Origin of the sequence: Consotaella aegiceratis (assembly GCF_036541425.1) — a bacterium.
In the GTDB taxonomy this organism is placed as follows: Bacteria; Pseudomonadota; Alphaproteobacteria; order Rhizobiales; family Rhizobiaceae; genus Consotaella; species Consotaella aegiceratis.
This window is the reverse complement of sequence record NZ_JAZHFT010000023.1, coordinates 1-57,130: the sequence shown is the minus strand read 5'-3', so window position 1 is coordinate 57,130 and position 57,130 is coordinate 1. Positions and strand designations below refer to the sequence as shown.

Genomic DNA, 57,130 nt, shown 5'->3' with positions numbered 1-57,130 from the left:
CCGTCGTGACCGCAGAGATGACCCTTGCCGTCCGTCTGCGAGCGGTAGGGCGCGTCGCCGATCTCGTGGATCGGCAGGGCGTCGAGTTCGGCGCGCAGCATGACCGTCGGCCCGCTTTCGACCCCATTGTAGATTGCAGCCAAGCCATGGCCGCCGAGGTCTTTCAGCAGGCGGTCCGGCCCTGTCGGCGCCAGAAAGGACTCGACCGCGCGTGCGGTGGCTTCCTCCTCGCCGGAGAGATCCGGTCGCTGGTGGAGCGCATGTCGCCATGCGGTGAGCTCCGCCAGATCGTCGTGGTCGAGCGCCATGTCGCCCTCCATGTCTTGCCCGATGCCGCCGAAGGCCGCCCACGGTCGGTCACGGCCGGCGAACCGCTTCGGATTCGGTCGCTTATAGCATCCCGAGCAAAACGATCGGCCAAAACAAAACGGCCGAGGATCGATCCTCGGCCGTTGCGATCGTGTCAGGCCGGCAGGAGAACGCTCAGTCCTCGCGCGCCTCGCCGTGCGGGTCCCAGCCGGTGATCATCGCCTTGATCTGGGCGGTGACCGTCTCGCCGGTGGTGATCAGATAGAGATGGGCGATCAGGAAGGCCGCGATCAGGAAGGCGGCCGCGACATGGATCGCGTTGACCCACAGGATCGGCAGTTCGCCGGGATAGATGTCGGGAAACAGGCCGTAGATCCACATGATGAGGCCGGAGATCCAGATCGCCGGCGCCATGGCCACCTTGAAGCCGAAATAGGCCATGGCCTGCAGCGGGTTGTGCTTGCGCTTGACGCTTGGCCGGAAGGGATGGGGCGCGCCGATGAAGATGCCGAAGGCATAGAAGGTGATCATCGTCCACATCTTGTCGGTGGTCGGCACATAGTGCCGCCACTGGCCGGTCACCATGTGCCAGAAGATCGCGAAGGCCCAGAGGACGACAAGCGAGAAAGCGGCGATCACGTGGTAGTCGAGCGCGTTGGCGAAGCCGAACAACGTCCAGTAGCCGTGGATCTCGAATCCGGTCAGCAGCAGGAAGATGATCAGCGCCGCCTGGCACCAGTGCCAGAACCGCTCGAAGCGGGTGAAGATGTAGAGGCCCTTGTGATGGGTCGCAGCGACATCAGCCATGACGCGGTCCCTTGTAGAAGATGCCGAAGCCGAAGCGCAGCAGTCCGTGCAGCAGCACGGCAGCGAGCGTCGCGGCCAAGATTGCCAGGCCGGCCCAGTCGAGCAGCACGAAGCCGTCGCGACCCGGAAGGAAGCCGCCCGGCAGTCCGGCGAGCAGACCGTCCGAGCTGTGGCAGGCACCGCAGTCGAGCGCCTGGTCCGCCGGAGCGACCATGTGGTTGATCGGAATCATCTGCCGAACTCGGGCGAAGGCGACCTCGCCGCTGAACGGCACGCCGGCCGCTTCCATGCCGGCTTCCACGGCGCTCTTCCAGTTGAAGCGGTTCCACAACGCGTCGCCGCCGCGGCCCGAAAACTGAACGGCCGCCAGCCTGCGGCTCTCGGCGTCGACCGGCACCACCGAGTTCATCACCTTGACCGGAGCGATGCGCGAATCCTCGGCGACCGGCTCGCCTTCATAAGAGGCCATCCAGGGCGCGTCGTCGAAGGCCTTTGCCGGGTCTTCGGCCTCGGCTTCGCCGTCATCGTTCGAGGGAGCACTGCGCCGGGCGGCACCGCCTCGGGCGTTGTTGTTGGCGGCCTCGATCAGCTCGGTGTCGTCCGGTAACGGATCGCCGGGATGGCGAAACGCCAGCTTGCCGTTCGACCAGATCAGCGTCGGCTGAAGGTCCTTGGACCAGCCGAGATCGCCCTTTTCAGTGGCGTAGGTGGCATGGCCATCCTTGTCCTTCTCGACCATCGGCTTCCGATTGCGGCCGATCCGGCCCATGGTCGACCAGTCCCAGGACGTGCGCGTCGCCATTTCGCCGCGCGCGACAGACGGGATGTGGCAGGTCTCGCAGGCTACGCGGTCGATATGGCCGTCAAGCCGCGAGCCTTCGGCAAGGTCCTTGTGCGGCGTCGAGCTGTGGCAGCTCTGGCACGAGGCGGCCGGTCCCGACAGGGCCGGATTGTCCGGCGTGATCGACGGTCCGCCTTCGTAGCGGCTGCCGGCGATGACGTGGTCCTTGGTGGTGTGGCAGGTCGAGCAGGTAAAGCCCGCGCCATCGGGCGCTGCCGCCATATGGACGTCGAGCGTCGCCGCCGGATTGATCAGATCGGCGTTGAGATCGCCGTGCTTGACGCCCGGGCCGCCATCGGCGTTGAAGTGGCAGGCGCCACAGGCGGCGCGCGTCGTCGGCCCGACCGACTGGGCGGCCGCGGCCAGGTCCTTGACCTCCGGCGTGCGGCCGTTCGGGCGCTCGTCGTGGCACATCGAGCAGGCGGCCCCGCCCTCGTGGAAATTCGCCTTGGCCCACTGGCCGCTCGGTTCGTGGCAGGTCAGGCAGTCGACCGGCGCCACCGGCTCCGATGAGGCGTCGAACATCGCGGTGTCGTCGAAACGGGTGCCGGCGATGTGGCAGGACGTGCAGGCGTCGATATTGGACGGAGTGGAGAGCAGGAAGCCGTTGGCGACGTGGCGCATGCCGAGCAGCTCGGTGTCGCCCCCGGCCGTATCGCCCGCCGCACCGGTCGGCCATGTCCAGGTGAAGTGGATGGTGCCGTGCAGCTGGTCGGGACCGGTGTTGTGGCAGGACTGGCAGGCCTGGTTGACCTCCTGCGCATTCTTGAACGGACCCGCGAGTTCCTTGAACTGGCTGTGATCGGCGGTGGACGTCGGAACGACGATGGCGTCCGGAGCCTCAGGCGCGGCTGGAGCTTCGGCGGCCGGTGACGCCGGCGCGGGCTCGGCAGCGGGGGTCGGCGTTGACGATGGATCGTTCGTTTGAGCGACGACCGACGTGGCGGCCGCCGACATCAACGCTGCCGCGATCAACAGGCGACGGAGCGTTGTCCTCATCATGCATTCCCCCGTATACGAACGCCAGCCAACGCGGCAGAAACGGCCGCCCGAGGCGGCCGTCTCCAATCTTCAGCCTACTAAGGCAGGCAGGCTATCACTCCGGACGCTCGCCGGGAACCGTGATGCTGTCATCTGCCGTAGCCAAGTCGGCGATGCTGTCGTGCATCAGCTGGATCACGTAGTTCGGATTGTGAGCGTAGGCCCCCGGATCCTTTTCCACGAACTGGAAGTTGTACGCTGCTTTCAGCAGACGCGGCGTCCAGGACTTGAAGCCGTTCGAACGCTGATTTTCCGCATCCTCGATCGCGCCGCTATCATCGGTATCGGCGAGGAAGTACGGATAGGTGTGCTCGTTGTAGGCGATCGAACTGCCGACCACGTTCTTGGCGTAGCTCTGGATCGCCGCATACAGCTGCTCGTGCAGCGCGTCGACTTCGGCGTGAATGCCCTCGCTGGTGTCGCCGTTGCCGTCGAAGTCGGTCTTCGACGTGCGAATCGCGAGCAGCGATTCCTTGTCGTCCGCAGAGACCTCCTGATGGCATTCGACACACGTAGCGACCTTGACCTCGACGGTATGCGGGTTGTGGCAATCGTTGCAGGTCTGCGAAGCCTGATCGTGGAAGAAGTAGCCGGCGTACTCCATTCCTTCGTATTCGAAGCCGCCCCGCACTTCGCCGCCGTATCGGGTGGCCGCAGCGGCGCGATAGTGGACGTTGATGAAGCTGAGATCGCTGGACGGGGTGTCGTCCCCGACACCGGCATCGGCCACCGCCTTTTCCACATCGGGCGTCGAGGCACGGCCCGCATGGCAGACCATGCAGCGGGCGTCGGCGGTATAGACTTCCACTTCTTCGCCAGACGGGAACGGAACGACCGTCATGTTCTGCGCGACGTCGTTGTGGCAAGCCATGCAGGCGATGCCGGGCGCTTCGGCGACATCGGTGGGATGCTCGGAGTCAATCGAGCCTTCCGCGCTGCCGTCGGCACCAAGGAAGTCCTGGAAGCCGGCAGTCGAATGGCACTTGGCGCAAGCCTCTTCGACGACGCCATCTTCATCCCAGTGGCGGAACGCCTCGCTCTTGACGTCGGCATGCGGCGATTGGCGCCAGGCGTCGAGGTTCGGAATCTCGGGCATCAGCGTCGCGGGATCGGGCACCGCGGCCGCGTCCTGCGCCAAAGCCGGGCTTCCGGTACCGGCCCAGGCCATCAACCCCGCCGCGACGGCCGCCACCATGGCAGCCCGCGTGAAAAATCTCATCGTTCCTCTCCTCTTCCAAAGACCACCCAAACGCCTCAAGGCCGCACTTCAGTCGGCCTTTTAAAATAGAATAGCTCTACAGTAGCGTGCTCACAAGCTGCGATGGCCCATGTCAAAGGTGACGAAGGGACGCAGGTATCGCTGTCGCCCGTTGTGTAACGCCGACGGCTTCCCGAGCATCGTCAACCGGGTATTAACAGGGAGCTGGCACTTTGAAGGAGTGACGAGCCGGCCGCTCCGCATTCGGCGGAGACCGGCGCGATATCGGCGGCCGCAGCCGGCCGTTCCATGGGATTCCTGTAATGACGAAGGTCTCCGCTGCCCTTGCCCTGGCCGCCGTTTGCGTTCTCTCCAGTTGTCGGTCCGACAGCCTGGAGGACGCCGTCGGCTCGATCACGCGGCCGAACCCGTCTTCGATCGAAGACGTCAAGACCGGTGATCTGATTCGCGAAGGGAAGCGGCAGTTCAAGGCGAAGAACTACGGACGGTCCTACGCGCTTTTCAAGAAATCGGCCGAGGTCTACCCCCAGAATCCCGCGGCTTGGCTTGGCCTTGCGGCGTCCGCCGACCAACTGTCGCGATTCGACACCGCCGACGAGGCCTATCGGGCGCTGGCCTTGCTCACGCCCGACAGCGCCGAATATTTCAACAATCTCGGTTATTCCTATCTGCTGCGGGGCGACCTGAACGCCGCTCAGACCAATCTGATGCGAGCGAGCGCCCTGGCGCCGGACAATCTCACGATCGCCAACAACCTGCAGCTTATGCGCAATTCCACGTCGCTCGCCGGACACGGCTGAGACGTGCAGACGAAAGGTCGAACAGTGAACGCGTATACGACCTGGACCAAGGCCATCGAGCTTTCCGAGACCGAGTACAAGGACCGCGACGATGCGGTCGAGGCGTCGTCGAAGCGATCCAGCCACAGCCTGGTGCTGATGTTCAGCGGGGCGTGTCTTGCGGTCGCGGCGACCCTTTCGGTCGCAACGGTGGTGACGTGGCGGCCGCTTCAGGAGCTGCGCGAGATCGATCGCCGCCTGTCGGCCCTCGACGGCGTCGAGCATCGGCTCGGCGATCATTTCGATTCCGGCCTCGATCGCGTCGATACGAGCGTCGCGAGCCGGATCGGCGCCATGGGCGAGACGGTTACCGCCCGCTTCGATCAGATCGATCTGGGCCTGCGGGGGCTGCAGACGGGCCTCGGAGACCTGCATGCCTCGGTCGAGGACAGCGCTGGCGTCATGTTGGATACCGGCGCCCGAATGGACGAGGCCTTCGCGGCGGCCGTTGCCGAGATCGCCCAGCTTGCCGATACGGTCTCAACCGATGTCGCGTCCAGTCTGGTGGCGGCCGGACCCGGACCGGATCAGGGGTCAGGCCTGGATCCGCTGGCGGTCGGTTCGATCGATCCGGCGGGAAGCACGCGCGCGACGCCGTCGACGCGCTTCGAGCGCCAGGAACTGCCGGACGGATCGGTGGCCTACCGGTTGAAATGAACCCTTCGCGCCTGGACGACAGGGCCGGACGAGATCCCGTGCCGTGGGCGCTGTCGGGCCCCTTTTGCGGGCTCGCGATCGTGTTGGGCCCTCGCCGTTGACCGGCCATTAACCAAAGGCAGGCACAGTCGCTTCCGAAAGACAGGCGACGCTGGAAGGCCTGCGCTGCCGGCCGATCGAGGACACGAGCTTCGAAGTGTCCGGCTCGGCGGGAGTGCCCATGACCAGCGCTGGACAAGCCTCGGGCGGCTGGAGGGACAGGCTGTCGCCCGGGCAAAGGATGAGGCGTGCGGGCTTTCCCAGATGACGATCACCCAAGCAAACGCTCCACTCGCGGGCGGTTGACTGCTTTGGCCCTGCTTGCAGGCTTGATCATCCTGCCGTCGGCGCCGCTCCAGGCGCAGGCGCAGGAACGGCTGGTCCGCATCGGCAACGGGGTCGTGACGAAGATCGTCGTGCGGCCCGGGTCGACCTTCACCATCACCACCACCCAGCCCTTCGCCAATCTCGTCGTCGGCAACATGGACGTGGCGGACGTGGTGCCGCTGTCGGAACGCTCCTTCTACATTCAGGGCAAGACGACCGGCGTCACCAACATTTCCATCTTCAATGACGGCGACGGTCTGCTGGGCGTGCTCGACACCACCGTCAGCATCGATTTCAGCGAGGTGCAGGCGGCGATCCGTGCCGCCGTGCCCGGCTCGCACGTCACGGTCACCAACTTCAACAACCGCATTCATCTGTCCGGCACGGTGGACAGTGCGCCGGACGTGACGAGGGCGGTGGAGATCGCCCAGCAATTCTCGACCGATCCCGTGATCAACGCGCTCGCGGTCACCGACGCGCAGCAGGTCTCGCTCGAAGTGCGGGTGCTGGAGGCCCGACGCAGCGCCGGCCGCGACCTCGGCGTCAACCTGCGCGTCAGAGGCGGCACGTCGCTTGGCGTGACGGGCTCGCGCATGCGCCTCAATGCCGCCGAAAGCCCTGAGGCGGCGGCCGGCTACGACAACTACCAGGGCGTCATCTCTCAGATCGATACGGACACCGGCCGAAATTCCCAGGGCACCCCGTTCGGATCGATGATCGCCCAGGTGCTGGAGAGCGCCGGTGTCAAGGTAGACATGATCATCAACGCGCTCGAGGCGAAGGGCCTGGTGCGGCGTCTGGCACAGCCGAACCTGGCAACGGTGAGCGGCGAGAAGGCGAGCTTCCACGCCGGCGGCGAAGTGCCGATCCAGACCGTGGTGAGCAACGGCAATACGACGGCCACCCAGACCGACTACAGGCCCTACGGCGTGCGCCTGGAATTCCAACCGACCGTGCTCGACCATGGCCTGATCAATCTGCGGATCATGACCGAGGTGAGCGAAATCGACGATGCGGTCAATGTCGACGGGAATCCGGGCTTCACCTCGCGTAAGGCCCAAACCGTGCTGGAGCTGCGCGACGGCCAGAGCTTCGCGCTCGCCGGACTGCTGCAGACGGTGAATTCCAGGACCGTCGAACAACTGCCTTGGATCGGTCAGCTGCCGATCCTCGGCACGCTGTTCCGCTCGACCTCGTTCCAGAAAGAGGAGAGCGATCTGGTGGTCGTGGTGACGCCGCGCATCGTGCGCCCGGCCCGGCCCGACGAGCGGTTGCGCTCGCCGCTCGACGGCACCAGCCCGGCCAACGATTTCGAGCTGTTCGCGCTCGGCCTCCTGGAGGTGGACAAGGACATGCTCCGCTCCTTCCGGGACGGGACGGGTATCGTCGGGCCCTATGGCCATATCATCGATTGGAAGGAGGCCGACGATCATGGAACGGTTCAGCCGTAAGACGATGCTTCTCGGCGCCGTCGTGCTCATGGGCGGATGCACCGACTATATCGACCGGCGCGATTCGGTCTCGTTCGGCGCGGGCAACGCCATGGAGGCCAATATCGCGATCCAGACCATCGACCCGTTCCCCGTTCACCGCAATACGACCGAGATCCGCACCGACGGCAAGGTGGCCGCGCGGGTCCAACAGGCGCATGTGAGTGGAAGCGATTCGGAGAGCAGCTCTTCGGATGACGGCGAGCAGGCGAGCGACGAGTGATCGGCCGCCGGGACGGCCGAAGCGCGGTTAACCCGCGGTCAACGCGGCCCGGCTAAAGTGACGCCCACTCACCGGAACGCGACCATGGTTGACGCAGCCGCATGATTCGAATCGTCATCCTCATCGTTGCAATCGCCTGCGGCGGCCTCGCCGCCTGGCTGACGCTGACCGGGGAAGATCCGGAGCCCGTGGTCGAAATCGTGCCGGCGCCGCCGGTCGAGACGACCGACGTGCTGGTGGCGGCCGCCTCGGTCGGCATGGGCACCGTGCTCGACGAGACGATGATGGCCTGGAAGCCATGGCCGGCGGAGACGGTGAGCGAGGATCTCATCACCCGCCCGGCTCGACCCGACGCCATGCAGGACCTGGCCGGGTCGATGGTGCGCAGCCAGTTCACGGCCGGCGAGCCGATCCGCGAGGACAAGCTGGCGCCCGACGGCTTCGGCTACATGTCGGCGCTTCTGCCGCCCGGCAAGCGGGCCGCGGCGGTGCGCATTTCGGCGGAAACCACCGCCGGCGGCTTCGTGCTGCCCGACGACCGGGTCGACGTGGTGCAGACGATCGTGCCCGACGACGACGGGGGCGGCAGCGGTGCGCCGGTCAGCCGGACGATTCTGCGCAACATTCGCGTGCTCGCGGTCGACCAGACCCAGCAGATGGACCCGGCCGATCCGCAAAAGGTGGTGGTCGGCCGGACCGCCACGCTGGAACTCGATCCCCGGCAGGTGGAAGTCGTCAATGCCGCACAGGCGGAAGGGACGTTGTCGCTGGCGCTGCGGTCGATCGCCGACCGCGACGAGATCGAAGGCGCGACCGCCCGTCAGGGCGCCACCGTGCGGGTCCATCGCGACGGCAAGGTCGAGGTCGTTCAGGTTTCCCGCCATACCGAGCGGCCGGGCCGATGACCGCTCCCCATTCTTCGAACGTCTAGCGGGAACAAGCCGGCCATGTCGTCCATCGCTGTGTCAGCTCCCGATGAGGCCCGCGCGAGCGCATCCGCCGCGCTGCCGGACGTGGTGGTGCCGCAGATCGCGATCGCGGTGTTCGGCGACGATCCGGGGCTGAAGGCCAGCGCCGAAGCCGCCCTGGGCGACCGGCGCATGCAGCGCACCCGCATGAGCATCCATCCAGGGGGACTCGGCGCGGCGATCGACGTCTACAATCAGGCGCCGACGCCGAACCTGATCGTCGTCGAGAGCGACGCGGAGGACGAGGCTCTCTTCGCGCGCCTTGAAACGCTTGCCGAGCACTGCCTGACGAGCACCAAGGTCATCGTCGTCGGCCGGCGCAACGACGTGTCGCTCTATCGTGAGCTGCTGACCCGCGGCGTCAGCGACTATCTGGTGACGCCGGTGGACATCGCGGCGCTGATCAACAGCGTCGCCCGGCTTTATCGCAGCAGCGAAACCCTCGACATCGGCCGAGTCTGCGCCTTCTTCGGCGCGCGGGGCGGCGTCGGCTCCTCGACGGTGGCCCACAACACCGCCTGGGCGCTCGCCAACGAGCTCGACGCGGATGTGCTCCTGGTCGACATGGATCTGCCGTTCGGCACGGTCGGTCTCGACTTCAACACCGAGGCGCCGCAGGGCATCCTCGACGTGATCCGCGACGTGGACCGGCTGGACGGCGTTCTCCTGGACCGCCTGTCGGTGTCGCGCAGCGACCGCCTCAACCTTCTCACGCCGCCGCTGTCGCTGGACGACGCCTACGACCTGGAAGAACGGGAGTTCGACCGGTTGCTGGAGGTGGTGCGGTCGAGCGCCCGGCTGACGCTGCTCGACCTGCCGCACATGTGGACGGGCTGGGTGAAGCGGCTTCTGTCGGATGTCGACGAGATCGTCATCACCGCCGCGCCCGACCTCGCCAACATGCGCAATCTGAAGGGCATCCTGGAGTTTCTCGGCGAATCCCGGCCGAACGACGATCCGCCGAAGCTGGTGCTCAACCAGATCGGCATTCCCAAGCGCCCGGAGATCAAGCCGGCGGCCTTTGCCAGTGCGGTCGGCATCGACCCGGCCGAGACCATCCGGTTCGATGCGAAGCTCTTCGGTTTGGCCGCCAACAACGGTCAGATGATCCGCGAAGTCTCGAAGAATTCGAAGGTCGCGCAGGGATTCCAGCGGCTTGGCCAGTCGATTTCTCCAGCCAAGCAGAAAACGGTCTCGCGCAAGAGAGCGGGCGGTTTGGCCGCCAAGCTGCTCGGCAAACGCTGAATCGTCCGACCGGATCGCGGCGTCGAGGCCTGCGGCATCTCACCGCGGCTAAGCGGTTGAAAAATCAGTGTTTGATGACAATTGAATCTATCAGTTTCACAGCGCTGCAAGCGCCCGCGGGCTAACGTCTCGATCGTCCGACGCGACCGGGCCGCTTGCGGAGCCAGCTGGCTCGCACCGCTGCCGAGACACGATAGCGAACGCTTCTTCGCAGGCTCACCGGTTGTCGAACAAGCGCGGCTTTGCCGCGTGCGGACCGAAGTCCATCCGCTGCGGAGTGCTGCATGTTCGGCAAGAAGACTGAGACCGCCCTCGCCCCTGCGGCGCCAAAGGCCAAGGACGCCGTGCCCGCCGCGCCAGTCCACGAGGAGCGGCCGCCGCAGCGCGCCGACCGGTCCGACCGGCCCGAGAATCATGGCCGGGCCGAAAAGTTCTACGAGCTGAAGCGGCAGATCTTCGACGCGCTCGTCGATACGATCGACGTGGCGATGCTGTCGACCATGCACGTGGACGAGGCACGCGAGGAGATCGTCCAGGTCGTCACCGACATCATCGGCGCCAAGAAGGTGCAGATCTCGGTGGCGGAGCAGGAAAAGCTGGTGACGGAAGTCTGCGACGACGTCCTCGGCTACGGCCCGTTGGAGCCGCTGCTCGCCCGCGACGACATCGCCGACATCATGGTCAACGGCAGCGACCGCGTGTTCATCGAAGTCGACGGCAAGGTTCAAGAGACGGACATCCGTTTTCAGAACAACCAGCAGCTTCTCAACATCTGTCAGCGCATCGTCAGCCAGGTGGGCCGGCGCGTCGACGAATCCTCGCCGATCTGCGACGCGCGACTGGCCGACGGGTCGCGCGTCAACGTCATCGCGCCGCCGCTGTCGCTCGACGGGCCCAGCCTGACCATCCGAAAGTTCAAGAAGGACAAGCTCACCCTCGACCAGTTGGTGAAGTACGGCTCGATCTCGCCGGAGGGGGCCACGATCCTCGAGATCATCGGGCGGGTGCGCTGCAACATCGTGATCTCCGGCGGCACCGGCTCGGGCAAGACGACGCTGTTGAACTGTCTGACCCGCTACATCGACACCGACGAGCGCGTCATCACCTGCGAGGATTCGGCCGAGCTGCAACTGCAGCAGCCCCACGTCGTGCGCCTGGAGACCCGGCCGCCCAACATCGAGGGCGAGGGCGAGATCACCATGCGCCAGCTTGTGAAGAACTGCCTGCGCATGCGGCCCGAGCGCATCATCGTCGGCGAGGTGCGCGGGCCGGAGGTGTTCGATCTCCTCCAGGCGATGAACACCGGCCATGACGGATCGATGGGCACGATCCACTCCAACAGCCCGCGCGAATGTCTCAAGCGCATGGAATCGATGATCGCCATGGGCGGCTTCTCGCTGCCCGCCCAGACGGTGCGCGAGATCATCGTCGGTTCGGTGGACGTGATCATCCAGGCGGCGCGCCTGCGCGACGGCTCGCGCCGCATCACGCACATCACCGAGGTGCTGGGCATGGAGGGCGACGTGATCACCACGCAGGACCTCTTCGTCTACGACATCCTGGGCGAGGACACGGCCGGCAAGATCATCGGTCAGCACCGCTCGACCGGCATCGGTCGCCCCGGCTTCTGGGACCGCGCACGCTATTTCGGCGAGGAGAAGCGCCTCGCCGCCGCCCTCGACGCGTCGGAGAAGGTGGCCGACGCCGCTTGAGGTCGCCGCCCGCCCGCCGTCAGCCGAGCGGGTGATCGGTGAGGCAGGAAAACAGCGTCAGGTCGGTTCGCTCCTGCATGTGGAGCGAACGCCAGAAAGCGGTGCCGTCCGGATTCGATCGAAAGACCGTCAAATGGCATTTGTCGATGCCTTCGGTCCGGAGGGCGAGAAGCGCCGCCCGCAGCAGCGCCTTGCCGATCCCTCGCCGTCGGTGCGAGGCGGCGACGGCGAAATGGTAGATGAAGCCGCGCCGGCCGTCGTGGCCGCAAAGGATCGTCCCGATCAGCCTGTCGCCGTCGATCGCGACGAAGGATGTCCTGGGATTGCGCTCGAGATAGCTCGCGATCGCCGTCGGCCGGTCGGCTTCGCTGAGGCCGATGCCATCGGTCGTCTCCCATAAAGCGAAGGCGCGAGCGTAGTCGTCGGCTGTAAAAGGCCTCAGTTGAACACTCATTTCCCGATCCAAGCCCCGCTCATCTGGTGCTTGCCGTGGCAACGGTAACCAATCCTTACGCCTCCTGCGTTTCAATGCGGCGAGGCTTATCCGCTCGAACGACAGAGAGGCAATGGAGACGATCGCCGCACTTCAGGCCAACGCTGCAATCATCGCATTCGCCGCGTTTGGGGCCGGCGGCGCCCTGGTCGCCCTGCTCTATCCGTGGTTCACGCGCCAGGCCGCCTACGACAGCCGGTTCGCCGCCATCGCCGGCGCGACCGCGCGCGCCGCTCAAGGGCGGCGCGACGACGGCCATCGGCGCAAGCGATCCGTCGAAGAGACGCTGCGGGAGATCGACGAGCGGCAGAGGAGGCAGACCCGACGCTCGAAGGCCAAGCCGAGCCTGATGGGGCGCATGCGCCAGGCCCAACTCGGCTGGTCCAAGAAAACCTATTATCTCGTCTGCCTGGCGACCGGCCTGTTCTGCTTCCTGATGACGATCATGCTGGGGATCGGCGCGCTTCCCGCGGTCGGCTTCGGGTTTGCGGGAGGGCTGCTCCTGCCGCATCTCTATGTCGGCTTTCTACGCCGGAGGCGGTTCGCCCGTTTCGGTGCCGAGTTTCCGACGGCCGTCGACGTCATCGTGCGCGGCGTCAAGTCGGGACTGCCGCTGGGCGATTGCATGAAGATCATCGCCGCCGAGGCCCAGGAGCCGGTCCGCAGCGAGTTCAAGACGCTGGTGGAGGACCAGACGCTCGGCATGCCGATCGACGAGGCGGTCCTGCGCCTGGCCAACCGCATGCCCCTGTCGGAAGCCAACTTCTTCGCGATCGTCATCGGCATCCAGATGCGCACAGGCGGCAGTCTTTCCGAAGCCTTGGGCAACCTCTCCAAGGTGCTGCGCGAACGCAAGAAGATGCACGGCAAGATCAAGGCGATGAGCCAGGAGGCGAAATCGTCGGCCGCCATCATCGGCGCGTTGCCGCCGGTGGTGGCCACCTTCGTCTACTTCACCAGCCCGGACTACATCATGCTGCTGTTCAGCGAGACGATCGGCAACATCGTATTGGTCGGCTGCGCCCTCTGGATGGGGATCGGCGTGGCGGTGATGCGCAAGATGATCAACTTCGACTTCTAGGGCGTTCGACCGGATGGCGATCCAGCACCTGCTCCATGACACAAGGACGATGATCGCGCTTCTGGCGGGGGTGTCGAGCGTGCTCGCCATCCTGCTGGTGGCCTGGCCCTATTTTCAGCGCGATCATCTGGCTGCCCGGATGCGGCAGGTTGCGGAGGAACGCGAGCGCATCCGGTTGCGCGAGCGGGCCGGTCTGCACGACCGGCACCGAGATCCGATGCTGCTCCGGGCGCAGCCCAAGAAGCTCTATCAGCTCATCGTCGAACGCTTCAATCTGACGGCGAAAGCCGAAGATACCGAAACGGCCCAGCTTCTGCGCATGGCGGGCTATCGCGGCCGGGGGCCGGTGGTGCGCTTTCTGGCCGCGCGCATCCTCACCCCGACGGCGGGGTTTCTCGCCTCGAACTTCTACATGTTCGTCGTCCTCGGCGATCAGATCTCGCTGCCGGTGAAACTGCTGATCATCGCCGCCGCCGCGGCGTTCGGCTATTATTTGCCGCTGATCATGCTGAAGAATCGAACGACCAAGCGCCAGACCTCGATCCGCCGCGCCTGGCCGGATGCGCTCGACCTGATGCTGATCTGCGTCGAATCGGGCATGAGCATCGAAGGGGCGTTCCGCAAGGTGGCCGACGAGATCGGCATGCAGTCGGCCGAACTCGCCGAGGAACTGAACCTGACGACGGCCGAGCTCTCCTATCTGCAGGATCGCCGCAAGGCCTACGAGAATCTCGGGCTGCGCACCGGTTTGCCGGGTGTGAAGGCGGTGGTGACGAGCCTGATCCAGGCCGAGCGCTACGGCACGGCGATCGGCCAGGCGCTGCGCGTGCTGGCCCAGGAGAACCGCGACATGCGCATGGCCGAGGCCGAGAAGAGGGCCGCCGCGCTGCCGCCCAAGCTCACCGTCCCGATGATCCTGTTCTTCTTGCCGGTGCTGTTCGCCGTGATCATCACGCCGGCGGTCATCCAGATCATGACGATGCCGTAGACGAAGGCGCCGGAACGGTCCTCGCCTTCGGGCGGGGCCGCATGGATCGCCGGCGCCGGCGCGCCGCCGTGTCGCAGGTGCTTGCAGGCCGCCGGGGTGCTTCCTACTGTGAGACGGCGACCCATCGCATTCGGCGCGGCCTGCGCCCCGGAGGAAATTCCCATGCCATCCAGTCTGAAGGGCGTCATCCCGCCCGTTCCCACGATCGTCGACGATCGGGGCCGTTTCGATGAAGAGGGCATGGCGATGCTCCTCGACCGGATCATCGCCTCGGGCGTCCACGGCATGCTGATCACCGGATCGGGCGGCGAGTTCTCGCATATGAGCGTCGAGATGCGAAAGCAGGTGATCGCGTTCGCGGTGCGCCACACGAACGGCCGGCTGCCGGTGATGGCCGGGATCGGCATGCCGGGCACCCAGGAGGTGCTGGAGCTCGGCCGCCACGCCGAGGCCGTGGGCGCCGACGCCGTTCTGGTGGTCAATCCCTATTACGCGCTGCTCAGCGAAGAAGCGCTCTATCAGCACTACCGCACCATCGCGGGCGCGCTGAGGGTGCCGGTCTATCTCTACAATTTCCCGGCTCTCACCGGCCAGGACCTCAGCGTCCAGATGATCAAGCGGCTGGCGCTCGACTTCGAGACCATCGCCGGGCTCAAGGACACCGTCGACTGCAAAAGCCACACCCGTCAGGTGATCGTCGAGGTGAAGTCGCAGCGGCCGGACTTCAAGGTCTTTGCCGGCTACGACGAATACATGCTCGACACCTTGATCCTGGGGGGCGACGGGGGCATCCCGGCGAGCGCCAACTTCGCCCCCGAAATCTGCTGCGGCATCTACGAGGCGTTCCAGAACCGCGACGTCGAAACGATCATCGCGCTCGAGCGGCGGCTCGCCCATCTCTCCGCGATCGTCGCCCTGGATGCGCCGTTCTTCGGCCTGCTCAAGGAGGCGGTGCGCCTGACGGGATCTCCCGATCTCTCGACGGCCGTGCTGGCACCGGCTCTGCACCCGACCGAGGAGAAGAAGGCAATTCTCGTCGACCTCCTGAAACGGGCGGGTTTGTCGCCCGCGCGTTGATCGCGACGGCCGGGGTCGTCGGATCGTGATCGGGCCGGGCTGTGCGCCAGCCCGGTCCGCGCTATTCTCCCACTGGCTGGAGAGCGGCAGGGCGCTCCCATCGATCGGCCTGCCGGTTCGCAAGGCTTTTGGGGGCACGGGCCGGACGCATCCGATTTTTCGGCCGATGCCCTGTGCCTAAAGCAGCCCAATTTCGGAGCGGTCGGCCGGGCACGGCCCGTCGGCGGTCCGCCAAGCTTTCTGTTGGATTACGATGCGGCCCGGAACGTCCGCGACTTCTTGCCCATCACGCGCCGGGGTGGCTGCCCATGAGCGATATCGAGACCCGTCAACGACCGAAGACCCGCACGAAGCCGAAGGTGGAGCGGCCGAAGCTCTACAAGGTGATCCTGGTCAACGACGACTACACGCCGCGCGAATTCGTCGTCCGCGTCCTGAAGGCCGAGTTCAGGATGAGCGAGGATCAGGCGCAGCGCGTAATGATCACGGCGCACAGGCGTGGCTCGTGCGTCGTCGCGGTCTTTACGCGCGATGTCGCCGAGACCAAGGCGACCCGCGCCACGGACGCGGGCAGACGGGCCGGCTATCCGCTGCAATTCACCACCGAACCGGAAGAATAGGAACCGTTCGCCGGCGCTCTCGCGTCCTCTGCGACGGCGGCTATCGGTCGCGATGTATGAGAATTGATTAATTTAAAATCTGCTAATATGTTGCGGCGCACACCAAGGGGCTGACCCGGCCGTATAGCGCCGGGCTTTCTTGCCCGGACAATCGAATAGGGTTTTCATTGAGTTCGGTTCCAACGGATTTCTCGCCTTGGATGTCGCTGGCCGGCGGCCTCCTCATCGGTCTTTCGTCGGTCCTGTTGATGCTGTGGTTCGGCCGGATCGCCGGCATCGTCGGGATCGCCGCCAGGGCTATGCGCGCGGTGGCGGTGCCGCTCGCCGATCGAGCCTGGCGCATCGCCTTCATCCTTGGACTGGTCGCGGCGCCGGTGCTCGTCGCTCTTTTTACCGGCCATCCCGTGCACCAGACCGTGTCGCACGATCTCGCGCTGATGGCGGTGGCCGGCGGTCTCGTCGGTTTCGGCACGACGCTCGGCTCGGGATGCACGTCGGGCCATGGCGTTTGCGGTCTTGCCCGGCTGTCGCCGCGCTCGATGGCGGCGGTCGCCATCTTCATGGCGGCCGGTATCGCCACGGTGTTCGTGATGCGCCATCTTCTCGACGGAGCGGTGTGATGCGCTGGCTCCGGCTGTGCTGCGGCTTTGGCGGCGGTCTTCTCTTCGGTGTTGGATTGATCGTCTCCGGCATGGCCGATCCGGCCAAGGTTCTCAACTTCCTGGACCTCTTCGGCCATTGGGATCCAAGCTTGGCCTTCGTCATGGGCGGGGCGGTGGTCGTCACCTTCGTCGGCTACCGTTTGGTCTGGCGGCGCCGGGCACCGGTGCTGCTGGAAGGCTTCGACCTGCCGGCCGCGACCCGGATCGATCGCCGCCTGGTGATCGGCGCCGCCCTGTTCGGGGTGGGCTGGGGGCTCGGCGGCTTCTGTCCCGGGCCCGCACTGACCGCGCTCTCCCTGGCCGCGCCGGGAACCTGGGCCTTCGTCGCCGCGATGCTCGTCGGCATTTGGCTCGGCGTCAAAGCTCGCCAATCCTCGATAGGGACGCCCGCGGGATGAACGTGAAACGGATCACCGACGAGTTTGCCGTGTGCGGGCAGATCATGCCTTCGGACTTTGCGGCCCTGCGGCAGGCGGGCTTCCGCTCGATCATCGCCAATCGACCGGATGGCGAGGAACGCGGGCAGCCGAGCTTTGCGGAGACGCAGGCGGCCGTCGAAGCCGCGGGGCTGGAGATCCGCCACGTCCCAGTGCGCTCGCCCGGCCCCGCCGATGCGGCAAGCTTCGGCCGCGCCTTCGAGGAGCTTCCCAAGCCGGTGCTCGCCTTCTGCCGCAGCGGCGCCCGCTCCTCGATGCTGTGGACCCTATGGCAGGCCGGCCGCGAAGCGTAGCCGCTTCGCGCCATTCGCCGGTCGGCTCCTGACGCCTTCGTCCGCCTCGCCTGCCCCCTATATGCTGATCGGCCGAGCTCGGTTGGTCCGGGCGGGCGCCGAAGCAGTGTGGACAGCGGACGGAGACAGCCGGGCATGAAACTCGCACGTCTGGCCGGGGAGGCGGATTTCGAGGGGTGGCGTACGGCCGCCCGCACGGCGCTGGCCCTCGGCCTCGATCCGGCCGAACTCGTCTTCGCCGTCGGCGATACGGCGCCGGAACTCTTCGCCGAGCCGTTGCCGCCGCTTCCCGCCGATGCGCCGCAGTTCACCGTGCCGCGCGCCTTTCCCGATCTCGCGCGCCGTCTCATCTGTCATCGCCATCCCGAGCGCTTCGTGCTCGCCTATCGGCTGCTCCGCCGGCTCCAGGACGAGCCGAAGCTCCTCGACATCGCGTCCGACGCGGACGTCCTGCGCGCGGGCAGGATGGTCAAATCGATCGGTCGCGATATCGAAAAGATGAAATCGTTCGTCCGTTTCCGCGAGATCGAGACCGAGGCGGGCGCGCATTTCATCGCCTGGTTCGAGCCCGACCATCATATCGTCGAGATCACCGCACCCTTCTTCGCGCGCCGCTTCACCGGCATGGTCTGGACGATCCTGACGCCTCTGCGGTCAGCCCATTGGGACGGCGAGAGGCTGAGCTTCGCGGCCGGCGCATCGCCGGATCAGCGCCCCGGCGAGGACGATGTCGAGGCGCTGTGGCTGACCTACTACGCCTCGATCTTCAATCCGGCCCGGCTGAAGGTGAAGGCCATGCAGGGCCAGATGCCGAAGAAATACTGGCACAATCTGCCGGAAGCCACGTTGATCCCCCAGCTGGTGCGAGGCGCCGAGGCCGCCAAGGCGGACATGCTGGCCGCGACGCCGACGTTGCCCAGCCTGCGTCATGAACGACAGCGGGAACGAGTGATGGCGACCGCCGAAGGCGATGCCCCGATCCGCGGCACGAACACGATACCGGACACGCTGGACCAAGCGCGCGAGCAGGCGCGGCAGTGCCGGGCTTGTCCGCTTTGGGAGCCTGCGACCCAGACGGTGTTCGGGCGCGGGCCGGAGGATGCCCCGGTGATCTTCGTCGGCGAGCAGCCGGGCGATCAGGAGGATCTGGCGGGCGAGCCTTTCGTCGGCCCGGCGGGCCAGGTGTTCGATGCCGCTCTGGCGACGGCCGGCATCGACCGGACCCGCACCTACGTCACCAATGCCGTGAAGCACTTCAAGTTCGTGCCGCGCGGCAAGCGCCGGATCCACCAGAAGCCGAACGCCGGCGAAATCTCCGCCTGCCGGAGCTGGCTCGCGCTCGAACGCCGCTTCGTGCAGCCCAAGCTGATTGTCGCGCTCGGCGCCACCGCTGCGACCGCGGTGCTCGGCAAGACCGTGACGATCAAGGCGACGCGGTCGCGCCTCATCGACCTCGAGGATGGGGCCCAGGCGCTGGTGACCGTGCATCCCTCCTATATCCTGCGCCTGCCCGATGCCGACGCGAAGCAGCGCGAGGAGGCCGCGTTCCGCGAGGATATGGCGATGGTGCGCAGGACCATACCGGAGATCGCGCTCGCCGCCTGAAGCCTGCCGCGGACTTGAGGGCGGGGGTCTTCGCGATCGGTCGGGGGAAGTCTACAAGAGCACCGCGCGCAGGATCGCGGCGACGACGCCGACCACGAGGACGCCGGCAACCCACAGGCCGATGAACCAGAGGATGCGGCTCAGGCGCGAGCCGGGGCGCGGACGATCTCCATCGGCCATCAGTGATGATAGCCTTCGCCGGGCCGCACCTTGCCGCGGAAGATCCAATAGGCATAGGCGGTGTAGGCGAGCACCATGGGGATCAGAACCGAGGCGCCGACGAGCAGGAATTTAAGGCTCGAGTCCGGGGCCGCCGCCTCCCAGATCGTCACGTCCGGCGGAATGATGTTGGGGTAGAAGTTGATGCCCAGTCCGATGAAGGAGAGGACGAAGAGGGCGAGGGAAGCAAGGAACGGCCGGTAGGTCGAATCGTGGCGCTCGAGCTGCCGGAACAACACGAAGGCCGCTGCCGCCGCGGCGATCGGCACCGGGGCGACGTAGAGGATCTGCGGGAAGGTGAACCAGCGCAGATAGAACTGCGGGTCGAGAAACGGCATCCAGGCGCTGACCACGGCGATGCCGGCCAGGGTTCCGATGCCGGCGAACTTGGCATAGCGCGCCGCCCGGCGATTGAGCGGGCCTTCGGTCTTCATCACCAGCCAGGTCGCGCCGAGGAGCGTGTAGCCGACGACGAGTGCGACGGCCGTCATGACCGAGAACGGCGTCAGCCAGTCCCACCAGCCGCCGGCATAGGCGCGGTCGACGACCTTGATCCCTTGGACCAGCGTGCCGAGGGCAAGCCCCTGCGCCAGGGCGGCGACGAGCGAGCCGATGAAGAACGAGATGTCCCACAGAAAGCGGCCGCGCTCGGTCCTGAACCGGAACTCGAAGGCGACGCCGCGAAAGATCAGGGCGAGCAGCATGGCGATGATCGGCGCATAGAGCGCCGGCAAGGCAATGGCATAGGCAAGCGGAAAGACGGCCAGAAGGCCGCCGCCGCCCATCACCAGCCAGGTCTCGTTGCCGTCCCAGATCGGCGCTACCGAATTCATCGCCAGATCGCGGTTTTCGTGGCTGCCGAGCAGCGGAAACAGGATGCCGGTTCCGAGATCGAAGCCGTCGAGAATGACGTAGGCCAACACGGCGAACGCGATGATGAAGGCCCACAGCAGCGGAAGATCCATGGAAAGCGTCCCCCTCAATGTCCGGACGGAATCGCGTCGTCGTCGACGGACGCGGCCGGCGTGACGCCGGCGGCTCGCGTCGGCTTACCGCGTTCCGGCCCGTCGTGACCGGTCGGCGCCCGGCTCATCAGCCTCAGGATGTAGAATGTGCCGGCCCCGAACAGCAGGAAGTAGACGACGATAAAGGCGATGAGCGAAGTGCCGACGGCCTCCGCGGCGACCGGCGAGACGCTGTCAGTCGTGCGCAGCAGACCGTAGACGGTGAAGGGCTGGCGGCCGACCTCCGTGGTGATCCAGCCCGCCAGGACCGCGACGAAGCCGGCCGGTCCCATCGCCACCATGGCGCGCTGCAGCCATGGTGATTCGTAAATCGAGCCGCGCCAGCGCCGAACGAGCGACCAGAGGCCGATGCCGATCATCGCCATGCCCAGTCCCACCATGATGCGGAACGACCAGAAGACGACGAGGGAGTTGGGACGATCCTCGGGCGGAAAGCTTTTCAGCGGCGGCACCGTGCCGTCCCAGCTGTGGGTGAGGATCAGCGAGCCGAGGCGCGGGACGTCGACGGCATAATGCGTGGTCTCCGCCTTCATGTCCGGAATGCCGAACAGGGTCAGCGGCATACCCTCGCCTTCCGGCGCGTCTTCGAAATGCCCTTCGATGGCGGCAATCTTGGCGGGCTGATGCTCCAGCGTGTTCAATCCGTGCTGGTCGCCGGCCAAAAGCTGCAACGGCGCCACGACCGTCGCCATCCACAGCGCCATGGAGAACATCAGCCGGGCGCTGGCGTTGGCGCGGTTGCGCAAGACATGCAGCGCGCCGACGGCGCCGACCACGAAGGCCGTCGTCAGGTAGGCGGCGAGCACCATGTGCACGAGCCGATAGGGAAACGACGGGTTGAAGACGGCGAGCCACCAGTTTTCCGGGACGAACTGGCCCTGCGCGTTGATCGCGTAGCCGGCCGGCGTCTGCATCCAGGAATTGACCGACAGGATCCAGAACGCGGAAAACAGCGTGCCGATCGCCACCATGATGGTGGCGAAGAAGTGCAGCCCCTTGCCGACCCGGTTGAGACCGAACAGCATGATGCCGAGAAAGCCGGCTTCGAGGAAGAAGGCCGACAGCACCTCGTAACCCATCAGCGGGCCGACGATCGGTCCGGCCTTGTCGGAAAAGACCGACCAGTTGGTGCCGAACTGATAGCTTAGCACCACGCCGGAGACGACGCCCATGCCGAACACGATGGCGAAGATCGCGATCCAGTAGCGGAAGGTCGCCATGTAGACGGCGCGGCCGGTGACGAGCCAAAGTGCTTCGAGCACGGCCAGATAGGAGGCGAGGCCGATGGTGAAGGCCGGAAAGATGATATGAAACGAAACGGTGAACGCGAATTGAATCCGCGCCAGCATCAACGGGTCGAAGGTATCGAACATTCGATGGCTTTCATGTCTCCCGTCTGCGACGGGAATACGATATGCTTGGCTTCATGCTTGGAGCGTATGCCCAACATATGATCGTGCGGTGGCAGAGGAACCGCCTGCGACGATTTGCCGTCATGCGGCCAAAGGAAGCATACCCGGGAAATGGGATGGGAGGGGAGCCGTTGCCGAAAGGCCGCCGGCCGATGCCGTGCGCCTCTGGAGGCGGCGACGAAGGGACAAGTTGATCTGAAGGCGCCGGAATGCCAGTGATCGCTCGGCCAAAACCGATCGGATCGCCGTGCCGGCTGTCGGCGCCGAGGATCGCCATCAGAGGACAGCCATGGACGCACCGCTGAAAGGCCTCAAGGTCGTGGAACTGGCTCGGTCGCTGACGGGCCCTTGGATCGGACAGACGCTGGCCGATCTCGGCGCCGACGTCGTCAAGATCGAAAGCCCCAAGGGAGACGAGACTCGAGGCTGGGGGCCTCCATTCATCGAACACAATGGCGAGCGGACCGCCTCCTATTTTCACGTCTGCAATCGCGGCAAGCGCTCCGTCGTGACCGATTTCGGCACCGAGGAGGGACAGGTGCTGGTCCGCCGCCTGACCGAGGAGGCCGACGTGCTGATCGAGAATTTTCGGGTGCGCGGACTGGAGCGCTATGGCCTCGACTATCAGAGCCTGAAGAAGTTGAATCCGCGCCTTGTCTATTGCTCGGTTACGGGATTCGGCCAGGACGGGCCCTACGCGCTGCGTACCGCCTACGAATACGCCATCGAGGGCATGAGCGGCATCATGGCCGTTACCGGCGATACCGACGGCCGGCCGCTGAAGACCGGTGTCGCCTTCGGCTCCATTACCACCGCGCTCTATGCGGTGATCGGAATTCAGGCCGCCCTGCAGCAGCGCGAGATCACCGGGCTCGGCCAGCACATCGACATGGCGCTGATGGATTGCATGGTGGCCTCCATGTGCAATCAGGCGATGAACTATTTCGTCACCGGCGGTTCGCCGGCCCGGCTGGGCAATGTGCATCCGCACATCGCGCCCTACGAGGTCTATGCCGTCGCCGACGGCGAGATCATCATCGCCTGCGGCAACGACGAGCAGTTCGGCAATCTCGCGAACCTCCTGGGAAAGCCCGAATTGCCGGCCGACGACCGCTTCGCCCACAATGAGGGGCGGGTCGCCAACCGTTTGGCTCTCAACGAGATCATCGGACCGCCGATCACCACCTGGCGGCGCGACGACCTGATCGCGGCGCTCGCCGACGCCGGTGTCTCGGCCGGGCCGATCAACTCGGTGGCCGAGGCTCTGGAGGATCCGCAGATCCGCCATCGCGGCCTGCGGATCGACACCGATGGGATACCGGGCCTGCGCACGCCGATCACCTTTTCTGCGAACGCGTTGCAGATCGGCCGTCCGGCGCCGGGGCTTGGCGAACACACCGAAGAGGTGCTGGCGGAACTGGGACTTCTGCCGGACGACCTCGACGAGGCCGATGCGCAGACGATATCGGACGAGGTCGGCTGACTTCGCCCGAGCGGCGCCAGCGGACCGAACCCCGGGGTCTCCCCAACTCCCACGAATCTGTGGATCAGGCGACGGCACGGCTTGCCGCGCCCGCCGCCAGCGGCAGAGTCGCGGGCCATGACGAAGGACAGATGCGGACAATGACGATCGCGGTCGATCTCGGCGAAAACCAGGGCGCCGGCAAGGCGGAGATGGATCTCGAGGAGCTTCTGTCGACGCGCCTGCTGGTGCAGGGCAATTCCGGCTCCGGCAAGTCGCATCTTCTGCGCCGCCTCCTGGAGCAGAGCGCACCCTGGGTGCAGCAGGCGGTGATCGATCCGGAGGGCGATTTCGTCAGCTTCTCCGAGCGGTTCGGCCACGTCGTGGTCGACGCCGACCGGACCCCGTCCGAGCTGGCCCGAATCGCCGCGCGCATCCGCAAGCATCGCGCCTCCGTCGTCCTCAACCTCGAAGGTCTCGATGCCGAGGTCCAGATGCAGTGTGCGGCCGCCTTCCTGAACGGCCTGTTCGAGGTCGAGCACGCGATCTGGTTTCCGATGCTGGTGGCGGTGGACGAGGCGCAGCTCTTCGCGCCAGCCGGCGGCGGCGAGGTGGCCGAGGAGGTGCGCCGGGCTTCGCTCGGCGCGATGACCAACCTGATGTGCCGCGGCCGCAAGCGCGGACTGGCGGGGATCGTGGCGACGCAGCGCTTGGCAAAGCTCGCCAAGAACGTCGCGGCGGAAGCGTCGAACTTTCTGATGGGGCGCACCTTCCTCGACATCGACATGGCGCGGGCCGCCGACCTGCTCGGCATGGATCGGCGCCAGGCCGAACGCTTTCGCGATCTGAACCCCGGCGAGTTCGTGGCGCTCGGGCCGGCGCTGTCGCGACGGCCCGTCAAGGTGGTGATCGGACCGGTCGAAACGCGCGGACGCACCGGCCGCCCGACCCTGATGCCCCTGCCTGAAACGCCGCGTGAGGCGCTGGCCGACCTGATCTTCACCGCCGGCCAGGACGAGCCGTCCGACCTGCCGCCGCCGCCCGAGCGCCGCGCCATGCCGACGCGCGATATCCTCGATCAGATCGGCACGCCGCCGCAGGCGGTTGCGGCTGCCTCCGAGGACGAGGAGGACGATCGTTCGCCCGAGGAGCGGCAGGCGCTGGTGGAGGCGATCTTTCATGAGATGCTGGCCGATCCGGATGCGGCGTTCCGCCCCGTTCCGGTGCTCTACCAGGATTTCCTAACCCATTGCCGGTTGAAGCGGCTGAAAGGCGGCGCGACCGACATGGCGAATTTTCGCCGCCGGCTGTCGCTGGCGCGGGCCGGGGTCTCGGAAGAGATCGATGATCCGGAATGGCAGACTGTACTGGCCGCCTCCGAATGCCTGCCGGAGGAGATGCAGGGCATCTATCTGATGCTCGCCCGGGCAGCGCGCGATGGCGCTCCGTGTCCGACCGACGGAGCGTTGGCGCAGGCCTATGGCAGCCACTCGCCGTCGCGCGGCCGTTTCCTCCTGAGCTTCATGGCCGAGCACGGCCTGATCACCGCGGAGACCGACTTTCGCGGCAACCGGGTGGTGATCATTGGGGCGACGGGATGGCGCTGTGCCCAGGTCAGGCAGCAGCCGGTCGAGCTCGACGAGGCGCGGCGGCGGCGTCAGGAGCGGCTGGCGCGGGGTCAGGCGTCGTCGTGACGCCGCCTCGTCGGCGCTTAAGGGGCGCCGCGGCGATCCATGCCATTGCCGATCGCGGTCTGGGACGTTAGCTCTCGTCCATCGCCGGACCCCTCCGCATACGATCGGGAGCAGCCCATGAGCCTGTCGCTGAAGACCTATTTGAACGAGAAGGCGGGTGCCGACCCGATGCGGCTGAAAGTGGCCGCGACGATCTGCAATCTCGCCGACGCGGCGATCGAGATCGCCCGGCTGATCTCGCATGGCGGGGCGGGCTCCGAACTCGGCAAGTCGCTCGGCGAGGCCAATCTCGGCGGCGACGTCCAGAAGGCCCTCGACGTGGTCTCCGACCGTCTGGTGCTGGAGGCCGTACGCCGGTCGCCGGTCGCCTTCTACGGCTCCGAGGAGCAGGACGAGCCGATCGTCGTCGATGCTGACGAACAGCTCGCTTTGGCCTGCGATCCGTTGGACGGATCGTCCAACATCGACACCAATGTTTCGGTCGGGACGATCTTCTCGATCCTGCCGGTGGACGAGGCGAATCGCGGCGCAGCGCGGGAAGCCTTCCTGCAGCCGGGCAAGCGGCAGCTCGCCGCCGGCTTCTTCATCTACGGGCCACAGTTGCTCCTGGTGGCGAGTGTCGGCCATGAGACGCGGGTGTTCAGCCATACGCCCGGCGACACGGAGTTCATGCTGACCGGCGAGCCGTTGGCGATCGCGCCCGAAACGAAGGAATTCGCCGTCAACGCCGCCAATCATCGGCACTGGGCGGCACCGATGCGCGCCTATGTCGATCAATGCCTGGCGGGAACGGAAGGCGCCAGGGGCAAGAATTTCAGCATGCGCTATGTCGGCTCGATGGTCGCCGATGCCTATCGCATCTTTCTGCGTGGCGGCATCTTTCTCTATCCCGGCGACAGCCGCAAAGGCTATGAGAAGGGCCGGCTCAGGCTGGTCTACGAGGCCAATCCGATCGCCTTCTGCGTGGAGCATGCCGGCGGTCTCGCGACCGATGGGATGAACCGCATCCTCGACGTCGTTCCGGGCGATCTGCATGCGCGCACGCCGCTGGTCTTCGGATCGTCGGAGGAGGTCGAGGTCGTCCGCCGCACCCTGAGCGGGCCGGTGGCCTGACGCGGCGCGGCCCTTCACGATGCCCTGCAGGAGAATGATGTGACCCGCCCTCTCGTTATCGCGCCGTCGATACTGTCGAGTGACTTTTCGCGCCTCGGCGAGGAGGTGGCGGCGATCGATCGCGCCGGTGCCGACTGGATCCATCTCGACGTGATGGACGGCCATTATGTGCCGAACATCACCTTCGGACCGCCAGTGGTGAAGGCGATCCGTCCGGCGTCTGCGAAATATTTCGACTGCCATCTGATGATCAGCCCATGCGACCCGTTTCTGGAGGCCTTTGCGGAGGCGGGCTGCGACGGGATCACGGTTCATGCCGAGGCGACCCGGCATCTCGACCGGTCGCTCCAGGCGATCAGGGCGCTCGGCAAACGCGCCGGCGTTTCGCTCAATCCGGCGACGTCGGAGAGCGAGATCCGCTACGTGCTCGACCGCGTCGACCTGGTTCTGGTGATGACCGTCAATCCGGGGTTCGGCGGACAGGCCTTCATTCCGGCGGTGCTGGAAAAGATCCGGCGGGTCCGGGCGATGATCGGCGACCGGCCGATCGACATCGAGGTCGACGGCGGCATCGCGGCCGACACCGCGTCGCTCGTCGTCGAGGCGGGCGCCAATGCGCTGGTCGCCGGTTCCGCCGTCTTCAAGGGACCGGCCGGCTCGGATTATGCCGCCAACATCGAAGCGCTGCGTCGCTCCGTGCTTGGAGCCGATCGCTGAGGAGACGCGAATGGAAAACGCTCCGACCGGCGATGTCTGGACCAGAATTGACGGCAAGGTCGGCCGAATCACGCTGAACCGCCCAAAGGCGCTCAATGCGTTGACCTATGGGATGGGCGAGGCGATCTCCGCTGCGCTCGACGCCTGGGTGGACGACGACCGCGTGGCGATGGTGCTGATCGACGGTGCGGGAGAGCGGGCCTTCTGCGCCGGCGCCGACATCGCGGCGTTTTATCGCCAGGGCCAGGCCGGTGACTTCGTCTCCAGCCGTCGATTCTTCGGCGACGAGTATCGACGCAACGTGTCGATCCGGCGTTACCCCAAGCCCTACGTGGCCCTGATGGACGGCATCGTCATGGGCGGCGGCGTCGGCCTGTCGTCGCATGGCAGCCATCGCATCGTCACCGAGCGCACTCTGCTGGCGATGCCCGAATGCGCCATCGGCCTGGTCCCCGATATCGGGGCCTCGCTCCTGTTTTCTCAGGCCCCGGGCCGGATCGGCGCCTATCTCGGCCTGACGGGGGCCAGGATCGGCCCCGCCGATGCCATCTATGCGGGCTTTGCCGATGTCATGGTGCCGTCCGCCCGGCTGCCGGACCTGACGGCGGCGCTCGTGGCGGAGGGCGATCCCGAACGGATCGGCGACTTCGTAACGGCGGAGGAAGAGCCGGTGTTGGCGGGACGTCGCAACGCGATCGACGCGGCGTTCGCGGGCTATGACGCGGTCGCCATCGTGAAACGGCTGGAGGCGTCCGGCACGGATTTCGCCCGGGACACCGCCGAGGCGGTCCGCAGAGGATCGCCCCTCTCCGTGGCGGCGACCATCGCGATTCTCGAGGACGTCAGCGTGGATCCCTCGCTCGAAGCGGCGGTCTGTGCCGAATACCGCTTCACGGCACGTGCTCTGAGCGACGGAGAGTTCATGGAAGGCATTCGCGCGGCAGTGATCGACAAGGACCGGACACCGCGCTGGTCGCCGAGGCGTCTCGAGGACATTCCCACCGACCGCGTCGCTGCGATGTTGGCAGACTCACCCGAGGTTCGGCTTCCTTTGTAAGTTGTTGTGCCGACGTTGTTCAATACTAGTATGGTGAAGTGTTTCCTATTCTGAATCGCGTCGTTTGGACGGCGACGGCCTGTCCGGAACGGGGCGGACACTTTAATTCCAGGCGTTTGCGACGAAATCTGCCCGCAGTTCGGCCGTTTCGTCCTCTGTGTACAGGCAACAGTATATCGATATAATCGTAAGGCTAATTTATTGAAACTATTGTCATCTTTGGGTTGCATTCGACGCTGTTCTATACGATTCTTGCTGCCTTAGTATCGCCACAGATCGAATCGCCCACAGAGTGCTTGCGGCGTGGACGACGAGTCGTGAAGGGGGCTCGCGGGGAACTGGCAGCGACATGGCAATAACCTGGACGTCGATGAGGTTCGAAGGAGCGGAGCGGTTGCGCTCGCAATCGGCAGCTTCGAACGATGAATTGAACGAAGCTGCCGCCGACCGCAGCAGCAGGCGATTGAACTATACGGCGAGAGCGCCTGCTCTGGCGTCGGCCGAAGCCGATCCGGAGGTCGTCGAGATCAAGCTGGATCTCGGTCCGGTTCAGCCCGATTCGCACAGGCTGGAAATTCTCAATCGGATGGGCCGCCTGCTCGTCGCCGAACTCGAACTCGACAAGATTATGCAGGCGGTGACCGATGCCGGCGTGGAATTGACGGGCGCCGAGCTTGGCGCGTTTTTCTCCAATTCCGGCAGTGGCGATAGCTATCGACTGATGTGCCTGTCCGGCGTCTTGAGCGAGGCGGTGATCTCGCCCGACTGGTCGATCGGCAGCGATCTGTTCGGCGCGGCCGAGCCGCCGCTGCAGATCATGCGCCGCGACGATGCCGAAGCGCAGCGCTCCGAAGGCCGGATGCCTCCCTTTGCCGAGAGGCTTGCAGAGGGAACCGCGCCGCTGCGGAGCTGCCTGGCGGTGCCCGTCGGTTCGCGCTGCAGCGGCCTCGTCGGCATACTCCTGCTCGGTCATTCCGAGCCGGGCCGCTTCGTCGAGCATCATGAGGAGACGCTGGCCGGCGTCGCGGCTCAGGCCGCGTTATGCATCGACAATGCCCGGCTACATGACCACATGCGGCGCGAGGTGGAGGAGCGTCGCCGCGTTGAAGCCGCGTTGCTGGAAAAAGAGGCTCGGCTCGTCCAACTCGCCGATTCGATCCCGCAGATCGTCTGGGAGCGCGACGAGCACGGGGATCTGGTGTTTCTCAACCGTCGCTGGCAGGACTATACCGGCTTCTCGCCGGCAGAGACGATGGCCGAGGGCAACGGGCGCGAGGTGCTACACGAGGACGATCGGCCGCGATTCGCCGCCGCCTGGTCCGCGGCGACTGCCACCGGCAGTCCGCTGTCGATCGAGTGTCGGCTGCGCCACAAGAGTGGGCGATATCGCTGGTTTCTCTTGCGGGCGACGCCCGGAGTCGATCCGGAAAACGGGCGGATCGTGCATTGGTACGGGACCGCGACGGACATCAACGACGCCCGTCTGGTTCAAGACGAACGTGCGCTTCTCACCGCCGAACTCGCGCATCGGGGCAAGAATACGCTGGCGATGATCAGCGCCATCACCCGCCAGACGCTGCATCAGGCAGACAGCCTGGAAGCCGCCGAGGAAGCGCTTCTCGCCCGCTACATGGTGCTCGCCCAGGCCCATGACAGTTTGACGAGCACCGACTGGCGTGGCGCGTCCCTTGGCAAGGTGGTCGACGACGCCCTGGTGGCCCATCGCGGGCAGGCAGGCCGGTTCATGATTTCGGGTCCTGAGATTCATCTGCCGGCCAAGCAGGTGCTGGCGCTGTCGCTGGCGCTGCACGAATTGGCCACCAATGCCGTCAAATACGGCGCCTTGTCGCTTCACACGGGTATCGTCGAAGTTTCCTGGTCGGTCGAAGACAAGGGCGGCGCCCCCGAACTGCGGCTTCGCTGGATCGAAAGCGGCGGGCCGGCGGTTGTCGAACCCACCACCCAAGGTTTCGGCTCTCGCCTGATCGAGCGCAATCTGGCAATGCAGTTCGCCGGGCGTGCCAAGCTCCACTTCGATCCGGCGGGCGTGGTGTTCGATCTGTGCGCCCCGCTGGCCGCCGACGGCGGCGTCCCGCAACCCTGAGCCATCTCCCGTTCACCGCATTTTCGACGGATGGTTTCGTTTCGCGCCGGGGACCGCTAGGGTCCCCGCGTCACGAATCCGTCAAGGAGCCGATCGGCCATGGTTGCGACCGACATTGCCAACCGGGTTTGGAGCCACGCCTTCAAACTCGATCCGATCGTGCGCAGCCTGCTGGACACGGATTTCTACAAGCTGCTCATGCTGCAGATGATCTGGGGCCTGCATCGCGACGTCGACGCGACCTTCGAGCTGATCAACCGGACGAAGTCGATCCGCATCGCCGACGAGATCGACGAGGGTGAACTACGCGCCCAGCTCGACTATACGCGGTCGTTGCGCTTCACCAAGCGCGAGATGATCTGGCTGGCGGGCAACACCTTCTATGGAACGGCCCAGATCTTCCAGCCGCCGTTCCTGAAGTGGCTCGAGGATTTCCGGCTTCCCGAATATGAATTGCGCAAGGCCGACGGCCAGTACGAGCTGCGGTTTCATGGCCGCTGGACCGACACGACCATGTGGGAGGTGCCGGCGCTGGCGATCATCAACGAGCTGCGCTCCCGCTCCGCCATGGCCGGGCTCGGCAAGTTCGAACTCGACGTGCTTTATGCCCGCGCGAAGGCGAAGATGTGGAACAAGGTGGAGCGGTTGCGCCAGCTGCCCGACATCCGCCTCTCGGATTTCGGCACCCGCCGCCGGCACAGCTTTCTTTGGCAGCGCTGGTGCGTCGAAGCGCTGAAGGAGGGGCTGGGCGACAACTTCATCGGGACCAGCAACGTTCTCCTGGCCATGGAAAACGACCTGGAGGCGATCGGCACCAACGCGCACGAACTGCCGATGGTGCTGGCGGCGCTGGCCGACGACGACGAGGCCTTGCGCCAGACGCCCTACCGCGTGTTCGAGGAATGGCAACGGTATTATCATGGCAATCTGCTGGTGGTGCTGCCCGACACGTTCGGCACATCCGCCTTCCTCGACAGGGCGCCGCCCTGGCTGGCCCGCTGGACCGGCTTCCGGCCGGATTCCGCGCCACCGATCGAGGCCGGCGAGGCGATCATGGACTGGTGGCGCTCCAAGGGCGAAGACCCGCGCGACAAGCTCTTGATCTTTTCCGACGCGATGGACGTCGACAGCATCGAGGCGGTCTACAAGCATTTCGACGGCCGCGTGCGCCTGTCCTTTGGCTGGGGCACCAACCTCACCAACGATTTCCGCGGCGTCGCGCCGGAAACGGCGGCGGCCAATCTCGGCGCGATTTCCGTCGTCTGCAAGGTGACCGAGGCCAATGGCCGGCCGGCGGTCAAGCTGTCGGACAATCCCAACAAGGCGACCGGCCGTGCGAGCGAGATCGAGCGCTATCAGCGGGTCTTCGGCAAGAGCGAGTTCGCTCCGCGCGAAGTGCTGGTCTGATCGTTGCAGGTGTGAGGCCCAACCGGGGGAGAGGACAGATGGACCCGGATTCCAGGTGATCGACGGGGCCTGCCATTGCGGCACGGTTCGCTTCCGGGTCCGTCTCACGGACGGGCTGCGCACGGCGCGCCGGTGCAATTGCTCCTATTGCGCGATGCGCGGCGCAATTGCGGTCTCCGCAGAGGTCGGCAATCTCGACATCCTATCCGGCGAAGAGAGGCTGACGCTCTATCGGTTCGGCACGATGACCGCCGAGCACTATTTCTGCTCGCGGTGCGGCATCTATACCCATCATCGGCGGCGCTCCAATCCGAACCAATACGGCGTCAATGTCGCCTGCCTCGAGGGCGTCAGCCCCTTCGACTTCGCCGAAGTCCCGGTCAACGAGGGCCGTAGCCATCCCAGCGACCGCGAGGGTGGAGGCGGGTCCCAGGTGGCCGGCATCCTGAAATTCATCCCGACCCCATGAGATCAATTCGCTTCGAATGGCAGACTGAGTAGCAGGATCGTCCATTATTCTAGCCGGTTTGGCCCTATCGTGGCCGAGACTGTGGCTATAGGTTGCAAGCCAACGGCGAGGAGGAGGAAAGCGAGAAGCTTTCGACGCCGAGGGAGGAACGAGCGATGCTCGCGGGTGACGGAGGCGTTGCCGCACGGTCCTTTGAGACAGGTGCTTTGGCAGCCGTGCGGCTTCAGGCTGTAGATCGGGTCGCCGCCGGACACGCGGCTGCCGATTTTGGCCGGGGTCATGCGAGCGCGCCCTTGCGTGCTTCGGCAGCAAACCGATCGTTCTTCTTCGAAAAGTTTCGAAATGCCGCGGCTCTTCTTTCGCAGGGCCGCCGCTTCGTATCGCACCCTCACAATATTGCGACAGGATTGTCTTTTCCGGCCGGGTCCGGAAAAGGGCGAATTTCGGCAGCCGGTTGTCCGGTCGCCGAATGGAGGCGGGACGGCGTCACTCCACGGGAGTGGTGACGCTGTCCTTGGAGCGCGTCGGCTGCCGAAACGGCCTTCGATGCGCGAAAACAGGGAGTCGGAGGAACAAGCAACATGCGATTGATCAACACATTGATGGCGGGCATGGCGATTGCGCTGATCGCCACCGCCGGCCCGGCCGCGGCCCAGGACAAGGGAACCGTCGGGATCGCCATGCCGACCAAGTCGTCGGCCCGCTGGATCGCCGACGGCGACAACATGGTCAAGCAGTTCCAGGCTGCGGGCTACAAGACCGACCTGCAGTACGCCGAGGACGACATTCCGAACCAGCTCGCCCAGATCGAGAACATGGTGACGAAGGGCGACGCCGCCCTGGTCATCGCCGCGATCGACGGCACCACCTTGTCCAACGTGCTGGCCAATGCGGCCGCCATGGACATTCCGGTCATCGCCTACGACCGGTTGATCCGCGATTCGGAAAACGTCGACTACTACGCCACCTTCGACAACTTCAAGGTCGGCGTGCAGCAGGCGACCTCTCTCGTCGAGGGGCTGAAGGCGCGTTTCCCCAACGTCAAGCCGTGGAACGTCGAGCTGTTCGGCGGTTCGCCCGACGACAACAACGCCTACTTCTTCTACGATGGCGGCATGAGCGTGCTGCAGCCGCTGATCGACGAGGGCCAGATCGACATCGTCTCCGGCCAGATGGGCATGGATACCGTCGGCACGCTGCGCTGGGACGGTGCGGTGGCACAGGCCCGCATGGACAACCTGCTCTCGGCCAACTACACCGACAAGCAGCTGCACGGCGTGCTATCGCCCTATGACGGTCTGTCGATCGGCATCATCTCGTCGGTCAAGGGCGTCGGCTACGGCTCGGGCGACACGCCGATGCCGATCATCACCGGCCAGGACGCCGAGGTCCCGTCGATCAAGGCGATCATCCGCGGCGACCAGTACTCGACGATCTTCAAGGACACCCGCGCGCTCGCCGCGCAGACTGTCCAGATGGTCGACGCCGTGCTGAGCGGCGGCGAGCCCGAGGTCAACGACACCAAGACCTACGACAACGGCGTCAAGGTCGTGCCGTCCTACCTGCTCGAGCCGACCCCGGTGACCAAGGACAACTGGGAGAAGGTTCTGGTCGATAGCGGCTACTACACCGCCGACCAGGTCAAGTAGTCGATCGCGCGGGGAGCGGGCGGCCCGGCCGTCCGCTTTCCAACCCCCTGCGGACGGTCTTCGTGCCGGTCCGCTTCTCGGCCCCTCGCGGGCGGCCCGGTGCCGCGCGCTCTGGTCCTTGTGGACCTCCGACCGCGCCGGCTCCCGGCCCGGCGGGTCAGCGGCCGAACGTTTTCGAGGCTACGGCATGGCTGCCATCCTGGAAATGCAGAACATCACCAAGACCTTCCCTGGTGTGAAGGCGCTCGACACCGTCAATCTGAGCGTCGAGGAGGGAGAGATCCACGCTCTGGTGGGCGAGAACGGCGCCGGCAAGTCGACGCTGATGAACGTGCTGTCGGGCATCTATCCCTACGGCTCCTACGACGGCACGATCCTGTTTCGCGGTGAGGAGTGCCGCTTCAACGGCATCGCCGACAGCGAGGCCAAGGGCATCGTCATCATCCACCAAGAACTCGCGTTAGTGCCGCTGATGTCGATCGCCGAGAACATCTTCCTCGGCAACGAGCGGGCCAGGGGCGGCGTCATCGACTGGCAGGAGACCCGGCGCCGGACCGCCGAGCTGCTCGCCCGCGTCGGCCTGAAGGAATCGCCGCGCACGCTGGTCACCAATCTCGGCCTCGGCAAGCAGCAGCTGGTGGAGATCGCCAAGGCGCTGTCGAAGGAGGTCAAGCTCCTGATCCTCGACGAGCCGACCTCGAGCCTCAACGAGACCGACAGCGACGCTCTGCTCGACCTGCTGCTGGAGCTGAAGGCGCGCGGCATCTCCTCGGTGCTCATCTCGCACAAGCTGAACGAGGTGTCGCGGGTCGCCGACACCATCTCGGTGCTACGCGACGGCATGGCCGTTTCCACCCTCGACTGTCACGCCGAGGCGATCAGCGAGGACCGCATCATCCGCGACATGGTCGGCCGCTCGATGTCCGACCGCTATCCGGCGCGCACGCCCAAGATCGACGGCGTCGCCATGGAGGTGAAGGACTGGACGGTCCACCATCCGATCCACGCCGACCGCAAGGTGGTCGACAGCGTCAGCTTCACGGTGCATCGCGGCGAGGTGGTCGGCATCGCCGGGCTGATGGGCGCCGGGCGCACCGAACTCGCCATGAGCCTGTTCGGTCGGGCCTACGGCCGCAACATTTCCGGCGAGATCTGGTTGCACGGCGAGAAGATCGACAATTCCACCGTCCACCGCACGCTGTCGCAAGGCATCTGCTACGTCACCGAGGACCGCAAGGCCTACGGCCTGGTGCTGGACGACACGATCCGCCACAACGTACCGCTGGCCCATCTGGAAGGCATCGCCAACGGCATCGTCGTCGACGATCCCAAGGAGCTGGCGGTCGCCCAGGAGTATCGCCAGAAGCTCAGGATCAAGACGCCAAACGTGGGCCAGAAGGCGATCAACCTATCCGGCGGCAATCAGCAGAAGGTGGTGCTGGCCAAATGGCTGTTCGCCGGCCCAGAGGTGCTCATCCTCGACGAGCCGACGCGCGGCATCGACGTCGGCGCGAAGTTCGAAATCTATTCCATCATCAACGACCTCGCTGACAGCGGCAAAGGCATCGTCATGATCTCGTCCGAGATGCCGGAACTGCTCGGCATGTGCGACCGGATCTACGTCATGAACGAGGGCCGCTTCATCGGCGAATTGCCCGGCAGCGAAGCGTCGCAGGAAAAGATCATGGCGATGATCGTCAGGAGCGGGAGGTAATCTCATGGATCAGCAAGCAGTCGGTACGCCCGCCCAGGCCTCGCCCAGAGCCAGCGGCTGGCACTTCCTGCGCAGCAACATGCGCGAATACGGCATTCTCATCGCGCTCGTCGTGATCATGGCGTTCTTCCAGATCATGACCGGCGGCATCCTGATGCGGCCGGTCAACCTGACCAACCTGGTGCTGCAGAACAGCTACGTCGTGATCATGGCGCTCGGCATGCTCCTGGTGATCGTCGCCGGCCACATCGACCTGTCCGTCGGCTCGGTCGCGGGCTTCATCGGCGGGCTCGCCGCGGTGATGATGGTTGAATGGCACATACCCTATCTGCCCGCTGCCATCGCCTGCCTCGCCGTCGGCGCGCTGATCGGCATGGCCCAGGGCTACTGGATCGCCTATTTCAAGATCCCCGCCTTCATCGTGACGCTGGCCGGCATGCTGGTGTTCAGGGGCTTGGCGCTGTGGCTGCTCGAGGGCCAGTCCGTCGGCCCGTTCCCCTCGACCTTCCAGCTGCTCTCCTCCGGCTTCGTGCCCGACGTCTTCGGTGGCGGCCGCTTCAACGTGCTGTCGCTGGTGCTCGGCATCGTCACGGCGGTCGCCTTCCTGTGGGTGAACGTGCGCAGCCGGCGGCATCTGGAGGAAAGCGGCAACGTCGAGGAGCCGATCTCCTTCTTCATCGGCCGCAACGCCATCATCGCCTTCGCGCTGGTCTATCTCGGCTACGTCATGGCGACGTTCCGCGGCCTGCCGAACGTCCTCATCATCATGGCGCTCTTGATCGGCGTCTACGCCTTCCTGTCCTCGCGCACGACGATCGGCCGGCGCATCTACGCCGTCGGCGGCAACGAGAAGGCGGCGCGGCTGTCCGGCATCAACACGCCGCGGCTGGTGTTCCTGACCTTTGCCAACATGGGCATGCTGGCGGCGCTCGCCGGCCTCGTCTTCGCCGCCCGCCTCAACACCGCGACGCCCAAGGCCGGCCTCGGCTTCGAGCTGGACGTCATCGCGGCGGTATTCATCGGCGGCGCCTCGATGTCGGGCGGCTCGGGCACGATCATCGGTGCGGTGGTCGGCGCTTTCATCATGGGCGTCATGAACAACGGCATGTCGATCCTCGGCATCGGCATCGACATGCAGCAGATGATCAAGGGGCTGGTGCTCCTGGCCGCCGTGATCTTCGACGTCTATAACAGAAGCCGGGCTTAAGACACCGGTCCAACGGGCCCGCGATCGAGGGGGCGGGCCCGGCACCTTCCGGCGGCGCGGGCGATGTCGGCCATCATGGGGAGGAACCTGTCATGCCAGCCGTCGAACCACTTGCCGCGCGACCGCTGTCCGATGCCGTGTGCCAGCTTGGCGAAGGTCCGACCTACGACCCGGCGGCGGATGCGTTGTTCTGGTTCGACATCGTCGAGAAGAAGCTGTTCGAACACCGGTTCCCCACCGGCGAAACGGTGGTGCACGCGCTGCCTTTCATGGCGAGCTCGCTGGCGCTGCTCGACGACGACCGCCACGTGATCCTGGCCGAGGACGGGCTTTATCTGCGCCAAAAACGCGACGGAGAACTCAGCCTCGTGGCGCCGCTGGAGGCTGACAACGCGGTCACCCGATCGAACGATGCGCGGGTCCATCCATCCGGCGCGTTCTGGATGGGGACCATGGGCAAGAACGCCGAGAAGGGGGCCGGGACCATCTACTGGTTCCATCGCGGCGAGATCCGCACGCTTTATTCGCGGATCACGATTCCCAACGCCATCTGCTTTTCGCCGGATGGGGCGTTGGCCTATTTCACCGACACCAAGGCCCATATCCTGCATCGTGTCGAGGTCGATCCGGCCAACGGGCTGCCCGTCGGCGTGCCGACGATCTTCAACGATTATCGCGGCGAGGCGGGAGGCCAGGACGGCGCGGTCTGCGACGCCGACGGGCTGGTGTGGAACGCCTGCTACGGGACCGGCCGGCTCGATGTCTACGCGCCCTCGGGCGAGCGCGTCCGCTCGTACGGATTGCCGGCCAGCCAGCTCACTTGTCCAGCGTTCATCGGAGCCAAGGCGAACGGGCTGGCGGTGACCAGCGCCTGGGAAGGCATGAGCAGGGAGCGGCGCGCCGACGAACGGGCCGCGGGCCAGACCTTTCTTCTCGACCTTGCGGTCAGCGGACGGCTGGAGCCCAGGATCGCACTGGGATCGTGACGCACGGCCGGACGAGCCGGCGCTGTTTCGGGGCCTCGACCATCAGCCGGCGAGCGGACGGGCCTTGAGCCAGAGAAACAACGGCACCCGTGTCCAGCGCTCCAGGCGTTTCATCGCGCCGCTGCAATCGGGCCGCGGTTCGGCAAGCGCGGTGACGGCGAGGCCGGCGCCAGCGAGCGCTGCGACATAGGCTTCGAGAGGCTGCGACCAGCCGGCGAATCGCATTGCCAGGCCGTCGCGCTCCTCGGTGCCTTCGAAGCGCTGCCGGCCGAAATAGGACCCCGTCAGAACAAAGGCGGCGTCGGGGTCCTCGTCGGCAAATCGGCCGCGATCGGTGAAGGGATGGACGATCGACACGATGAGCGTGCCGGTCGGTCGCAACACCCGGCCGATCTCCTTTGCGGCCCCTGGAACGTCCTCGACGTCCATCAGCATGTTGTAGGCGATCACTCGATCGAAGCTGCCGGTCTCGAAGGGAAGGTCGGCGGCACCGGCGACCGCATAGGCATGGGCCGAATCGGCCTGGCGGGCGGCTTCGACGAAGTCACGGACCGGATCGGCAGCCGTCACCCGGTAGCCGAGGGCCTTGAGTTCGCGGGAGACCCGCCCCTCGCCGCAGCCGATGTCGAGAACCGTGCCGGTCCCCGTCCCGACGAAGCGCGCGAAGGCCTCGCGATAGCGCCAGAATGCGTCGTGATCCGGCGCGCGCGCCCAGGCGATCCACTCCTGGGCGACGCGTGACCAGTGGTCCTGGTCGAGCGATGGCTGGCGCACGGCGAATTCCTCCCGAAAGCGATGGCAGGCGGCTGCTCCGAAACACATAAGCGCCGGGTTCAGCCTCCGTTTCAATGCGCCGATGCGGATTTTGACGCGCCGGCGCCGGGCGGCGATCAACTGCCACCGGTGGTGGGAAGCTCGATGGAGCCGGCCTCCAGATGCTTGGCGATCTCGTCGCGCAGATAGTCGATCATGCGTTCCGACAAAGGATCGAGCCGATTGGCGCGTGGCCGAATGACGCCGAAGGCCACCCAGCGCTCCGGCTTGAAGGGCCGCATCGAGACGACACCGGGCGCCAGCGCCAGCGTGCTCAGCCGATCGATCACGGTGACGCCGGCGCCGTTGGCCACGAGGTGCTGCATGATCTGCGACGAGCCCGCCAGCAGCAGGCGCCGCGGCCGCACGTCGTGGGCCTCGAACAGCTCGTCGATCTGGCGCCGCAGCAGCAGGCCGGGGAACTGGGTGACCAGCACCTGCAGGGCGGTGCGCACCAGCGGGATGCCGACGGCGGCGCGATGACCGACCGGCACGTTGCCGAAGCCGAAATCGTATTCGCGCCCGCCGATCCAGAAGTCCAGATCGCGCCGGGCGCGCAGGTCGAGCGACACCTCGACGTCGGGATGCTCGCGAGAGAACCGGGCGACGGCCGGCGAGACGATCGACAGCGCGGTGCGCGGCATGGTGACGAGCCGCAACCGCCGCACGGAGCTGGAGCGGATCTCGGCGGCGATGCGCGGAATTTCGTCCAGATGTATGAGGATGCGGCTCGCCTCCCGCTCGAAGGCCGCGCCCTGCTCGGTCAGCACCAGACGGCGCCGGTCGCGCTTGAAAAGCGACAGCTGAAGCTCGCTCTCCAGAAGCGAGATGAGCCGGCTGATCGCCGGCTGGCTGAGGTTGAGCGTCTGCGCCGCCGCGCTCATCGAACCCTCGGCGACGATGGCGCGAAAGGCCCGCAGGGCTTTGATGTTCATCCGGAACCCTCCCCACGCCGAATTATCACAAAATTCGATCAAGTCATTCGTTCAATGCAAGATTGGCATGGAGCGAAGGACGTAAGGTCAAGCAAGAGGAGGAGAGGCATGACAGTCTCATCAGGCGCACCGCGAGCCGAGGATCTGCGCGCCGCAGAAGCCAGGATCGCGGCTCTGCCGGAGCGGCGGCATTTCGAATATTCCGGCGGGGTTCTGTCCTATCGGCAGGCCGGAGCCGGGCCGACCATCGTGTTTCTGCACGGATTGCTCGGAAGTTCGAGCAGCTGGATCCGGCAGATGGAGGCTCTGTCCGGGCGGTTCCGGGTCGTTGCGTGGGATGCGCCGGGCTATGGGCAGTCGAGCCTGGTTGCCAGCGACATCATCGCCTATGCCGATGCGCTGGCCGCCCTGCTGCGGCATCTCGGCGGCGAGGACGTCACCGTCGTCGGCCACTCCATGGGCGGCGCCGTGGCCACCGCCGCGGCGGCCGTTCTTCCCGCCGTTCGCCTGGACCGTCTGGTGCTGTCCTGTACCCATGCCGGCTATGCCGCTGCGCCGGGCACGCCGCCGACCGAGAAACTGACCCAGCGGATCGCCAATTTGAAGTCGGCGGGCCCGGAGGCGTACGGCCTGACACGGGCCCAGGCCATGGTGGCGCCGGAAACGTCGCCGTCGGTCGTCGCCCTGGCGGCATGCATCGCGGCGGAGACCCATCCCGACGGGCTGTTCAACGCCACGAGGGCGCTGCAATTCGCCAATTGCCGGCCGTTTTACGAGCGGATTGCAGTGCCGACGCTCGCGCTGTTCGCAGAGCGCGATCCGGTGGTGCGGCCGGAATTGAGCGCGGAGTTGCGCCGTCTCACGCCCTTTGCCCGGCATGTCGACCTGCCTGATGTGGGGCACGCCCCGTATCTCGAAGCCCCCGAAGCCTATTCGCACCACATCCAGCTTTTTGCCTCGATGAATCGAGCTTGGGAGTGACCGGACAAAATCGAACCAAGGAGGGAGGAGGGATATGACCGGTTTTCTGATAGGTCTTATCGTAACGATGATTGTGGTGTGGCTGATCATCAAAAAGTATCAGCCGCATACGGTGCTTTTGCTGGCGGGGCTGTTCCTGCTGGCAGCGACGCTGGTGGTCAACCCCGACAGCTCGATCCTCTATGAAGACGCCCAGTCGACGGGTTGGGTCGGCTTCGACATCTTCGCTTACGTCGAGGGCGCCCTGGCCAATCGTGCCGCCGGTCTCGGTCTGATCATCATGGCGGCCGGCGGGTTTGCCCGCTACATGGATCAGATCGGCTCGACCGACGCGATGGTCTCCGTCTGCATCAAGCCGCTGAAGCTCCTGAGTGCGCCCTACGTGGTCCTCGCGCTCGGCTATGTCGTCGGCCAGATCCTGAACATCTTCATCCCCAGCGCGGCCGGCCTCGCCATGCTGCTCCTGGTGACGTTCTTCCCGATGCTGGTTCGGCTCGGCGTCAGCCCGGCGGCGGCTGCGGCGATGATCGGGACGACGGCCGTGCTCGACCTCGGACCGGCGTCGGGCGCCGCCAACCTTGCCGCGAAGACGGCGGGGCTCGATCCGGCGATCTATTTCGCCCAGCATCAGATCCCGATTTCGATCCCGGTCATCCTCGTCATCGCGGCTCTGACCTATGTCACCGCCCGCTATTTCGATCGGCGCGACGGGCACGTGGTCGTCGCCGAAAAGGTCGGCGAGACGCCCGAGACCGAGCCGAGCGCCAAGGCGCCGGCAATCTATGCGCTGCTGCCGATGATCCCGCTCGCGCTGCTTCTGGTGTTCAGCAAGCTCCTGGTCAGCTCGATCAAGCTCGACGTGGTCACGGCCATGGTGCTCGGCGCGCTGCTCGGCCTCTTCTGCGAACTCATCCGGCTGCGCAATGCGCGGGTGGCGCTCAAGGGCTTCATGGCCTTCTTCGAAGGCATGGGACGGATGTTCGCCACGATCGTCTCGCTGATCATCTGCACCGAGACCTTCGCGGCCGGTCTGCAGACCATCGGCGCCGTCGAATTCATGATCGACGCGGCGCGCGAGGGCGGCTTCGGCATCGTGGCCATGACGCTCGTCATGTGTGCCATCGTCGCCGTGACGGCGGTCATCACCGGCTCCGGCAACGCCGCGTTCTTCTCGTTCGGCAGCCTCGCGCCGAACATCACCGGCAATTTCGGCGTGCCTGCCGTCTCCATGCTGCTGCCGATGCAGCTGACGGCCGGCCTGGCGCGGTCGATGTCGCCGGTCGCCGGCGTGATCATCGCGGTCAGCGATGCCGGGCAATGTTCGCCGATCGAGATCGTGCGGCGCACCGCTATCCCGGTCATCGGCGGCATCCTGGTGGTGCTGATCTTCGGCGCGTTCACGGTGTAGCGCGGCACCTCGCCCAACAGGCGGAGGCGATCGATCCGTTTCGCCTCCGCGTCTTTCACACAACCGGGATGCCCGCGCGGACTCCGCCAGCCTTCGCCGCGTGAGGGCATTGCCCGATCAAGAGGAGGAGACCATGACCCGATTGATCTATGCCCTGACGCTTGCGGCCGGGCTTTTGGGCCTGCCGGCGGCCGGACTGGCCGCCGATGACGTGATGGCGTCGAGCCCCGATGCCGAGATGGGAGGCGACGCCAAGGTCGTCGCGATCTACGGCAATTCCTATACCCACTACAACAACAACCTGAACACCCGGCTGAGGGATCTCACCCGGTCGCTGCTGCCGGATGGTGCCAAGGGATACAGCTACCGCGGCATCACCATTTCCAGCGGTCAGCTGGGCTGGCACGAGCCGAATCTGAAATTCCAGAACGGCCTGAAGCACTGGGATGCCGTCATCTTCCAGGGCAATTCCACCGAGCCGGTCGATGAGGATGAGGCCGATCGCCGATATTTCGTCGAGTCGGCGCAAAGCATGGCCAAGATCGCCCACGACGCAGGCTCGAAGGTCGTCTTCTTCATGACCTGGGCGCCGAAGGACGAGCCGGACCAGACGGCGGCCCTGGAAAAGGCCTATTTCGACATCGCCGCGAAGACCGGCAGCTATATGGCCCCGGTCGGATTGGCCTTTGCCCGGGCCGCGCAGGAGCATCCCGAGATCGACCTCTATTTCGTCGACGGCAAGCACCCCTCGCTGGAGGGGACCTATCTGGCGGCCTGCGTCTTCTTTGCGACGCTCTATGACCGATCACCCGTGGGCGGCGATACGCCCATCGGAACCGACATGTCGCTGGAAACGGCAACGGCTCTCCAGACCATTGCCTGGGAGACCGTTCAGGACTTCCGGGCCGCAAAATAGCGCCGGGATAGCTGGAAGGCGACGGAACCTGACGCTCCGAAAGGCGATTTGTTTCTCTCGATCCGTTGATCGGAGGCTCAGAACTCTTCCCAGCTGTCCTCGACGGCGGCGGGCTTGGCCGCAGCACCGCCGGTGCCGGTCGCCTTCATCTGCGGCATCGGCTTGGCCGGACGGGCAGCCGGAGCCGCCGCCTGGCGGCGCGCGGTGCGGGCGCCCTGCGCCTGATGGCCGGCCGAGGTCGCGGTGCGGAACTGCGCGATCAGCCGCGCCAGCTGGTCGGTCTCGTTCGCCAGCGTCTGGGCCGCCGCCGTCGTTTCCTCGACCATCGCCGCGTTCTGCTGCGTCACCTTGTCCATCTGGTCGGCGGCGGTCGAGACCTCCTTCAGGCTGACGGCCTGCTCGCGCGCCGTCCGGGCGATCTCGGAGACCTCCGACGACATCGCGGCCACTTCCGCGACGATCTCCTCCAGGCTCTTGCCCGATGCGGTCACCAGCTCGACGCCGCGGCCGACCTGCTCGCCCGAGCGCGAGATCAACTCCTTGATCTCCTTGGCGGCTTCCGCCGAACGCTGCGCCAGGGCGCGGACTTCCTGCGCGACGACGGCGAAGCCCTTGCCGGCCTCGCCGGCGCGGGCCGCCTCGACACCGGCGTTCAGCGCCAAGAGGTTCGTCTGGAAGGCGATCTCGTCGATCACGCCGATGATCTTGCCGATCTCCTCGGACGATTTCTCGATCTCGGTCATCGCCTCGACCGCCTGGCCGACGATGGCGCCGCCCTTTTCGGCATTGCGCTTGGCGGTCTCGGCGGAGTTCTGGGCACGGCCCGCGCTCTCGGCGGTGTCGTTGACGGCGCGCGTCACCTCGGTGAGCGCTGCGGTGGTCTCTTCCAGGCCGGCGGCCTGCTGCTCGGTGCGCTGGGCGAGGTCGTTCGTTGCGGTGTTGATCTCGTCGAGGCCCGAGCGGATCGAGCCGATCGAGCCGATCACCGAGCCGAAGGTGTCCTCCAGCTTTTCCACCGAGCCGTTGAAGACATCGCAGATCTCCTCGAAGCCCGCCATCTTGGTGCGCTCCATCCGGATCGTCAGGTCGCCGTCCGCAAGGGCGGAGAACACCGGCCCGACATTGCGGATGAAGTCCTGGCGCGCGGCTTCGGTCGCCCGCTCCTGAGCCTGCCGGCGCTCTTCGGCGGCCCGGCGCTCGGATTCCTGATGCTCGGCCTCCATCCGCCGCTTGTCCGCCTCCGACTGTCGGAAGACGACCAGCGCGCGCACCATGTCGCCGACCTCGTCCTTGCGGTTGCCTTCGGGAAGGCTCGCCGTCATGTCGCCGTCGGCGAAGCGCCGCATGGCCGAAGCCGTCAGCACCAGGGGGCCGGTGATCGAGCGGCCGACGACGAAGAGGATCAAGCTGACGGCAACGACGAGGAGGATCGCCGTGCCGACCAGCACCGTCATCACCGTGGAAGCGACGCTTTCACTGGCGCCGAGAGCGGCGGTGCGCGCGTCCTTGACGGTTGTCTGGATAGTCTCGAACAGGGGCTCGATCTTGGCGAAGATGGCGCTCATCTCGTTCTGAAGATCGATCGCCTTCAGAGAGGTCTGGGCATAGGCGTCGAAGTCCGCCTCATAGGTGGCGATGTCGGCCATTGCCTGCTGGTGGGCCACGTCGCTCCCGAACCGGGCCGGCGGCAGGGCGCGCAGTTCCGCCGCCTGCGCGTGCAGCCGATCAATGTATTTCGAACTGCCGCGCAGCATGAAGTCTTTTTCGTGCCGGCGCAGCATGAGCATCATCACCTGCATCTGCGGATCGCCGATCTCTCCCAGCGTCTGCTCGAGGGAATGCACGGCGGCGCGCAGAGAGCCCTGCTGTCCGGAATTCTCGTCCAGGCCGAGGGTGCGATTGGCGTCCGTCGCGGCGACGAACGTCTCCCGATAGTCGGCAAAGAGGCTCTTCATCTGGGCCACGTCGCCTGCGAGCTGCTGGAGTTCGCCATCAGCCGTCAGGGTCGTCAGAGCCGAGAGATCATCGTTCAGCCGCTCGGCAATTTCGGCGTGCGCGGTGGCGTATTTGTCGTCCTTGCGCAGGAGAAAATCCTTTTCGGCACGGCGGCCTTCCAGGAAGTTGATCTCCACATCCATGATCCGGCGCTCGGCGCGCTCCGCCTTTTCGGCGATCTCCTCGTAGGATGAGCTGATCTGCTCTTCGGTCATGAACGTCGCCACGAGAGCGAGCATGCCGACCACCGACACGGCGGCCGCAATGATCATCCGCTGGGAGATCTTCAAATTGGAAAGTTGCACGGAATTCCTCACTGAGCAATACATATCTTTGTCAGTAAGACAAAGAAAATCACGGCCTAATCCCAGTCGGTTCTCTTGAAGATCAATAATCCGGAAGGCGTTAAACACGCGATAACGCAGGGGCTTACGCTCAAGCCGGTAAAGTCGTGCCGGCGAGCACCGTATCCAAACCGCTACACAAGGCATCCGCGCAGGCGGCAATGCGCGCCGGCGAGCCGTCTGCGGCCAACAGTTCCTGGATGTGGTTCGCCATGCCAGCAGGCACGCGCGGCAGGGCGGCCGCCGCGTCGACAAGCCGTTTCTCGCCCGGATGAAGGGCGCGGTTGGCTGCGAACAACACGTCGAAATAGCTGGCCAGAAAGGCGGCCGTGCGGTGATTGACCGAGACCCGGTCGCCGCGTGTCGCAGCCTTGATCATCTGGTCACGGAAGGCGCTGAACGAGCCGCTCAGAAGCGGACGGTTCCTGGCGACGATGGCGCGGGCCAGCGCATCCGGATAGGGCTGGCCGGCGCGGTCCTGCAACGTGGCAAACCAGCCCGTGCGATCGAACAGCGGCCGGGCGGTCGCGATATTGTGCCAGATGCAGGTGGAATAGCCGATCTGCGGCTCGTGTCGGTCGAGGACCCGATCGAGTTGCTCCTCGGTCCAGACGCGTGTCCGGTACATCACGTCGACATGAAGACCGGATGCGGCCTCGGTCCATTCGTCGCCGGTCTCCCAGAAGCGGTTGTCGATTTCGCGACGGCTGCTCCTGGGCGCGATCAAGGCGGTGCGACCGGCGACCGGCACCTCCGTGTCGCTATAGACATAAAGGTCGATATCGGACGTGGCGTCGGCCGTTCCGGTGGCGCGTGACCCGCCTAAGGCGACGGCGACGACCTCCGGCATGGCGCCGAATGCCGCCGCAAGGGCCGAGGCGAGAGCATCGGTCTCGTCGTCCTTGCGCGGAGGATGCTCTGTACCGCGGCCGGCCATGGTGCCTCCCGAAGACCTACGCCGCGCTATGCGGATTTTGGCGCGATCGTCTGGATCACCTCGAAGGTCTCCAGCTCGGGGTGTCCGAGATATTTCGGCTTGTGGTCGCCTGCGCTGCGGTGGGACATGCGAAAGGCTTCCGATTTCGTCCAGTCTTCGAACGCCTGCCGCGACGCCCAGAGCGTATGAGACGAATAGAGCGTGTGATCGTCGCGTTTCGATCCTTTGAGCATGTGGAACTCTACGAACCCTGGGACGCTTTGCAACTGGGAGTCGCGGTTTCGCCAAACGGCTTCGAACTCGTCTTCCGAGCCCGGCAGCACCTTGAAACGGTTCATCGCGATGAACATGACATGACCTCTTATTCGTTCGGTCCGAGGAGAGCATCCTTCGTCCGAGCGCACCATCGCCGGTCGGGACGGTAGGGGCAAGTGCGAAAGATCGGTTTCAGCATGCCGAGGCTTGGGGGCTCGCCATGGCGTCTTGTATCATATAAAGAAGTGTTTATGTCTTCCGGCACGATCCGTTGAGAAGGTGACGCATGAGCGCATGGACTGACTCGCTTTTCGGCTCCGAACGGGCCGCCGACCGCCAGAGCGACGCCTTCGCGGCGCTGACGGCGGCGGCGCGCGAGCGCATTCTGATTCTCGATGGTGCCATGGGCACGCAGATCCAGGGGTTGGGCTTCGGCGAGGAGCATTTCCGCGGCGACCGTTTCGTCGGCTGCGAGTGCCATCTGAAGGGCAACAACGACCTGCTGACGCTGACCCAGCCCCAGGCGATCGAGGACATCCACTACGCTTATGCGATAGCGGGTGCCGATATTCTGGAGACCAACACCTTCTCCTCGACCACCATCGCCCAGGCCGACTACGGCATGGAGGCGGCGGTCTACGAGCTCAATCGCGACGGCGCCCGGCTGGCGCGTCGCGCCGCGATCCGCGCCGAAAAGGAAGACGGCCGGCGCCGCTTCGTCGCCGGCGCGGTAGGGCCGACCAACCGCACCGCCTCGATCTCGCCGGACGTCAACCGGCCGGGCTTTCGCGCCATCTCCTTCGACGAGCTGAAGACCGCCTATGCCGAGCAGATCGGCGGACTGATCGACGGCGGCGCCGACATCATCCTGATCGAGACGATCTTCGACACGCTGAACGCCAAGGCCGCGGTGTTCGCGGCCGAGGAAGTGTTCGAGGAGAAGGGCGTCAGCCTGCCGGTGATGATCTCCGGCACGATCACCGACCTCTCGGGGCGCACGCTCTCCGGCCAGACGCCGACGGCCTTCTGGTATTCGCTACGCCATGCCCGGCCCTTCACGATCGGGCTCAACTGCGCGCTCGGCGCGGCTGCGATGCGCGGCCATCTGGCGGAGCTGTCCGGCATTGCCGACACCTTCGTCTGCGCTTATCCGAATGCGGGCCTGCCCAACGAGTTCGGCGAATACGACGAGACGCCGGAGATGATGGCGGCGCAGGTGGAAGGCTTCGCGCGCGACGGCCTCGTCAACGTCGTCGGCGGCTGCTGCGGGTCGACGCCGGATCACATCCGGGCGATCGCCGAGGCGGTCTCCCGCCACAAGCCGAGGGCGATCCCGCAGATCGAGCGCCGGCTGCGCCTGTCGGGCCTTGAGCCGTTCACGCTCACCGACGACATTCCCTTCGTCAATGTCGGCGAGCGCACCAACGTCACCGGCTCGGCGCGCTTTCGCAAGCTGATCAAGAACGGCGACTATTCTGCCGCCCTCGACGTCGCCCGCGACCAGGTGGAGAACGGCGCCCAGGTCATCGACATCAACATGGACGAGGGCCTGATCGATTCGAAGGCGGTGATGGTGGAATATCTCAACCTCGTCGCCTCCGAGCCGGACATCGCCAAGGTGCCGGTGATGATCGACTCTTCCAAGTGGGAGGTCATCGAGGCGGGCCTGAAGTGCGTCCAGGGCAAGGCGCTGGTCAACTCCATCTCGATGAAGGAGGGGGAAGAAGCATTCCTCCATCACGCGCGTCTGTGCCGGGCCTATGGCGCGGCGGTCGTGGTCATGGCCTTCGACGAGACCGGCCAGGCCGACACCTACGAGCGCAAGGTCGAGATCTGCACCCGGGCCTACAAGCTGTTGACCGAAGAGGCCGGGTTCCCGCCCGAGGACATCATCTTCGATCCCAACATCTTCGCGGTGGCGACCGGCATCGAGGAGCATGCCGGCTATGGCGTCGCCTTCATCGAGGCGACGCGCACCATCCGCCGGACGCTGCCGCACGCCCATATTTCGGGCGGCGTGTCGAACCTCTCCTTCTCGTTTCGCGGCAACGAGCCGGTGCGCGAGGCGATGCACGCCGTCTTCCTCTACCACACCATTCAGGCCGGCATGGACATGGGCATCGTCAATGCCGGCCAGCTCGCGGTCTATGAGTCGATCGACGCCGAACTGCGCGAGGCCTGCGAGGACGTCATCCTCAACCGGACGCCGAAGGACGGCGGCGACGCCACCGAAAAGCTGCTGGCGCTGGCCGAGCGCTATCGCGGGTCCGGCGGTGGCCAGGGGCGCGAGAAGGACATGTCCTGGCGCGAATGGCCGGTGGAAAAACGGCTGGAGCACGCGCTCGTCAACGGCATCACCGAGTTCATCGAGGCGGATACGGAAGAAGCGCGGCAGAAGGCCGAGCGGCCGCTGCATGTGATCGAGGGTCCGCTGATGGCCGGCATGAACGTCGTCGGCGACCTGTTCGGCGCCGGCAAGATGTTCTTGCCCCAGGTGGTCAAGTCGGCGCGGGTGATGAAGCAGGCCGTGGCCGTGCTGCTTCCCTACATGGAGGCCGAGAAGGAGGCCGCCGGCGGGGCTCGCCAGAACGCCGGCAGGATCCTGATGGCAACGGTGAAGGGCGACGTCCACGACATCGGCAAGAACATCGTCGGCGTCGTGCTCGCCTGCAACAATTACGAGGTGATCGATCTCGGCGTCATGGTGCCGTCGGACAAGATCCTGGCCGCGGCGCGGGAGCATGAGGTGGATGTCATCGGGCTGTCCGGACTGATCACGCCGTCGCTCGACGAGATGGTCAACGTCGCCTCCGAGATGGAGCGCGAGGGCTTTGCCATTCCGCTTCTGATCGGCGGTGCCACCACGTCGCGCGTCCACACCGCGGTCAAGATCCATCCGCGCTACGATCGCGGCCAGACCGTCTACGTCACCGACGCAAGCCGCGCCGTCGGCGTCGTCTCCAACCTGTTGTCGAAGGAGGCGCGGGACGGCTACGTCGCCGACATCCGGGCCGAGTACCGAAAGGTCGCCGAGGCGCATGAGCGCGGCCAGCGCGACAAGCAGCGCCTGCCGATCGCCAAGGCGCGCGAGAATGCCTACCGGATCGACTGGGACGCCTACGAGCCGCCGCGCCCGTCCTTCCTCGGAACGCGCGTCTTCGACGACTGGGACTTGGCCGAACTCGCCCGCTATATCGACTGGACGCCGTTCTTCCAGACCTGGGAGATGAAGGGACGTTTCCCAAAGATCCTGGAGGACGAGGCCCAAGGGCAGGCGGCGCGCCAGCTTTATGACGACGCCAAGGCGATGCTCGCCAAGATCATCGAAGAAAAGTGGTTCCGTCCCAAGGCGGTGGTCGGGTTCTGGCGGGCCGGCACGATCGGCGACGACATCGTGCTCTATGAGGACGAAGAGCGCCTGAAGCCTTTTGCCACGCTGCACACGCTGCGCCAGCAGCTTTCGAAGCGCGGTGAACGGTCCAATTTGGCGCTGTCCGACTTCGTGGCGCCGGCGGCGAGCGGCAAGGCCGACTATGTCGGCGGCTTCGTGGTGACGGCCGGCTTCGAGGAAGAGGCGATCGCCGAGCGCTTCGCGCGAGCCAACGACGACTATGCCTCGATCATGGTCAAGGCGCTGGCCGACCGCTTTGCCGAAGCCTTCGCCGAATGCATGCACCAGAGGGTCAGAACCGAGTTCTGGGGGTATGCACCGGACGAGACGATCTCGGACGACGATCTGATCGCGGAGAGCTATCGCGGCATCCGGCCGGCGCCGGGCTATCCCGCCCAGCCCGACCATACGGAGAAGACGACGCTCTTCCAGCTGCTCGACGCGGAAGCCGCCATCGGCGTCAAGCTCACCGAGAGCTATGCCATGTGGCCCGGCTCCTCCGTCTCGGGGCTCTATGTCGCTCATCCCGAGGCGCACTATTTCGGGGTCGCCAAGGTCGAGCGCGACCAGGTCGAAGACTATGCCCGCCGCAAGGGCATGGCGGTGGAAGACGTGGAGCGCTGGCTGGCGCCGATCCTCAACTATGCGCCCGAAGCGATCGGCACGGCGGAGGCGGCCGAGTAACCAGGCCTCCGTCGCGGAATGCGACGTGCTACTGCCCGACCGCCGTCTGCAGCGTTCCGCCGAGATGCTGGCCGGTGCTCTCCAGTTGATCGCCGAGGCTTTCGCGCGCGCTGGGATCGATGATGGCGATCGGCAGCGTGGCGACGGCACCGGCGGCCGAGCCGATGGTCTGGGCCGTGCCCAAGGTCAGCGCGCCGATATGCTCGCCGAGGCTCACATCGGCGTCGGTCACCTTCTGGCCGGCGATCAGCCGGCCGCCGATCAGGCGAACCACCTCCGGACTTGCCGCGAACTTGTTGTGGTTGGTGGCGTCGCCCGCCCGCAAGGCCGACAGATCGAGGACGGTGATGCCGGCCGCTTCCAGCTCGGAGCGATAGGGCTCCTTGTTGGCGTCGATGGCACCGAGCCGATCGACGCCGCCGGCAATCCGCCGCGACAGGCTGAGGGCGCGATCGTCCTGGGAGGTGAAGAGCGTGATGCGCGTTCGCGTCGTATCGATCTCCTGGATCTGCTTTTCGAACACGTCGACGTCCAGGTCCGGCGAGGCCAGGATGACGTTGTCGATCTTGTCCGGCAGATGGCCCCGGCGGATCGCCAGCTGGCGCAGCGCCTCCATGGTCAGCCAACTGCCCATGGAGTGGGCCATGATGGTGATGTTGTCGATGTCCGGACTGGCGGCGGCCTGCGTCAGGATCATTTCGAGCGCGGTGCGCGAATAGGTCGTGCTCTCCCGGTCGTAATTGTAATCGAACACGCTGCCGCCCGACGGCCAGGTGAAAAGGACGGGCGCCGCTTCCATGTTCGAATCGTGGACGATCTGGGCAAAGCGATAGACGGCCTCTTCGTAGCGGTTGTTGAAGCCGTGCACGAAGATCAGCACCCGGCGGCTGGGCCCGACGACCGAATCGTACCAGCGATGGGCACCATCGGCGTCGAGCGGCGAGACGCGGACGACGCTGAAATCCGTGTTGGGATCCGGTGGCAATTTGTCGGGCCAGGCGATCTCGCCGATCGTGCGGTTCTGGTCCGGCGGGATCGACACCACGATATTGTCGAGGGAGAGGCTCGTGCCGCGCGCTCCACTGAACAGAACGCCCGGCTCGGAGGATGGCGCCCGCGTCGTGGCGACCAGCATGTCGACGGTGCTCGCGCCCGGTACGGTGCTGCCGAGCGGCAACAGCACGCCTTCATGCGTCACGCACCCTGCCAGAGCGAGGCCGGCAAGGGCCAGAGACACGACGACACCGGTCAGACGCGATCTGCGCCAAGGAAAGACGAAAGCCATGGGCGCCTTAAGCCCGATCCGGTCACATCCGTCCAGCACCGGAACCGGAACAAGACCGTGAAGACCTGGTTTCCGCGGTCGCGTGGCCCGTCCGCAACGCCGAACAACGGAGCTGGACGGCGACCACGCTGAGGCCCCATCGGTCCCGGTGGTGCAATTCCGACGCTCGTTGCGTTAAGGTGAACCGATGGCTGTTGGTTTCAGGACCGCCCCGGCGGCCATGGCTGCGGGAACGACATGACGGAAGGGGCGTTTCGGCCCTATCGCACAAACCGGGACGAGGGGATCTCTAGGCTATGGCAGTGCAGCACTATGTGATCGTCCAGCATGACGGAGGATGGGCCTATCGGGTCGGCGAGGTCTATTCCGAGACGTTTGCCAGTCACGACGAGGCGCTTGCCGCTGCGCGGGACGCCGCCGAGCGGCAACAGCTCTCCGGCGAGGATGTCGGCATCTCCTACGAGGATCGGCGCGGGCGCTGGCACGACGAAGTCGCCCAGGGCGACGACCGCCCGGTGACCGAGGTCGACGATCTTCCTCCCGCCGGATGAACTATCGCGCGTGTCCAAACCTTGCGCGATAGGGCTCGCCGCTTTCATCGGGGCGCATCGCGTAGCGAGAATGCCGAGCCGGCGACCCGTTCGGCTCCTGTAACGGCGTCAGACAACGCAGGCTCCGCCATTACGAGGGGCTGCATCCTCGTTCGTCGTCGCGCTTTTCTCTATGTCGGCGATGTCGGGCTGGCCATAGGGCGCTGTCTCGTCAAGGGCGAACCTTCGCCACGATTATTCTTCCAGCAGCGACAATAGGTTGTCCGGAAAACTCCGGCCGGCCGTTTGACAGCGTGCCGCGGATCGCCAACTATCCAGTGTGCAGAGAGCGATTCACGATATTCAGGCTCGAAGCGAGCTTCGCACACGGCACACGGAGATTGTCGGGGTTGACCCTCATTCGCAGAGCCTGCTGCCGCACGGTCCGAGCGCCGAAAATGGCGGGCATCGTCCCGGCTTCCATGCCCGATCTTCGCCGCGCGCCGTGCGCGGCATAGTGTCCTCCCTGTCATCAGTAGTGTCCTGCCTGTGTCGATAATCCTCTACTTTGACGAAAGCGGCCTTCGGTCCGTGCGGCCAGATGGCCTTGCGACCGCTCTATGCTGCCGGATCGAAGCGGCATAAAGGTCCGGGAAACAATAGAGAACGATCAGCGTCATGTTACAGGATCTGTCCGACCCATCGACCGGCGTGGACCTGAAAGGCCCCGAGGCTGCCAAGTCCGTGGTTCACGCGCCGCCGGGTGAGGCGTTCTCTGTCCCGGGCTATCTCAAGCGCATCTACACATGGTGCTATCTGCATCCCAGGATGGTGCCGCTGCTGGACCGCCAGATCGTGGCCCAGGCGATCCTGTGGGGCAATTTCGGGCGGCTGACCCGGCGGGCGCTGGAGGAGTTCGGCCCCGGCCAGCATGTGCTGCAGCCCGCGCACGCCTACGGCCTGGTCGCCCGTCAGTTGGCGGAACGCCTCGGCCCGGACGGCCATCTCGACCTGAGCGACATCGCGCCGATCCAGGTCGAGCGTGGACATCGCAAGCTGGCGGGCCTCGGCAACGTCACGGTCTGGCGTGCCGATGCGGCGCATCCGCCGCAACGCGACTATGACGGCATCAACTGCTTCTTCCTGCTGCATGAAGTGCCCGACAGCTACAAACGGCGCATCGTCGATTCGCTGCTCGGAGCGCTGAAACCGGGCGGCAAGGCGGTGTTCATCGACTATCACCGCACCCGTCCGCTGCATCCGCTGCGGCCCGTCATGTGGTCGGTCTTCCGTTTCCTGGAGCCGTTCGCCAACAGCCTGTGCTCGTCGGAGATCCGCAATTTCGCGTCCCACGCCGAGAACTTCGAGTGGAGCAAGGAAACCTATTTCGGCGGGCTCTACCAGAAGGTCGTGGCGCGGCGCGTCGGCGCTATCGAGAGCTAGGCGGGTACGGCACGACACTGCACGAACGCTGTCGCCCTGCGGGACATGCCCGGAACAAGACGTCGCAGGCATGCGATCGCCCGGTGCCTCCAAGGCGTTCGGGCGACGGGGACCTGTAGACCCGGGATCCACGAGGATTTCGGACGTTTTGCCCCCGCGGCTGGGCCGGCGAACGCGGCGGCAAAAGAAGCACAGTGAGCGCTGAAAGGGTCTGATCGAGCGGACCTGCGGCAATTATCCCTTTGGACCCCAACGCCATCGGACGTCACATTGGAGCGGGCGACCATGCGGCTGCAGGTCGACAGTTGGGTAATTCAGTCAAGAACGATCAGGTCTCATGCTCCAAAATATCTCTGAAACACACTTCGGTTCGCAATTGGAGGGACCGATGCCGACGATGGTCGGCTCGACCGGTCCGGATGCGACCGGCGCAGCGGTTCCTGAATACCTCCGTCGCATCTACACTTGGTGCTACCTGCATCCGAAGATGGTGCCGCTGCTCGACCGGCAGCTCGTGGTTCAGACGATTCTGTGGGGCAATGCCGACCGTCTGATCGACCGGGCCCTGGAGGAGTTCCGCCCGGGCCAGGACGTCTATCAGCCGGCCCATGCCTATGGCTTCGTTGCGCCGAAACTGGCCGATTTGGTGGGGCCGGAAGGGCATCTCGACATTATCGACGTCGCTCCTATCCAGGTCGGGCGCCTGCACCGCAAGCTGGACGATCGGGACAATGTGACGATCTGGCGGGCGGACGCCGCCAATCCGCCACGCCGCCAGTATGACGCGATCAACAGCTTCTTCCTGCTGCACGAGATCCCCGACGACTACAAGCATCGGGTCGTCGATTCGCTGCTCGGCGCGGTCAAGCCGGGTGGCAAGGTCGTGTTCACCGACTACCATCGCTACAGCAAATGGCATCCGCTGCGGCCCATCATGTGGTTCGTCTTCCGCTTCCTGGAGCCGTTCGCCAACAGCCTCTGCTGGTCGGAGATCCGCAATTTCGCCACGCGGGCGGACGATTTCGAGTGGAGCAAGGAAACCTATTTCGGCGGGCTCTACCAGAAGGTCGTGGCGCGACGCGTCGCCTAGGCTGCCTCCACCGGAACGAAGGGCGCGCGGGCAACGCGCTCTCGCGCGGTGGTCTGGGCGGTCGCCTCTCCATGGGCCGACGCGCCGGAGCCTCCCGACGGCCAGGAGACAGTCGCCATGTGGGACCAGCGCTACGACCGGGAAGACTATTTCTACGGCACCGAGCCGAACGCCTTTCTCATGGCGCAAGCCCATCGGCTGAAGGCCGGCATGCGGGCGCTGGCCGTCGCCGACGGCGAGGGCCGCAATGGCGTGTGGCTGGCCGAGCAGGGGCTCGCCGTCACCTCGATCGATTCCTCATCGGTCGGTTTGGCCAAGGCGCGGCGGCTGGCGGCCTCGCGCGGCGTTGCGGTCGCCTTCGAACAGGCCGACGTCGCGACTTGGCCCTGGCCGCCGGCCGCTTATGACGTCGTCGCGGCGATCTTCATCCAGTTCGCCGCGCCGGCACTGCGCGAAAAGCTCTTCGAAGACTTCAAGGCGACCTTGAAGCCGGGAGGCCTTCTGCTGTTGCAGGGCTATCGGCCCGAACAGGTCGACTACGCCACCGGCGGTCCGTCGGAGCGCGAGAACATGTATACGCGCGAGATGCTCGCCGGCGCCTTCGGTGACTTCGATATCCTACTCTTGCGCGAGCACGACAGCGAGATTCACGAGGGCGTGCGCCACAGCGGCCTATCGGCGCTCGTCGATCTGGTCGCCCAAAAACCTGTCTGACCCGGCACTGCTGACCTCGATCGACGGCCGGCTGGCCGGATGCCCTAGCCTCTTGTTTTCCCGCATGATGTGGGTCCGAAAAGTCTGCAACTTTTCGGCATCATGCTCTAAAACAGCGACAGCTGCTCGGCCTTGGGTGCCGTCATATGCCGCAGACCTTCATGGTCGGTGAGGCCGCCCGGTTGCCAGTCGCGCGCCACGATGAAGGGCCGGATCTTCTTCACCGACTGGCAGAGGCGGCCGACGTCGTCAAGCCGCAGCGTATGGTGCCGACGCGTCGCCAGGATCCGTTCGACGGCGCGCGTGCCGAGGCCGGGAACCCGAAGCAGCGTTTCCTTGTCGGCGCGGTTGACGTCGACGGGAAACAGCGCGCGATGCCGGAGCGCCCAGGCCAGCTTGGGATCGATCTCCAGGTCGAGCATGCCGTCGGCCCCGCCCTCGACGATCTCCTTCCGCTCGAAGCCATAGAAGCGCAACAGCCAGTCGGCCTGGTAGAGCCGATGCTCACGCATCAGCGGCGGCTTGGCGAGCGGCAGGCGGGCCGAGGCGTCGGGAATCGGCGAGAAGGCGGAATAGTAGACGCGCTTGAGGCCGAAGGCACTGTAAAGGTTTTCCGAGCGCGCCAGGATCGCGTCGTCGTTGGACGCGTCGGCACCGATGATCATCTGCGTCGACTGACCGGCCGGGGCGAAGCGCGGCGGCTTCGCCCGATCCTTCCTCTCGCCGCGATGCTCCTCGATCTTGAGCCGCAGATGACCCATCGACTGCCGAATTTCGCGCGGCTTTTTCTCGGGCGCCAGGCTCTCGATCGAGGTGTCGGTCGGAAGCTCGATGTTGATCGACAGGCGATCGGCATAAAGACCGGCCTCCTCGATGAGGTGGGGCGCGGCGTCCGGAATGGTCTTGAGATGAATGTAGCCGGCGAAGTTCTCCTCCAGCCGGAGCCGGCGGGCGATCGTCACCATCTCGGCCATCGTATGATCCGGGCTCTGAATGATGCCCGAGGACAGAAACAGCCCTTCGATGTAGTTGCGCCGGTAGAAGCTCATGGTCAGCCGCACCACCTCGTCCACCGAAAAGCGCGCCCGCTCGATGTTGGAGGATGACCGGTTCACGCAGTAGGCGCAGTCGTAGATGCAGAAGTTGGTGAGCAGGATCTTGAGCAGCGAGATGCAGCGCCCGTCGGGGGCATAAGCGTGGCAGAGGCCCGAGCTCTCCGTCGAACCGATCCCTTTGGAAGAGACCGAGTCGCGGCGAGCCGTCCCGCTGGAGGCGCAGGAGGCGTCATATTTGGCGGCATCGCTCAGGATGGCGAGCTTTTCTGTCAGGCTGCGCTGGACCATGATGGTCGTTATAATGTTCCTGTTGTGTTCTTGCCAAGCCCGCTCGCGCATCCGTGAATGCCTGGGAATTGATACAAAAAGATACAAATGTGAGCAGGAACGAGGCGGTGGTTCCGCCTGTTGTGGCAGCACAGGGACTTCGGCCGCCCAGGACGGCCACGCTGGGGCGTGCATGATCGGACGCCCCCACGCATCGGGAGTTTTACGTGCGCAAATCGATTTCCGTTTTCACCGCCTCCATCATGGCTGCGTCAACGCTTGCAAGCGGCCTGGTGGCCGCGTCGCCCGCCGCTGCGCAGTCGCGCGATCGCGAGCGCTATGTCGAGCAATACTGCTCGCGCCATTCCAACGATCGGGATTGCCGGGATTTCCACCGGGGCCACAACAACTGGGACAACGACCGCTACCAGCGTTGGTATCGTGATCATCACGACGGCAAGGATGCGGCTGCCGCGGCGATCTTCGGCCTTGCGGCCGGCGCGATCGCCGGCGGGGTCGTTGCCGGCGCGACGCGGGATCGGACGCCGCCGCCTCGGGGTCGCGGTATGCCCGAGGCTTCGGGGCATCAGCAGGCCTGTGCCCAGAAGTATCGTTCCTACGATTATCGGAGCGATACCTACATGGGATACGACGGTCAGCGCCACCGCTGCAATCTCTGACCATCGCTCGTCAGAACGAGACGCCGGGCATCGATGGTGCCCGGCTCAGACTGCTGACAAAGCCCCGGCTTCCCAGGCTGTGTGGAAACTGATTGGAGGCTCCGGTTAACCGGGGCCTCTTCTGGTTTCAGGCTGTGGCGGTTTGGATGTTGATGGCGCGCAGGATGTTGTAGGCGAGGATCGAGAGGGCCATTTCGGT

Annotated in this window: 50 protein-coding genes and 1 pseudogene (1 of these 51 cut by a window edge); 36 read left to right on the top strand and 15 right to left on the bottom strand. The window is 65.6% G+C overall.

What is annotated here, in order from left to right; genetic code table 11:
- From SMD10_RS15665 to SMD10_RS15650, 4 genes are all read right to left on the bottom strand, one after another.
- Positions 1 to 308: the start of an amidohydrolase gene (locus SMD10_RS15665; protein ID WP_331686661.1), read on the bottom strand. It extends 838 nt beyond the left edge of the window; only the first 308 of its 1,146 coding nucleotides appear in the window; the start codon lies at positions 306 to 308; its stop codon lies beyond the left edge, outside the window.
- A 175-nt stretch (positions 309 to 483) separates the two neighbouring features.
- Positions 484 to 1,116, bottom strand: a complete 633-nt coding sequence (locus tag SMD10_RS15660; RefSeq protein WP_331686660.1) for a cytochrome b/b6 domain-containing protein — start codon at positions 1,114 to 1,116, stop codon at positions 484 to 486.
- The gene (locus tag SMD10_RS15655; protein WP_331686659.1) at positions 1,109 to 2,956 is read right to left on the bottom strand and encodes a multiheme c-type cytochrome; all 1,848 of its coding nucleotides are present in this window, start codon (positions 2,954 to 2,956) and stop codon (positions 1,109 to 1,111) included. The genes SMD10_RS15660 and SMD10_RS15655 overlap by 8 nt, the downstream gene beginning before the upstream one ends.
- A 97-nt stretch (positions 2,957 to 3,053) precedes the next feature.
- Positions 3,054 to 4,217 (bottom strand): cytochrome c3 family protein, encoded by a 1,164-nt coding sequence (locus tag SMD10_RS15650; protein WP_331686658.1) that lies wholly within the window; start codon positions 4,215 to 4,217, stop codon positions 3,054 to 3,056.
- Between the two features lie 302 nt (positions 4,218 to 4,519).
- Between SMD10_RS15650 and SMD10_RS15645 the strand changes: the two genes are divergently transcribed.
- The 7 genes from SMD10_RS15645 to SMD10_RS15615 all read left to right on the top strand — a co-directional run bounded on the left by SMD10_RS15645 (position 4,520) and on the right by SMD10_RS15615 (position 11,717).
- Positions 4,520 to 5,017, top strand: coding sequence for a tetratricopeptide repeat protein (locus SMD10_RS15645; protein ID WP_331686657.1), 498 nt, complete (start codon positions 4,520 to 4,522; stop codon positions 5,015 to 5,017).
- 24 nt (positions 5,018 to 5,041) lie between these two features.
- Entirely contained in the window at positions 5,042 to 5,713 is a 672-nt protein-coding gene (locus SMD10_RS15640) for a hypothetical protein (RefSeq protein WP_331686656.1), read from the top strand.
- A gap of 350 nt (positions 5,714 to 6,063) precedes the next feature.
- Positions 6,064 to 7,530 (top strand): type II and III secretion system protein family protein, encoded by a 1,467-nt coding sequence (locus SMD10_RS15635; protein ID WP_331686655.1) that lies wholly within the window; start codon positions 6,064 to 6,066, stop codon positions 7,528 to 7,530.
- Positions 7,511 to 7,792, top strand: coding sequence for a hypothetical protein (locus tag SMD10_RS15630; RefSeq protein ID WP_331686654.1), 282 nt, complete (start codon positions 7,511 to 7,513; stop codon positions 7,790 to 7,792). Before SMD10_RS15635 ends, SMD10_RS15630 begins: the two co-directional genes overlap by 20 nt.
- Positions 7,793 to 7,893: 101 nt before the next feature.
- Positions 7,894 to 8,697 (top strand): Flp pilus assembly protein CpaB, encoded by an 804-nt coding sequence (cpaB, locus tag SMD10_RS15625; protein ID WP_331686653.1) that lies wholly within the window; start codon positions 7,894 to 7,896, stop codon positions 8,695 to 8,697.
- Positions 8,698 to 8,739: 42 nt separating this feature from the next.
- Positions 8,740 to 10,005, top strand: coding sequence for a CpaE/TadZ family protein (locus SMD10_RS15620; protein WP_331686652.1), 1,266 nt, complete (start codon positions 8,740 to 8,742; stop codon positions 10,003 to 10,005).
- A 284-nt stretch (positions 10,006 to 10,289) separates the two neighbouring features.
- Positions 10,290 to 11,717, top strand: coding sequence for a TadA family conjugal transfer-associated ATPase (locus tag SMD10_RS15615; RefSeq protein WP_331686651.1), 1,428 nt, complete (start codon positions 10,290 to 10,292; stop codon positions 11,715 to 11,717).
- 19 nt (positions 11,718 to 11,736) lie between these two features.
- Here the strand turns inward: SMD10_RS15615 and SMD10_RS15610 are convergent, their stop codons facing one another.
- Entirely contained in the window at positions 11,737 to 12,171 is a 435-nt protein-coding gene (locus SMD10_RS15610; protein WP_331686650.1) for a GNAT family N-acetyltransferase, read from the bottom strand.
- Between the two features lie 112 nt (positions 12,172 to 12,283).
- On the opposite strand from SMD10_RS15610, the gene SMD10_RS15605 reads away from it, so the two are divergent.
- The 8 genes from SMD10_RS15605 to SMD10_RS15570 all read left to right on the top strand — a co-directional run bounded on the left by SMD10_RS15605 (position 12,284) and on the right by SMD10_RS15570 (position 18,973).
- The gene (locus SMD10_RS15605; protein ID WP_331686649.1) at positions 12,284 to 13,291 is read left to right on the top strand and encodes a type II secretion system F family protein; all 1,008 of its coding nucleotides are present in this window, start codon (positions 12,284 to 12,286) and stop codon (positions 13,289 to 13,291) included.
- 13 nt (positions 13,292 to 13,304) lie between these two features.
- The gene (locus tag SMD10_RS15600) at positions 13,305 to 14,279 is read left to right on the top strand and encodes a type II secretion system F family protein (RefSeq protein WP_331686648.1); all 975 of its coding nucleotides are present in this window, start codon (positions 13,305 to 13,307) and stop codon (positions 14,277 to 14,279) included.
- Positions 14,280 to 14,441: 162 nt separating this feature from the next.
- On the top strand, positions 14,442 to 15,356 hold the full coding sequence (locus tag SMD10_RS15595) for a dihydrodipicolinate synthase family protein (RefSeq protein WP_331686647.1): 915 nt from the start codon (positions 14,442 to 14,444) through the stop codon (positions 15,354 to 15,356).
- Between the two features lie 308 nt (positions 15,357 to 15,664).
- Positions 15,665 to 15,976: an ATP-dependent Clp protease adapter ClpS gene (gene clpS, locus SMD10_RS15590; protein WP_331686646.1), complete on the top strand. Its 312-nt coding sequence runs from the start codon at positions 15,665 to 15,667 to the stop codon at positions 15,974 to 15,976.
- Between the two features lie 200 nt (positions 15,977 to 16,176).
- Positions 16,177 to 16,596, top strand: a complete 420-nt coding sequence (locus SMD10_RS15585; RefSeq protein WP_331686645.1) for a YeeE/YedE family protein — start codon at positions 16,177 to 16,179, stop codon at positions 16,594 to 16,596.
- A complete protein-coding gene (locus tag SMD10_RS15580; RefSeq protein WP_331686644.1) occupies positions 16,596 to 17,036 on the top strand; it encodes a YeeE/YedE family protein in 441 nt (146 codons plus the stop codon). Before SMD10_RS15585 ends, SMD10_RS15580 begins: the two co-directional genes overlap by 1 nt.
- A complete protein-coding gene (locus tag SMD10_RS15575; RefSeq protein WP_331686643.1) occupies positions 17,033 to 17,368 on the top strand; it encodes a protein tyrosine phosphatase family protein in 336 nt (111 codons plus the stop codon). Before SMD10_RS15580 ends, SMD10_RS15575 begins: the two co-directional genes overlap by 4 nt.
- Positions 17,369 to 17,503: 135 nt before the next feature.
- Complete coding sequence (locus SMD10_RS15570; protein WP_331686642.1) at positions 17,504 to 18,973, top strand: UdgX family uracil-DNA binding protein; 1,470 nt, start codon at positions 17,504 to 17,506, stop codon at positions 18,971 to 18,973.
- Positions 18,974 to 19,024: 51 nt separating this feature from the next.
- On the opposite strand, the gene SMD10_RS15565 is transcribed toward SMD10_RS15570, so the two are convergent.
- From SMD10_RS15565 to SMD10_RS15555, 3 genes are read right to left on the bottom strand one after another with little or no spacing between them, the layout of a single operon-like run.
- Positions 19,025 to 19,153, bottom strand: coding sequence for a DUF2474 domain-containing protein (locus tag SMD10_RS15565; RefSeq protein ID WP_331686641.1), 129 nt, complete (start codon positions 19,151 to 19,153; stop codon positions 19,025 to 19,027).
- A complete protein-coding gene (cydB, locus tag SMD10_RS15560) occupies positions 19,153 to 20,157 on the bottom strand; it encodes a cytochrome d ubiquinol oxidase subunit II (RefSeq protein WP_331686640.1) in 1,005 nt (334 codons plus the stop codon). Before cydB ends, SMD10_RS15565 begins: the two co-directional genes overlap by 1 nt.
- A 14-nt stretch (positions 20,158 to 20,171) precedes the next feature.
- Complete coding sequence (locus SMD10_RS15555; protein WP_331686639.1) at positions 20,172 to 21,590, bottom strand: cytochrome ubiquinol oxidase subunit I; 1,419 nt, start codon at positions 21,588 to 21,590, stop codon at positions 20,172 to 20,174.
- A 328-nt stretch (positions 21,591 to 21,918) separates the two neighbouring features.
- Between SMD10_RS15555 and SMD10_RS15550 the strand changes: the two genes are divergently transcribed.
- The 12 genes from SMD10_RS15550 (at position 21,919) to SMD10_RS15495 (ending at position 37,208) form a co-directional block, all read left to right on the top strand.
- The gene (locus SMD10_RS15550) at positions 21,919 to 23,112 is read left to right on the top strand and encodes a CaiB/BaiF CoA transferase family protein (RefSeq protein WP_331686638.1); all 1,194 of its coding nucleotides are present in this window, start codon (positions 21,919 to 21,921) and stop codon (positions 23,110 to 23,112) included.
- Positions 23,113 to 23,252: 140 nt separating this feature from the next.
- On the top strand, positions 23,253 to 24,785 hold the full coding sequence (locus SMD10_RS15545; RefSeq protein ID WP_331686685.1) for an ATP-binding protein: 1,533 nt from the start codon (positions 23,253 to 23,255) through the stop codon (positions 24,783 to 24,785).
- 117 nt (positions 24,786 to 24,902) lie between these two features.
- Entirely contained in the window at positions 24,903 to 25,898 is a 996-nt protein-coding gene (locus tag SMD10_RS15540) for a class 1 fructose-bisphosphatase (RefSeq protein ID WP_331686637.1), read from the top strand.
- 39 nt (positions 25,899 to 25,937) lie between these two features.
- Positions 25,938 to 26,615 (top strand): ribulose-phosphate 3-epimerase, encoded by a 678-nt coding sequence (gene rpe, locus SMD10_RS15535; RefSeq protein WP_331686636.1) that lies wholly within the window; start codon positions 25,938 to 25,940, stop codon positions 26,613 to 26,615.
- Positions 26,616 to 26,625: 10 nt separating this feature from the next.
- Positions 26,626 to 27,672 carry an enoyl-CoA hydratase/isomerase family protein gene (locus SMD10_RS15530; RefSeq protein ID WP_331686635.1) on the top strand — a complete coding sequence of 349 codons (1,047 nt, stop codon included), beginning with the start codon at positions 26,626 to 26,628 and terminating at the stop codon, positions 27,670 to 27,672.
- A gap of 427 nt (positions 27,673 to 28,099) precedes the next feature.
- A complete protein-coding gene (locus SMD10_RS15525) occupies positions 28,100 to 29,776 on the top strand; it encodes a sensor histidine kinase (RefSeq protein ID WP_331686634.1) in 1,677 nt (558 codons plus the stop codon).
- Between the two features lie 99 nt (positions 29,777 to 29,875).
- Positions 29,876 to 31,183: a nicotinate phosphoribosyltransferase gene (pncB, locus tag SMD10_RS15520; RefSeq protein WP_331686633.1), complete on the top strand. Its 1,308-nt coding sequence runs from the start codon at positions 29,876 to 29,878 to the stop codon at positions 31,181 to 31,183.
- A gap of 55 nt (positions 31,184 to 31,238) precedes the next feature.
- Entirely contained in the window at positions 31,239 to 31,652 is a 414-nt protein-coding gene (locus tag SMD10_RS15515; RefSeq protein ID WP_331686632.1) for a GFA family protein, read from the top strand.
- Positions 31,653 to 32,233: 581 nt separating this feature from the next.
- Entirely contained in the window at positions 32,234 to 33,301 is a 1,068-nt protein-coding gene (chvE, locus tag SMD10_RS15510; RefSeq protein WP_331686631.1) for a multiple monosaccharide ABC transporter substrate-binding protein, read from the top strand.
- Between the two features lie 187 nt (positions 33,302 to 33,488).
- Positions 33,489 to 35,015, top strand: coding sequence for a multiple monosaccharide ABC transporter ATP-binding protein (gene mmsA, locus SMD10_RS15505; RefSeq protein WP_331686630.1), 1,527 nt, complete (start codon positions 33,489 to 33,491; stop codon positions 35,013 to 35,015).
- Between the two features lie 4 nt (positions 35,016 to 35,019).
- Positions 35,020 to 36,222: a multiple monosaccharide ABC transporter permease gene (mmsB, locus tag SMD10_RS15500; RefSeq protein ID WP_331686629.1), complete on the top strand. Its 1,203-nt coding sequence runs from the start codon at positions 35,020 to 35,022 to the stop codon at positions 36,220 to 36,222.
- Positions 36,223 to 36,314: 92 nt separating this feature from the next.
- A complete protein-coding gene (locus SMD10_RS15495; RefSeq protein WP_331686628.1) occupies positions 36,315 to 37,208 on the top strand; it encodes an SMP-30/gluconolactonase/LRE family protein in 894 nt (297 codons plus the stop codon).
- Positions 37,209 to 37,250: 42 nt separating this feature from the next.
- Here the strand turns inward: SMD10_RS15495 and SMD10_RS15490 are convergent, their stop codons facing one another.
- Complete coding sequence (locus tag SMD10_RS15490) at positions 37,251 to 37,982, bottom strand: class I SAM-dependent methyltransferase (protein ID WP_331686627.1); 732 nt, start codon at positions 37,980 to 37,982, stop codon at positions 37,251 to 37,253.
- 116 nt (positions 37,983 to 38,098) lie between these two features.
- Positions 38,099 to 38,956: a LysR family transcriptional regulator gene (locus SMD10_RS15485; protein WP_331686626.1), complete on the bottom strand. Its 858-nt coding sequence runs from the start codon at positions 38,954 to 38,956 to the stop codon at positions 38,099 to 38,101.
- Positions 38,957 to 39,064: 108 nt separating this feature from the next.
- Here SMD10_RS15485 and SMD10_RS15480 point away from each other — a divergent pair, with 108 nt between their 5' ends.
- From SMD10_RS15480 to SMD10_RS15470, 3 genes are all read left to right on the top strand, one after another.
- Positions 39,065 to 39,937, top strand: coding sequence for an alpha/beta fold hydrolase (locus SMD10_RS15480; protein WP_331686625.1), 873 nt, complete (start codon positions 39,065 to 39,067; stop codon positions 39,935 to 39,937).
- Between the two features lie 34 nt (positions 39,938 to 39,971).
- Positions 39,972 to 41,345: a C4-dicarboxylate transporter DcuC gene (gene dcuC, locus SMD10_RS15475; RefSeq protein WP_331686624.1), complete on the top strand. Its 1,374-nt coding sequence runs from the start codon at positions 39,972 to 39,974 to the stop codon at positions 41,343 to 41,345.
- A 133-nt stretch (positions 41,346 to 41,478) separates the two neighbouring features.
- A complete protein-coding gene (locus SMD10_RS15470) occupies positions 41,479 to 42,261 on the top strand; it encodes an SGNH/GDSL hydrolase family protein (protein ID WP_331686623.1) in 783 nt (260 codons plus the stop codon).
- Between the two features lie 236 nt (positions 42,262 to 42,497).
- On the opposite strand, the pseudogene SMD10_RS15465 reads toward SMD10_RS15470, so the two are convergent.
- The 3 genes and pseudogenes from SMD10_RS15465 to hmuQ all read right to left on the bottom strand — a co-directional run.
- Positions 42,498 to 44,561, bottom strand: a pseudogene (locus SMD10_RS15465) (methyl-accepting chemotaxis protein); the annotation flags it as partial.
- 130 nt (positions 44,562 to 44,691) lie between these two features.
- Complete coding sequence (locus tag SMD10_RS15460; protein ID WP_331686621.1) at positions 44,692 to 45,537, bottom strand: nucleotidyltransferase domain-containing protein; 846 nt, start codon at positions 45,535 to 45,537, stop codon at positions 44,692 to 44,694.
- Between the two features lie 26 nt (positions 45,538 to 45,563).
- Positions 45,564 to 45,887: a heme-degrading protein HmuQ gene (hmuQ, locus tag SMD10_RS15455; protein WP_331686620.1), complete on the bottom strand. Its 324-nt coding sequence runs from the start codon at positions 45,885 to 45,887 to the stop codon at positions 45,564 to 45,566.
- Positions 45,888 to 46,078: 191 nt separating this feature from the next.
- Between hmuQ and metH the strand changes: the two genes are divergently transcribed.
- Positions 46,079 to 49,867, top strand: coding sequence for a methionine synthase (metH, locus tag SMD10_RS15450; protein WP_331686619.1), 3,789 nt, complete (start codon positions 46,079 to 46,081; stop codon positions 49,865 to 49,867).
- Between the two features lie 28 nt (positions 49,868 to 49,895).
- Here the strand turns inward: metH and SMD10_RS15445 are convergent, their stop codons facing one another.
- Complete coding sequence (locus SMD10_RS15445; protein WP_331686618.1) at positions 49,896 to 51,152, bottom strand: alpha/beta hydrolase; 1,257 nt, start codon at positions 51,150 to 51,152, stop codon at positions 49,896 to 49,898.
- A gap of 296 nt (positions 51,153 to 51,448) precedes the next feature.
- On the opposite strand from SMD10_RS15445, the gene SMD10_RS15440 reads away from it, so the two are divergent.
- The 4 genes from SMD10_RS15440 to SMD10_RS15425 all read left to right on the top strand — a co-directional run bounded on the left by SMD10_RS15440 (position 51,449) and on the right by SMD10_RS15425 (position 54,929).
- Positions 51,449 to 51,703 (top strand): DUF2188 domain-containing protein, encoded by a 255-nt coding sequence (locus SMD10_RS15440; RefSeq protein ID WP_331686617.1) that lies wholly within the window; start codon positions 51,449 to 51,451, stop codon positions 51,701 to 51,703.
- Positions 51,704 to 52,360: 657 nt separating this feature from the next.
- Positions 52,361 to 53,125, top strand: a complete 765-nt coding sequence (rquA, locus tag SMD10_RS15435; RefSeq protein WP_331686616.1) for a rhodoquinone biosynthesis methyltransferase RquA — start codon at positions 52,361 to 52,363, stop codon at positions 53,123 to 53,125.
- A 388-nt stretch (positions 53,126 to 53,513) separates the two neighbouring features.
- The gene (rquA, locus tag SMD10_RS15430) at positions 53,514 to 54,215 is read left to right on the top strand and encodes a rhodoquinone biosynthesis methyltransferase RquA (RefSeq protein ID WP_331686615.1); all 702 of its coding nucleotides are present in this window, start codon (positions 53,514 to 53,516) and stop codon (positions 54,213 to 54,215) included.
- Positions 54,216 to 54,332: 117 nt separating this feature from the next.
- Positions 54,333 to 54,929 (top strand): SAM-dependent methyltransferase, encoded by a 597-nt coding sequence (locus SMD10_RS15425; RefSeq protein WP_331686614.1) that lies wholly within the window; start codon positions 54,333 to 54,335, stop codon positions 54,927 to 54,929.
- Positions 54,930 to 55,036: 107 nt separating this feature from the next.
- On the opposite strand, the gene SMD10_RS15420 is transcribed toward SMD10_RS15425, so the two are convergent.
- Positions 55,037 to 56,272 carry a putative DNA modification/repair radical SAM protein gene (locus SMD10_RS15420; RefSeq protein WP_331686613.1) on the bottom strand — a complete coding sequence of 412 codons (1,236 nt, stop codon included), beginning with the start codon at positions 56,270 to 56,272 and terminating at the stop codon, positions 55,037 to 55,039.
- A 206-nt stretch (positions 56,273 to 56,478) separates the two neighbouring features.
- Between SMD10_RS15420 and SMD10_RS15415 the strand changes: the two genes are divergently transcribed.
- Positions 56,479 to 56,931 (top strand): BA14K family protein, encoded by a 453-nt coding sequence (locus SMD10_RS15415; RefSeq protein WP_331686612.1) that lies wholly within the window; start codon positions 56,479 to 56,481, stop codon positions 56,929 to 56,931.
- Positions 56,932 to 57,130 lie beyond the last annotated feature (199 nt).

Bases quoted from the DNA above. Each gene is read 5' to 3' on its own strand.
- SMD10_RS15660 (WP_331686660.1), bottom strand. From the start codon at position 1,116: ATGGCTGATGTCGCTGCGACCCATCACAAGGGCCTCTACATCTTCACC.
- SMD10_RS15655 (WP_331686659.1), bottom strand. From the start codon at position 2,956: ATGAGGACAACGCTCCGTCGCCTGTTGATCGCGGCAGCGTTGATGTCG.
- SMD10_RS15650 (WP_331686658.1), bottom strand. From the start codon at position 4,217: ATGAGATTTTTCACGCGGGCTGCCATGGTGGCGGCCGTCGCGGCGGGG.
- SMD10_RS15645 (WP_331686657.1), top strand. From the start codon at position 4,520: ATGACGAAGGTCTCCGCTGCCCTTGCCCTGGCCGCCGTTTGCGTTCTC.
- SMD10_RS15630 (WP_331686654.1), top strand. From the start codon at position 7,511: ATGGAACGGTTCAGCCGTAAGACGATGCTTCTCGGCGCCGTCGTGCTC.
- cpaB (WP_331686653.1), top strand. From the start codon at position 7,894: ATGATTCGAATCGTCATCCTCATCGTTGCAATCGCCTGCGGCGGCCTC.
- SMD10_RS15620 (WP_331686652.1), top strand. From the start codon at position 8,740: ATGTCGTCCATCGCTGTGTCAGCTCCCGATGAGGCCCGCGCGAGCGCA.
- SMD10_RS15615 (WP_331686651.1), top strand. From the start codon at position 10,290: ATGTTCGGCAAGAAGACTGAGACCGCCCTCGCCCCTGCGGCGCCAAAG.
- SMD10_RS15610 (WP_331686650.1), bottom strand. From the start codon at position 12,171: ATGAGTGTTCAACTGAGGCCTTTTACAGCCGACGACTACGCTCGCGCC.
- SMD10_RS15605 (WP_331686649.1), top strand. From the start codon at position 12,284: ATGGAGACGATCGCCGCACTTCAGGCCAACGCTGCAATCATCGCATTC.
- SMD10_RS15600 (WP_331686648.1), top strand. From the start codon at position 13,305: ATGGCGATCCAGCACCTGCTCCATGACACAAGGACGATGATCGCGCTT.
- SMD10_RS15595 (WP_331686647.1), top strand. From the start codon at position 14,442: ATGCCATCCAGTCTGAAGGGCGTCATCCCGCCCGTTCCCACGATCGTC.
- clpS (WP_331686646.1), top strand. From the start codon at position 15,665: ATGAGCGATATCGAGACCCGTCAACGACCGAAGACCCGCACGAAGCCG.
- SMD10_RS15585 (WP_331686645.1), top strand. From the start codon at position 16,177: ATGTCGCTGGCCGGCGGCCTCCTCATCGGTCTTTCGTCGGTCCTGTTG.
- SMD10_RS15580 (WP_331686644.1), top strand. From the start codon at position 16,596: ATGCGCTGGCTCCGGCTGTGCTGCGGCTTTGGCGGCGGTCTTCTCTTC.
- SMD10_RS15575 (WP_331686643.1), top strand. From the start codon at position 17,033: ATGAACGTGAAACGGATCACCGACGAGTTTGCCGTGTGCGGGCAGATC.
- SMD10_RS15570 (WP_331686642.1), top strand. From the start codon at position 17,504: ATGAAACTCGCACGTCTGGCCGGGGAGGCGGATTTCGAGGGGTGGCGT.
- SMD10_RS15565 (WP_331686641.1), bottom strand. From the start codon at position 19,153: ATGGCCGATGGAGATCGTCCGCGCCCCGGCTCGCGCCTGAGCCGCATC.
- cydB (WP_331686640.1), bottom strand. From the start codon at position 20,157: ATGGATCTTCCGCTGCTGTGGGCCTTCATCATCGCGTTCGCCGTGTTG.
- SMD10_RS15555 (WP_331686639.1), bottom strand. From the start codon at position 21,590: ATGTTCGATACCTTCGACCCGTTGATGCTGGCGCGGATTCAATTCGCG.
- SMD10_RS15550 (WP_331686638.1), top strand. From the start codon at position 21,919: ATGGACGCACCGCTGAAAGGCCTCAAGGTCGTGGAACTGGCTCGGTCG.
- SMD10_RS15545 (WP_331686685.1), top strand. From the start codon at position 23,253: ATGACGATCGCGGTCGATCTCGGCGAAAACCAGGGCGCCGGCAAGGCG.
- SMD10_RS15540 (WP_331686637.1), top strand. From the start codon at position 24,903: ATGAGCCTGTCGCTGAAGACCTATTTGAACGAGAAGGCGGGTGCCGAC.
- SMD10_RS15530 (WP_331686635.1), top strand. From the start codon at position 26,626: ATGGAAAACGCTCCGACCGGCGATGTCTGGACCAGAATTGACGGCAAG.
- pncB (WP_331686633.1), top strand. From the start codon at position 29,876: ATGGTTGCGACCGACATTGCCAACCGGGTTTGGAGCCACGCCTTCAAA.
- chvE (WP_331686631.1), top strand. From the start codon at position 32,234: ATGCGATTGATCAACACATTGATGGCGGGCATGGCGATTGCGCTGATC.
- mmsA (WP_331686630.1), top strand. From the start codon at position 33,489: ATGGCTGCCATCCTGGAAATGCAGAACATCACCAAGACCTTCCCTGGT.
- mmsB (WP_331686629.1), top strand. From the start codon at position 35,020: ATGGATCAGCAAGCAGTCGGTACGCCCGCCCAGGCCTCGCCCAGAGCC.
- SMD10_RS15495 (WP_331686628.1), top strand. From the start codon at position 36,315: ATGCCAGCCGTCGAACCACTTGCCGCGCGACCGCTGTCCGATGCCGTG.
- SMD10_RS15485 (WP_331686626.1), bottom strand. From the start codon at position 38,956: ATGAACATCAAAGCCCTGCGGGCCTTTCGCGCCATCGTCGCCGAGGGT.
- SMD10_RS15480 (WP_331686625.1), top strand. From the start codon at position 39,065: ATGACAGTCTCATCAGGCGCACCGCGAGCCGAGGATCTGCGCGCCGCA.
- dcuC (WP_331686624.1), top strand. From the start codon at position 39,972: ATGACCGGTTTTCTGATAGGTCTTATCGTAACGATGATTGTGGTGTGG.
- SMD10_RS15470 (WP_331686623.1), top strand. From the start codon at position 41,479: ATGACCCGATTGATCTATGCCCTGACGCTTGCGGCCGGGCTTTTGGGC.
- SMD10_RS15460 (WP_331686621.1), bottom strand. From the start codon at position 45,537: ATGGCCGGCCGCGGTACAGAGCATCCTCCGCGCAAGGACGACGAGACC.
- hmuQ (WP_331686620.1), bottom strand. From the start codon at position 45,887: ATGTTCATCGCGATGAACCGTTTCAAGGTGCTGCCGGGCTCGGAAGAC.
- metH (WP_331686619.1), top strand. From the start codon at position 46,079: ATGAGCGCATGGACTGACTCGCTTTTCGGCTCCGAACGGGCCGCCGAC.
- SMD10_RS15445 (WP_331686618.1), bottom strand. From the start codon at position 51,152: ATGGCTTTCGTCTTTCCTTGGCGCAGATCGCGTCTGACCGGTGTCGTC.
- SMD10_RS15440 (WP_331686617.1), top strand. From the start codon at position 51,449: ATGGCAGTGCAGCACTATGTGATCGTCCAGCATGACGGAGGATGGGCC.
- rquA (WP_331686616.1), top strand. From the start codon at position 52,361: ATGTTACAGGATCTGTCCGACCCATCGACCGGCGTGGACCTGAAAGGC.
- rquA (WP_331686615.1), top strand. From the start codon at position 53,514: ATGCCGACGATGGTCGGCTCGACCGGTCCGGATGCGACCGGCGCAGCG.
- SMD10_RS15425 (WP_331686614.1), top strand. From the start codon at position 54,333: ATGTGGGACCAGCGCTACGACCGGGAAGACTATTTCTACGGCACCGAG.
- SMD10_RS15420 (WP_331686613.1), bottom strand. From the start codon at position 56,272: ATGGTCCAGCGCAGCCTGACAGAAAAGCTCGCCATCCTGAGCGATGCC.